Genomic DNA, 55925 nt, shown 5'->3' with positions numbered 1-55925 from the left:
GCCGAGGCGCTCGTAGGCGTACAGGGCGTGGATCGCGGCCGTGAGGACGGCCGAGCGGGCCTTCGACCAGCCGAGGGTGCGGCCCATGTGGGCCATGACGGCGAGGCTGACGTCGCGGTAGACCCGGATCTCGGCGAGCGCGCACGCGCGCAGGGTGCGCTGGATGGCGCGGCCGTGGCCGGCGCGGGCGAAGCGGAGGAGTTCCTCGTGGCAGTAGGCGAGGTGGTTGTCCTCGTCGTGGGCGATCATCCGTACGGCGCGGCCGATGTCGGGGTGGTCGCCGAAGTGCCTGCGCAGCAGTTCCATCTGCTCGCAGGCGCGTTGTTCGGTGACCCGGCTGTGGGCGAGGTAGGTGACGATGTCCTGCACGGTCAGCGGCCGGTCGGCCTTGAGTCTCTCGTGCGCGAGGCCGATGCCGTGGCGTTCCAGGAGCATCGTGTAGTCGGTGTCCGGCGGTACGTCGACGGGTCTCAGTCCGCGCTTGCGCAGCAGGGCGCCGAAGATCCGGCCGTGCTTGTCCTCGTCGGCCCCGTGCCGGGCGATCTTGGGTGCGAGCGCGGCCTCGCTGCGCGGGACCAGAGCGGCGATCCGCCCGTTCTCCCAGCCGCCCTGGGACTCCCCGCTGGCCGCGATGGAGCAGAAGAGCCGGAAGGAGGCGTCGTTGTCGAGGATCTCCTGGAACAGACTCCTGGCCGAAAGCATCGTGTGCTCCTCCCTGCGGCGTTCCGCGTGCGGCAGTCCGCGTCCGCCGACGGTCCGCGTGCGGCAGTCCGCGTCCGCCGGCGGTCCGCGTGCGGCGGTCCGTGTCCGCCGGCGGTCCGCGTGCGGCGTGCCATGTGCGGCAGTCCGTGTGCGGCGTGCCATGTGCGGCAGTCCGTGTGCGGCGTGCCATGTGCGGCAGTCCGCGTGCGGTGGTCCGCAAAGAACAGTCCAAATGCGGAGATAGAGGGACGCAACAGCTGTGCGGAGCCGCTCGGCCGAAAGGAGGAGTGCGGGGGTCGTAACCGCGCGGGTCCTGGCGCGTTGTTCTGCGTGACGGCCGTGGCGGGGAAGACCCCCGAGCCCCCACCACGGCCGCTGAAGCTCTTACGCGAGTCCGGCCCGCTCCAGGGCCTCGGCGCCGGCCCGCAGGGAGGCGAGCCGCTCCTCCAGGGCGAAGCCGGCCGGGGCGAGGCTGAGGGTGGTGACGCCGGCGGCGGCGTAGGCCTTCATCCGGTCGGCGATGCGGTCGACCGAGCCGAGCAGGGTGGTCCTGTCGATGAGGTCCTGCGGGACCGCGGCGGCCGCGCCCTCCTTGTCACCGGCCAGGTACTTCTCCTGGATCTCGGCGGCCTCCTGCTCGTAACCCATGCGCCGGGCGAGCCGGTTGTAGAAGTTCTGCTTGAGACTGCCCATGCCGCCCACGTACAGCGCGGTGTAGGGGCGGAAGGTGTCGGCGAGCCGGGACAGGTCCTTGTCGTCGCCGAGGGCCAGGGGCAGGGTCGGGCAGACGTCGAACCCGTCGAGGGTCTTGCCGGCCTTCTCGCGGCCCGCGCGCAGGTACGTGACGGTGGTCTCCTCCAGGTGTTCCGCGGAGGGGAAGATGAGCAGCGCGCCGTCGGCGATCTCGCCGGTCTGCTCAAGGTTCTTGGGGCCGATGGCGGCGATGTAGAGCGGGATGTGCTCGCGCACGGGCTGCACGGTCAGCTTGATCGGCTTGCCCGGCCCGCCGGGCAGCGGCAGCGTCCAGTGCTCGCCCTCGTACGTCAGCCGCTCGCGGGCCATCGCCTTGCGCACGATCTCCACGTACTCGCGCGTGCGCGACAGCGGCTTGTCGAACTTGATGCCGTACCAGCCCTCGGAGACCTGCGGGCCGGAGACGCCGATCCCGAGGCGGAAGCGGCCACCGGAGAGCGTGTCGAGGGTCGCCGCGGTCATCGCGGTCATCGCCGGCTGGCGGGCCGGGATCTGGAAGATGGCCGAACCGACGTCGATGCGCTCCGTCTTCGCGGCGACCCAGCTGAGCACCGTGGCCGCGTCCGAGCCGTACGCCTCGGCGGCCCAGCACACCGAGTAGCCCAGCCGCTCGGCCTCCTGGGCCACGGCCAGATTGTCCGCGTCCATCCCCGCGCCCCAGTAGCCGAGGTTGATCCCGAGCTTCATGGCCGATCCCCTTACCCGTGAGTAATGTCCGTTGGCCGAGACCTTAGCGAGCGGGAGGCTTCCCGCCCACCCCCGACTCGCGAACGCCCTGCCTCTCCCCCGGGGAGTCCCCCGCCCGCGCGAGCGCGTCGGTTGTCCACAGGCAACCCACGGCAGCAGCCATGGCCAGTAATCTCGCGAACATGGAGCAGAGGCATCTCGGCCGTACCGGCCTGCGCGTGTCCCGGATCGGACTCGGCACCCTCACCTGGTGCCGGGACACCGACGAGCACGACGCCGCGGACATGCTGAAGGCGTTCTGGGAGGCCGGCGGCACGCTCGTCGACACCGCCGACGTGTACGGCGACGGCCAGGCCGAGTATCTGCTGGGACAGCTGATGGACGGGCTCGTGCCGCGCCGGGATCTGGTGATCTCCACGAAGGCGGGCAGTGTGCCCGACCCCGACCGGCGCTTCGACGGCTCCCGGGGCCATCTGCTGGACGCCCTGGACGCCTCCCTGGCCCGGCTCGGCACGGACCACGTCGACCTGTGGCACATCCACGCGTACGACCCCGTCACCCCGCTGGAGGAGACGCTCCACGCGCTGGACCTGGCCGTGAGCAGCGGCCGGGCCCGGTACGCCGGGGTCTCCAACTTCTGCGGCTGGCAGCTCGCCAAGGCGGCCACCTGGCAGCTGGCCTCGCCGGGCACCCGCACCCGGCTGGCCAGTACGCAGCTGGAGTACTCGCTGCTGCAGCGCGGCGTCGAACGCGAGGTGCTGCCCGCCGCGCTCGACCTGGGCGTCGGCCTGCTGCCCTCCTCGCCGCTGGGCCGGGGCGTGCTGACGGGCAAGTACCGGCACGGCATCCCGCCGGACTCGCGCGGCGGCTCGGAGCACATGTCGCTGTTCGTCGAGCCGTATCTGGACGACACCGCGACCCGCATCGTGGACGCGGTGACCACGGCCGCCGACGGGCTCGCGGTCACCCCGCTCCAGGTGGCCCTCGCCTGGGTCCGGGACCGGCCCGGAGTGGCCGCGCCGATCGTCGGCGCGCGCAACGCGCAGCAGCTCACGGCCGCGATGTCAGTGGAGGCCCTTAGTCTTCCTGACGAGATCTGCCGGGCCCTCGACGACGTGTCGGCGCCCGTGCACCGCTATCCCGATCACGACTGGAGCACGCTGTGAGCACGGAGCCGGAGACCACGGAGAAAGCCGGGCCGGGTACGCCGGAGTCCTCGAAGCCCCCTCAGGCCGCCGGAGAGGAGACGGCACCCGAGGAGAGCCGTGCGGATACGGCCGCCGAACCCGACGAGACCGGAGCCACGGCGCCGGAGGACACCGCCGGGGACAACTCCGCGGACGGTGACAGCTCCGCGCAGGAAGCCGGGAACGCCGACGGGGGCAGCTCCGCGGGCGCTGACAGTTCCGCGCAGGGAGCCGGGAACACCCACGGGGATGGAGCGGCGGAAGGGGCCGGGAGCGCCGGCGAGGGCGGCTCCGGGCGAGAGGCCGGGAACGCCGACGGGGGCAGCTCCGCGGACGGTGACAGTTCCGCGCAGGGGGCCGGGAACGCCGACGGGGACAACTCCGCGGGCGCTGACAGTTCCGCGCAGGGAGCCGGGAACACCCACGGGGATGGAGCGGCGGAGGGAGCCGGGAGCGCCGGCGAGGGCGGCTCCGGGCAGGTTTCCGAGGCGCAGGCCGAGTTGGTCGCGCAGCAGGTCGAGCGGGAGCGGATCGAGCGCCGCAAGGCCGACAGGAAGGCCCCGATCGAGAGCGGTACGAAACTGAGCGGCACGGCGGCCGACCTGCTCGCGGCCGTCCGGGCGGTGGAGGGCGGCAAGAAGCCGGTGACCTCGGTCGTCGCCACGCCCGAGCCGGCCCCGCGCCGCGCCGCGCCGCAGCCCACCACCCTCACGCCTACCCCCACGCCCACCTCCACGCACGCCCCCCGGCCCGCCCCGGCCGCCGCCGCGCCGAGCGGCCCCGCCCCGGAGGCGGTCGACGCCGTACGACGCGTGCTGGCCGAGGGTGGCGCGCCCGAGGCGCTGGCACCGCAGGTCGCCGCGGCGCTCGGCGAAGGCGCCGACCGCACGCTGCGGGAGGACCCCTGGCAACTGCTGCGGGTCACCGGGGTACGGCCGGACCAGGCCGACGGGTTCGCGCGGGCGCTGCTGGGCGCGGCCTGCGGTCCGGACGACGAGCGGCGGGGCAGCGCCCTGACCGTGTGGCTGCTGGAGCAGGCCGGGCTGGCCGGTCACACCGCGCTGGACCTGCCGGCGCTCACCGCGGCCCTCACCCAGCGGTCCGTGCCGGACGCGGACGCGGCCGTGCAGAGCGCGCTCGCGGAGGGCGAGGCGCTGATCTTCCAGGACGCCCTGGACGAGCCCGGCGCCCCGGCCCGCCAGGCGGGCGCCGACGAGCACGAGGGCGCAGGCGAACACGAGGGCGCGGGCGAGGACGGCGAGGCGGAGCGGCCGGTCCGGGTCCTGGTCGGCCTGGAGCGGTACGCGCTCGCCGAGGAGAGCCTCGCCGACGGTCTGGCCCGCCTGGTCAACTCCCTGTCGAAGGAGAGCGCGCAGATCTGGTCGGCGACCGCCGGCCGGGTCCCGGACGGGGCGGCCGAGCTGGTCCGGGCCCTTGCCGGCAACGGCCTGGTGCTGCACACCGGCGGCGAGGCGGCCCGTGCCGAACCGGCCGCGGTGCTGTCCGCCGCCCGTGCGGCCGGTCTGCGTGCCTTCGCCGCCTGCCACACTCCGGACGGCCGCCACCGCTTCACCGCGCTGCTGGGCGACACCGGCGAGTCCCCGGCCGGCGGCTCCGGGCCCGGCACCGAGCCGTCCGTCGGCACCGTCGCCGGTGTCCTCTCCGGTGCCGAGGGCCCCGGCCGGGACGCGGAAGGCGCCCTGGACCTCGATCTGCTGATCGTCCTCGACGCGCCCCAACTCGACGTGGAGAGCGCCGCGATGCTGGTGGAGTCACTGCCCGACGGGGCGCGGCTGCTGCTCAGCGGCGATCCCGCGGTGCTGTGGTCGGCCGGGCCCGGCCGGGTCTTCGCCGACCTCCTGGCGGCCCGCGCCTGCCCACAGATCGCCTCCCGCACACCCGACCCGGGCCCCGTCGGCGAACTGGTCTCCGGGATCGGCATCGGCGAGCTGAACCAGGTGGAGGCGCCCGGCAAGGAGATCGTCATCGTGCCGGTGCGGGACGCGGGAGAGGCCGTGCACCGGACCGTGCAGCTGGTCGCGGACTCGGTGCCGCGGGCGATCGGCGTGCCGCCCGAGCAGACCGTCGTGATCACCCCGGGCCACGGCGGCGCCGCCGGCACCCGGGCCCTCAACTCCGCCCTCAAGGAGCGCCTCAACCCCGGCCCCGGACGCTTCGGCGGCTTCGACCCCGGCGACCGGATCGTCTACTCCCCCGCCCCGGGCCGTACGGTGCCGGGCCGGGTGGTGAGGGCCGACGCGGAGGGGCTGCACCTGGAGTGCGCGGGCGCCCCCGTGGTCGTACCGCGCGAGCGGGTGGAGGGTGCCGTCAGGCACGGCTGGGCGCTGACCGCGCACCAGGCGGTGGGCAGCCGCTGGCCCGCCGTCGTCGCGGTCCTCCCCGGTGACGCCGCGCAGACGCTCAGCAGACCGTGGGTGTACACCGCGTTCGGCCGTGCGGAGCGCCATCTCTCCGTGGTCCACGGGGTGGATCAGGCGCTCGCGAAGGCGGTGGCGCAGACCCTGGCCAAGCCTCGTACGACCCGCTTGGGGACCCTGTTGCGCGCCCAGGTCCCGGCGGCGGGCTGACACCGGCTCGCCTCGTCCGCCGGAGCTTGCCCGCCGGGACTGGTGCGGCGGGGCTTGTCCGGCGGGGCGGCGTCACGCCGCAATGGCGCAGTCACGCGGTGCCGTAGGGGCCTCGGCCCTCGGCCCTTACGGCACCGCCGCCCGCCTCACCGGTCGGCGTCCAGCGACTCCAGATCCTCGTCCTCGTCGCTGATGCCGTCGAACTCCAGCTCGTCCTCCTCGTCGATGCCGTCGGAGACGTCCTCGTCGAAGACCGCGCTCACGTCGAACCTGCACACGACCCGCTGCGGATCGACCTGCTCGAACGGCGCCTCCAGCCACTCGCCGGGCTCGGCCGGTTCGTCGGCGGCGGTGACCCAGAGCGTGGAGTCGCCCTCCTCCAGGCCGAACTCCTTGTGCCGGGAGGCGATCTCGTCCGGTTCGAACTCGCCGAACAGGATGCCCAGCGCCCCGGGGACCGTGCCGGCGCCCTCGTCGTCCGCCGCGCCGACGAGCTCGTACTCCGCCGCCTCGACCCGCTGGGCCTGCGCCAGCAGCCGCTGGGGTTCCGCCACCGCGTAGTCGCGGCGGATCAGCACGCTGATCGCGTTCGGCTCCTCGGGACCGGCGTACGGGGGCAGGGCGTCCTCGGCACCGGGGATCTCGAAGGGGGTGACCTCGTCGTAGCGGTCGTAGAGCAGCTCGTCGTACACCTCGGCGGCGGCGGCCAGCTGGTTGAAGGCCTCGTAGACGGCCGGGTCGTCCTCCCCCGACCTGCGTTCGACAGCCGCAAGGTGACGGTCGAGCGCGGTCTTGATCGCCTCGGCGGCGGCGCGTACCTCGGCAGCGGTGGGCTGCGCAGCATCAGACATAGTGCAGACGCTATCCGTACCGGGCACCAGCCCGCACAATAGATGCGATGCCGGAATACGAATTTGTCGACGTGCATGTGCCTCGCGGGGTGTCCCGCAAGGAGGCCACACGTCTGCTGACGGACCATGCCGAGTACGGACACTGGGAGTTGGACCGACTGCGCCTGATGCGCGACGGCAGCCGCAAGGTGCGGCTGCGCCGGCGGATCATCCGCCAGGTGCGCGCCACGTGGTGAGTCAGGACGCGTGAGACGCGGAAACGGAGCGGGCCCGCCGGGGTGGTGGACCCGCTCCGTTTCTCCTGCTGTGACCGGTGCGGTGCGTTCGGTCACGGCCGCCGCGAACGGTGCGGTCTGCGGCGGCCTACCGCGGGTTACGCCGTGGCCCGGGTCTTGCGGTACAGCACCGCGCCCGCGAGCACCGCGCCCGCGCCCAGCGGCAGGGCCACGCCCAGCGGCACGTCGCCGCCGGTGTGCGCGAGTTGGCCGGTGGTCAGCGCCGTACTGAGCGCCGTGTCGGAGCGTCCGCCGTGCTGCCCGACGTGGGTCGGACCGTGCGAGGTGTGTGAGCCCTGCGAGCTGTGCCCGCCGTGCCCACCGTTGCCCGACCCGGTACCCGGCGTTCCGGGCGTCCCCGGGTGACCGGGAGTACCCGGCTGACCGGGAGTACCTGGGTTGCCCGGCTGACCCGGGTGACCGGGAGTCCCAGGGTTGCCCGGATGACCCGGATGACCCGGGTGACCGGGATGGCCGGGGTGACCCGGCGTGCCCGGTGGGTTCTCGTGTCCGCCTCCTGGCGGCCGGCTGCCGTGGCCGCCGCCGGCCACGCAGTCGTTGCCCGTCGTGCCGTTGCCGATGCCCACGACGTCCACGCTGTTGCCGCACACGTTGACCGGGACGTCGATCGGCACCTGGACGGTGTTGCCGGAGCCCACACCGGGCGAGCCACCGGTGTGGCCGCCCGCGTGCGAGCCGCCGTCGCCGCCGTGTCCGCCCGCGCCGCCCTGTCCCCCCGGGTTGCCGCACGCGTTGCCGACCGACGGGTTGAGCAGCCCGACGACGTTGACGGTGTTGCCGCACACGTTCACCGGCACGTGCACCGGCACCTGCACGGTGTTGCCGGACAGCACGCCCGGCGAACCGCCGGCGGAGCCGGACGCGCCCGTGTCGGCGTGGGCGTATCCGCTCGCGGCGGCGATCACACCGGTCGCGGCCGCCATGGTCATCAGGCCCTTGCGAGTGCCTTGTCGCATTCCGCGTTCCCCCCTGATCCCCTGAATCCTCGACTGAATTCCTCGACTGTGGAAAAGGCCGGTCGGCCCCAGAGCGCATGGCGCGCGCTCCGGGGCCGACGGCTGGTGAATGACGCCCCTCGGGGAGTCGGCGTCAGTCGTTGACGCAGGTGTTGCCGAAGGCGGGGTTCAGGAGCCCGATCACGTTGATCGTGTTGCCGCACACGTTCACCGGGACGTGCACGGGCAGCTGGATGACGTTGCCGGAGACGACGCCCGGGGAGTGCACGGCGGCACCCTGAGCACCCGAGTCGGCGACGGCCAGGCCCGCGCCGGCGAGAACCAGACCACCGGTGGCAGCGGCAGCAGCGACGACCTTCTTGATCATTCTTCCTCCTTGTTGGCAAAGCGACCCCAAGGTGCGGGATCGCATCACCTGTAACGAGGAGGGAGTAATGGAGCTACGAGCTTATGGTCGGATTCACTCTTCTCAGTCGATCTCGCACGCGCGCCCGATTCGTCACTCCTCTCCGCCCGACGCGTCACTCTCCCGGCTCACGACCCATCACTCCTGGTTCACGACGCGTCACTCCTGGTTCACGACGCGTCGATGAACCGGTCGAGGACCCGCACCCCGAACTGCAGTCCGTCCACCGGGACCCGCTCGTCCACGCCGTGGAACATGCCCGCGAAGTCCAGCTCCGGCGGCAGCTTGAGCGGCGCGAAACCGAAGCCGCGGATGCCGAGGTCGTCGAAGGACTTGGCGTCGGTGCCGCCGGAGAGCATGTACGGGACCGCCTTGGCGGTCGGGTCCTCGGCCAGCAGCGCGGCCTGCATGGCGTCGACCAGGGCACCGTCGAAGCTGGTCTCCAGCGCCTTGTCGGAGTGCACGTCCTCGCGGCGGACGTGCGGTCCGAGCAGCCGGTCGATGTCGCCGAGGAACTCCTCCTCGTGACCGGGAAGGAACCGTCCGTCGATGTGCGCGGTGGCCTCGCCGGGGATGACGTTGACCTTGTAACCGGCGTTCAGCTGGGTGGGGTTGGCGGTGTTGGACAGGGTCGCGCCGATGAGCTTGGCGATGCCGCCGAGCCGGGCCAGGGTGGACTCCATGTCCTCCGGGTCCAGCTCGGTGCCGAGCGCGTCGCCCAGTTCGTCGAGGAAGGCCCGGGTGGTCTTGGTGACCCGTACCGGGAACTTGTGCCTGCCGACGCGGGCGACGGCCTCGGACAGCTCGGTGATGGCGTTGTCCCGGTGGATCATCGACCCGTGCCCGGCGGTGCCGGCCACGGTCAGCTTCATCCAGTGCATGCCCTTCTCGGCCGTCTGGATCAGATAGAGGCGCCGCTGCTCGTTCACGGTGAACGAGAACCCGCCGACCTCGCTGATCGCCTCGGTGACGCCCTCGAACAGCTCCGGGTGGTGGTCGACGAGGTGCCGGGCCCCGTACGTGCCGCCCGCCTCCTCGTCCGCGAGGAAGGCGACGACGATGTCCCGCGGGGGCCGGCGCCCGCTCCTGAGCCGGTCCCGGACGACCGCGAGGGTCATCGCGTCCATGTCCTTCATGTCGACCGCGCCGCGCCCCCACACGCACCCGTCGGCGACCTCGCCGGAGAACGGGTGGTGCGTCCAGTCGTCGGCGTTGGCCGGTACGACGTCCAGGTGGCCGTGGATGAGCAGCGCGGGCCGGGACGGGTCCTCGCCCTCGATGCGGGCCACCGTGGAGGCGCGGCCCGGGTGCGACTCGAAGATCTCGGGCTCGAGCCCGACCTCGGCGAGCTTCTCGGCGACGTACTCGGCGGCCTTGCGCTCGCCCGGACCCGAGTGGTCGCCGTAGTTGCTGGTGTCGAACCGGATCAGCTCGCGGCAGAGGTCCACGACCTCGTCCTCGCCGGTGACGGTCCTGGCCGTGTCCTTGTCGGTCACGCTGCTTCCTCCCGCTGTCTGCTGTGGTCCCCCTCATCCTGCCCCCGTGTCCGCCGGGGCCCAAGACCGGACCCGGCCCGTCACGTGCCGTTCACGCGGGCCGGGCTCCGGGGTCCGCGCCGGGGCGAATGCCGGGGCCGCTGCCAGGGCCGGCCCCAGGGCCGGGGGTGATCAGACACCCCCCGAAAGCCTGGTAATGTTTCCTTCGTCGCCGCGAGGGAAACCCCGCGCGACAGACACCTTGTCCGGGTGGCGGAATGGCAGACGCGCTAGCTTGAGGTGCTAGTGCCCTTTATCGGGCGTGGGGGTTCAAGTCCCCCCTCGGACACCAGCGAGGGCCCCTGTTCACCAGGGGCCCTCTGCTTTTCCCGCCCCCCGCCTTCCCGCTCCCCCGCTTTCCCCTCCCCCACTCCCCATGCACCAACTGCCCCCGAATGTCCGCTCCTTGGTGTCTTGTGTGGCCCATCTCTCGTCCGGCGTGAAGACCGGCAGGTCAGCGGCCTCGGATTGATCACCGTGGCCACCCCGACAGGCTCTCCCGAGTGGTCGGACGAAGAGGCGAAGCCTAGCGTCGTACTAAGATTTCCGGTTTGTTACTCAGCCGGACCCGACGTGAGGACCCCATGGCAGCCATAGACGAGAGCCGCGCTCTCGGCCTGCTCGACGACGAGATCCGCGCGCAGTTCGGCGACAGGGCCCGTTTCTCCGCGGGACCGGCCGCCTCGCCGCGCACGCTGGTCGACGTGTTCGACGCGTCCGTGCGGTCGTATCCGGACGAGCCCGCTCTGGACGACGGCACCCGGCGCCTCACCTACCGTGCGCTGGCCGTCGAGGTGGAGCGGTTGCGGCGGAGGCTGGCCGGGGCGGGGGTCGGGCTCGGGGACCGGGTCGGGGTGCGGGTGCCCTCGGGGACCAACGATCTGTACGTGGCGATCCTCGCCGTTCTCGCCGCCGGTGCCGCCTACGTGCCCGTGGACGCCGAGGACCCGGACGAGCGGGCCGAGCTGGTCTTCGGGGAGGCCGGGGTGCGGGCCGTCGTCGGGGCCGGGCACGAGATCGACGTCAACGGGGCCGGCGAGGTCCCGGCCGCCCGGCCCGGCGCCGGGCACGACGCCTGGATCATCTTCACGTCCGGGTCCACCGGGAAGCCCAAGGGTGTCGCGGTCACGCACCGCAGTGCCGCCGCGTTCGTGGACGCCGAGGCCGCGCTGTTCCTGGCCGAGGAGCCGATCGGGCCCGGTGACCGGGTCATGGCGGGGCTGTCCGTCGCGTTCGACGCGTCCTGCGAGGAGATGTGGCTGGCCTGGCGGTACGGCGCCTGTCTGGTGCCGGTGCCCCGCTCGCTGGTCAGGAGCGGGGCCGATCTGGGGCCGTGGCTGGTCGAGCAGGAGATCACCGTCGTCTCGACCGTGCCGACGCTGGCCGCGCTCTGGGAGCCGGAGACCCTCAACGACGTACGGCTGCTGATCTTCGGCGGCGAGGCCTGTCCGCCCGAGCTGGCGCAGCGGCTGGTCACCGAGGGGCGCGAGGTGTGGAACACCTACGGGCCGACCGAGGCGACCGTCGTGGCCTGTGCGGCGCTGATGAGCGGCGAGGAGCCCATCAGGATCGGGCTGCCGCTGAACGGGTGGGAGCTGGCCGTCGTCGACGAGGCCGGTGAGCCCGTGGCCATGGGCGACAGCGGGCAGCTGGTGATCGGCGGGGTCGGGCTCGCGCGGTATCTCGATCCGGAGAAGGACGCGGAGAAGTACGCGCCGCTCCCGTCGCTGGGCTGGGAGCGGGCGTACCGCAGTGGTGACCTGGTCAGGGCCGAGCCCGAGGGGCTGGTGTTCCTCGGCCGGGCGGACGAGCAGATCAAGCTGGGCGGGCGGCGGATCGAGCTGGGCGAGGTGGATGCCGCGCTGCAGGCGCTGCCCGGGGTCGCCGGGGCCGCCGCCGCCGTGCGTACCGCCCGCAGCGGCAACCAGCTGCTGGTCGGGTACGTCGTCACGCAGGACGGCTGGGATCAGGCGGCGGCGGTGGAGAAGCTGCGGGCGGAGCTGCCGGCCGCGCTGGTGCCGCTGCTGGCGCCCGTCGCCGAGCTGCCGACCCGGACGTCCGGGAAGGTGGACCGCAACGCCCTGCCGTGGCCGCTGGAGGGCGTACGCACCCCGAAGGCGGAGCTGTACGGCACCGAGGCCTGGCTCGCCGAACAGTGGGCGGAGGTCCTCGGCGCGCCCGTGAGCAGCGCCTCCGACGACTTCTTCGCGATCGGCGGCAGCAGTCTGGCCGCCGCCCAGCTCACCACGCGGCTGCGCACCCGCTATCCGAGCGCCGCCGTCCTCGACATCTACCAGCAGCCGACGCTGCGCAAGCTGGCCCGGCATCTGGAGGCCTCGGCGCAGGACGACGGGGCGCGGCGGACGGTCGAGCCGGTGCCGGTGCGCGCGCAGGCCGTGCAGCTTCTGCTGCTGCTTCCGCTGGTCACGCTGCTCGGGCTGCGCTGGATGGTGGTCCTGGCCGCCGCCGGGAACCTGCTGCCGGGGTACGCCTGGCTGCCGACCGCGCCCTGGTGGCTGCTCGCGGCCGGCGCGCTGCTGTTCTTCAGCCCGCCGGGGCGGATCGCGCTCGCGGCGGGCGGGGCGCGCCTGCTGCTGCGGGGGCTGAAGCCGGGCCGGTATCCGCGTGGCGGCAGTGTGCATCTGCGGCTGTGGACCGCCGAGCGGCTGGCCGAGTTCAGCGGGGCCACCTCGCTGACCGGGTCGTGGCTGGAGCGGTACGCGCGGGCGCTGGGCGCCAAGGTCGGGCCTGACGTGGATCTGCACTCGCTGCCGCCGGTCACCGGGATGCTCCGGCTGGGGCGCGGGGCGGCCGTGGAGTCCGAGGTTGACCTGTGCGGGCACTGGCTCGACGGTGACCGTCTCGTGGTCGGTGCGGTGCGGGTCGGCGCGCACGCCGTCGTCGGGACGCGCAGCATGCTTTTCCCGGGCGCCCGTGTCGGCAAGCGGGCCGAGGTGGCTCCCGGTTCGGCGGTCGGCGGGCAGGTGCCGACCGGTCAGCGGTGGGCGGGCGCGCCCGCGGTCAAGCTCGGCAAGGCCAAGCGCAACTGGCCCAAGGAGCGGCCGCAGCGGGGCACGTACTGGCGGGTGATGTACGGCGTGACGGGGCTCGCGCTCAGCGCGCTGCCGCTGCTCGCCGGGGCGGCGGCGCTGCTGGTCGCCCGGCTCTTCGTGGCGCCGGGGGCCTCGCTGGCGGGGGCCGTGCGCGGGCTGGCGCTCGGGCTCGTCCCGGCGACGCTGGCCTACGGGCTGGCGTACGCGCTGCTGATCCTGGTCGGTGTCCGCGTGCTCAGTGTGAGGCTGCGCGAGGGCACGCATCCCACGCACAGCCGGGTCGGCTGGCAGGCGTGGACCGTGACGCAGCTGATGGACCTGGCCCGGCAGACGCTGTTCCCGCTGTACGCGGGCCTTGTCACGCCTGTGTGGCTGCGGCTGCTGGGGATGCGGATCGGCCGGGGCGCCGAGGTGTCGACGGTGCTGGCGCTGCCGAGCCTGACCACGGTCGGTGACGGTGCCTTCCTGGCGGATGACACGCTGACGGCGCCGTACGAGCTGGGCGGCGGCTGGGTGCGGATCGGGCGCGCGGAGATCGGGCGGCGGGCGTTCCTCGGGAACTCGGGGATGACCGCGCCGGGGCGCAGCGTGCCGGACGGTGGTCTGGTCGGTGTGCTGTCGGCGACGCCGAAGAAGGCGAAGAAGGGCACCTCGTATCTGGGGCTGCCGCCGGTGAAGCTGCCGCGCAGTGCGGCGGGCGTGGACCAGAGCCGTACGTACGACCCGCCGGCCCGGCTGCTGTGGGCACGGGGTCTGGTGGAGCTGTTCCGGTTCGTACCGGTCCTGTGCTCGGCGGCGCTGGCCGTGCTGACGGTGGTGGCGCTGTGCGCGCTGGGCGCGCTGGGCGTGTGGGCCTGGGTGCTGTCGGGTCTGGTGCTGGTGGCGGCGGGTGTCGTGGCGGCGCTGGTGTCGGTCGTGGCGAAGTGGCTGCTGGTGGGGCGGCACCGGGCCGGTGAGTTTCCGCTGTGGAGTTCCGTCGTGTGGCGGGGCGAGCTGGCGGACACGTTCGTCGAGGTGCTGGCGGTGCCGTGGCTGGCCGGGGCGGTGCCGGGGACGCCGGTGATGACGGCGTGGCTGCGCGGGCTCGGCGCGCACGTCGGCAGGGGTGTGTGGGTGGAGAGTTACTGGCTGCCGGAGACGGATCTGGTGACCCTTGAGGACGCGGTCACGGTCAACCGCGGGTGTGTGCTGCAGACTCACCTCTTCCACGACCGGATCTTGCGGACGGATACTGTGGTCCTCCGTGAGGGCGCCACGCTGGGTCCTGGCGGGATCGTGCTGCCCGGCAGCGCGGTCGGGGCCCGTACGACCCTGGGTCCCGCGTCGCTCGTCATGGCCGCGGAGTCCGTCCCGGACGACACTCGCTGGCTCGGCAACCCGATCGAGGCATGGCGTTCGTGAGCGCGGCCTATTCGGGTCCGACGACGGGTGGTGCACCGGCGGTCGGTGGTGGCACAGCGCAGGGAGCGGACACAGCAGTGGCAGTTCAGCAGTCGGTCGGCCGGGATCCGTACTTCCCGGACAACGGTGACTCCCGTTACCGGGTGCATCGCTACGAACTCACGCTGGACTACCGCCCGGGTCCGAACCGGCTGGCGGGCACGGCCCGGATCAACGCCATCGCGGGTCGGGCGGCGCTCACCGAGTTCCAGCTGAACCTGGCCGACTTCAAGATCGGCCGGGTCCGGGTGGACGGCCGGCAGCCGCACTACACGCACCGCGGCGGCAAGCTGCGCGTGCGCCCGGCCAAGCCGATCCGTGCCGGTGCCGCGTTCACGGTCGAGGTGCACTGGTCGGGCAACCCGAAGCCGGTGACCAGCCCCTGGGGCGGGATCGGCTGGGAGGAGCTGGAGGACGGGGCGCTGGTGGCGAGCCAGCCGATCGGGGCGCCGTCCTGGTACCCGTGCAACGACCGGCCCTCCGACAAGGCGAGCTATCTGCTGTCGGTCACCACGCCGTCGGCGTACTCGGTGGTCGCGGGCGGGCGGCTGCTGACCCGTACGACGAAGGCCTCGACGACCACGTGGGTGTACGAGCAGTCCGTGCCCACGTCCAGTTATCTCGTCGGGCTGGCGATCGGCAAGTACGAGACCGTGCTGCTGGGCGACCCCGGGCCGGGCGGCATCCCGCAGCACGGGCACATCCCGGCGCATCTGCTGCCCGAGTTCTCGCGGGACTTCGCGCGCCAGCCCGCCATGATGGAGCTGTTCCAGGAGCTGTTCGGGCCGTACCCGTTCGACGAGTACGCGGTCGCGGTGACCGAGGAGGAGCTCGATGTGCCCGTCGAGGCGCAGGGGTTGTCGCTGTTCGGCTCCAACCACGTGGACGGCGCGCGGGGTTCGGAGCGGCTGGTGGCGCACGAGCTGGCGCACCAGTGGTTCGGCAACTGCGTGTCCATCGCGGACTGGCGGAACATCTGGCTGAACGAGGGCTTCGCCAAGTACGCGGAGTGGCTGTGGTCCGAGCGTTCGGGTGGTCGCGGCACCCAGCAACTGGCCGCGGCAGCACACCGGTTGCTGGCCACGATGCCGCAGGACCTGAAGCTGGCGGATCCGGGCCGCAAGTCGATGTTCGACGACCGGCTCTACGAGCGCGGCGGTCTGACGCTGCACGCGGTGCGCTGTGCGCTGGGTGACGAGGCGTTCTTCCTCATGGTGCGCAGTTGGGTGCGGCTGCACCGCAACGGCACGGTGACGACAGCGGCGTTCACGACGCACGTGGCCCGCTTCGCGGACGAGCCGCTGGACGGGCTGCTGGACGCGTGGCTGCACAGGGGGGCGCTGCCGCCGCTGCCGACGCTCGGCGCGCCGGCCGCGGTCTAGTCAGGGGCCTTCCGGGACATCGCGCGGGGACGCCGACACGCTCGTACGGTGGAAGGAGGACGCCCTCCGTGCCCGTAGGGGCGTGTGCTCCAGGAGGTTGAACCCATGACCACCGCCGCAGACATCATGCATCCCGGGGCCGACTGGATCCCCGCGACCGAGACGCTCGACCGAGCCGCACAGCTGATGGCGCGCCTGAACGTGGGCGCGCTGCCCGTGAGCGGCGCGGGCGACCGGCTGGCAGGCATCATCACGGACCGCGACATCATCGTGAAGTGCGTGGCCAAGGGCCACGATCCGTCGAAGGTGACGTGTGGCGACCTGACCGAGGGGACGCCGCGCTGGATCGACGCGAACGCGACCGTGGCCGACGTGCTGGAGGAGATGGGGAGCCACCAGATACGCCGGCTGCCCGTCATCAGGAACAAGAAACTCGTCGGCATGATCAGTGAGGCCGACCTGGCCACCCATGTGACGGACCGGCAACTGGCCGGCTTCGTGGAGAAGGTCTACGCGAAGGCCTGAGCGGTCCGCTGATCCCAGATGTGTCGGCCACCGGCCGCCTCGACGAGGGGCGGCCGGTGGCCGATCGCTGTGCCACGTCACCAGGGCGGGTCATCGGGCCAGGTCACCGAGGCGGGTCACCGGGGCGGGCCGGGGTGCGGGGCGCGTGCGGTGAGGGTGCCGTCGCCGGCGTGCTCGACGCGGGTGCCGAAGGCACGGCCGCAGCGGTCCAGGACGGTGCGGAGCCACTCGGTGTCCTTGCGTGACGCGTGCTCCAGGCGCATCCGGCGTGCCCGCAGGGGCACCATCCGCAGGTCGGTGAGCCGGCCGGTGCCGGGTTCGAGCGACACGAGGTGGAGCAGCCGCAGGTCGTCCCGGTAGCGGGCGTAGCCGCTGATGCCCTCGTAGTCGTCGACGAGGTCTCCGCAGCCGTACAGGACGAGCCGGCCGCGGTAGATCTCCAGGGGGCGCGGGTGGTGCGAGGAGTGGCCGTGGACGACGTCGGCGCCGGCGTCGACGAGCGCGTGGGCGAAGCGGACCTCGTCGCGGGTGACGCCGTAGCCCCAGTTGGGGCCCCAGTGGACGGAGACGACGACGATGTCGTCGGGGCGTGCGGTGCGCCGTATGCGGTCGGCGAGGGCGGCGGCGTGGGCCGGGCTCGGCGCGGCGACGAGGGCCACGCCGGACCGCTCGGGGGTGGCGGCCCAGCTGTGCGGGATTCCGCTGGAGGGCATGCCGAAGGAGAGGACCAGGACGCGTCCGCCGGTGCGCAGCGGGACGGCCGCCGGGCGCCAGGCCGCGGCCTCGTCCCGGCCGGCCCCGGCCGTCGTGAGTCCGGCGCCCGCGAGGGAGTCCAGCGTCTCGGTGAGGCCGGACGGGCCGAAGTCGAGGACGTGGTTGTTGGCGAGGGCGCAGACGTCGGGGCGGGCGGCGGCGAGGCAGGGCAGGTTGTCGGGGTGCATGCGGTAGTGGACGGCCTTGCCCGGGGCGAAGTCGCCGGCCCGGGTGACGGCGGTCTCCAGGTTGATCACGCGGACGTCGGGGGCCGCGCGGTCCAGGACGGGCAGCGCCTCGCCCCAGGGCCAGGTGGGGTCCACCGGTGCGGGTACGGGGCCGCCTGCGGCCTCGGCCAGGGCGACGTAGTCGCGGGCGTCGTGCAGGTACTCCTCGTGCAGGGCGGGGTCGCCGGGGTGCGGGAGGATCTGGTCGACGCCACGGCCGAGCATGACGTCACCGGCGACGAACAGGGTGACGGCGCCCTCGCGCATGGCCCGAACTCCTCGTACCGGTAACCGGGTTGTCCGCTCGCCAGGGCCTGTCCGGCGGATCCTGTCGCAGACGCGGGGTCCGGCACGCACATCTGCGGCGTTGTCGTCACTCGCCGGCTCCCCCACGCTCGGCTCCGCTCGCGCGGGGGGACCCCATCGCGTCGACTCCCTCCTCCGCCTTGCATCCGCACGCACCAGACCCCGCTCGGGTCGGCTGACCAGGCACCGTAGTTCTCCTGCGACCTGATCCGCCGGACAGGCCCTAGGCGTGGGCGGGTGCCTTCTGGCCGATGAGCCACATGTGGTCGATGAACCAGTCGCAGGCCAGGTCGGTCACCGCCTCCAGTGCGCCGGGCTCCTCGAACAGGTGGGTGGCGCCGGGGACGATCGCCAGCCGGTTCTCGCAGCGCATGCGGGCCTGGGCCTCGCGGTTGAGGTCACGCACGCGCAGGTCCGCGCCGCCGACGATGAGCAGGGTGGGTGCCGTCACCTCGGGCAGCAGGGGTCCGGCGAGGTCGGGCCGGCCACCGCGGGAGACGACCGCGGCGGGCCGCGCGGCGGGGTCGGCCGCGGCCCGCAGCGCGGCAGCCGCGCCGGTGCTGGCGCCGAAGTAGCCGATGGCGAGCCCTTCGGCGTCGGGTTCCTCGCGCAGCCAGGCGGTGGCGCCCACCAGGCGGCCGGCCAGCAGCCCGATGTCGAACACGTTGGCCCGGTCGGCCTCCTCGTCCTCGGTGAGCAGGTCGAAGAGCAGGGTGCCGAGGCCGGAGCGGTTCAGGCCCTGGGCGACGAACCGGTTGCGGGGGCTGTGCCTGCTGCTGCCGCTGCCGTGGGCGAAGGCGACGACGCCGGTGGCGCCCGCGGGCACGGTCAGCCGGCCGCGCAGCCGTACGGCGCCCGCCGTCACCCGCACCTCGCGGTCGACGGAGCCGGTGCCGGTGAAGCGCTCGTGGTGCCGGGCCGCCTGCCGGAGCCAGGCCGTGACCTCCTCGTCCTCGGTCTGCGTGAAGTCGCCGTAGAACTGGCCGATCGCGAAGAAGTCGACCGGGGTCTCCAGGCAGACCAGTTCGTCGGCCTCGTCGCCGAGCCGCCGGGCGAAGTCCCGCGGGGCCACGGGGACGGCCAGCACGATCCGGGCCGCGCCCCGGGCGCGGGCGATCCGGCAGGCCGCGCGTGCGGTGGACCCGGTGGCCACCCCGTCGTCGACGACGACCACGGTGCGGCCGGCGACGCTGAGGGCGGGGCGCTCGCCCCGGTAGCGCTCGGCCCTCCGGTGCAGCTCCGCGCGCTCGCGCTCCTCGACCCGCCCGAGTTCCGCCTGGCCGACGAGGGTCCCGGCCAGCACCTGCTGGTTGATGACGCGGACGCCGTCCTCGCCGATCGCGCCCATGCCCAGTTCCGGCTGCTCGGGCACCCCCAGCTTGCGCACCAGGCAGACGTCGAGCGGTGCGTCCAGGGCCTCGGCGACCTGCGCGGCGACCGGCACCCCGCCCCGGGGCAGCCCGAGGACGACGACGTCCTGGCCCCGGAGGTACTCCAGCCGGGCACCCAGCCGCCTGCCCGCTTCGAGTCGGTCGGCGAAGGGCACGGCGGCACTCACTCCCGGGTCTGCCAGAGGCCGGCGGGAGCCGCCGTCTCGGGTGCGCCCATGTCCTGGATGTCGCCCTGGGCGGCGCTCAGCAGCACATGCCCCATGGCGATCAGGGCGCGCCCGGCGGCGAGTTCGTCACCGATCTCCGGGACGGCCCGGTCCAGCGGGCTGCGGCGTGCCTCGGCGCGGCTCTCCAGGATGTTGTCCCCGGTGTCCAGGACGATCCGGGCGGTGGTGTCCGGGTCGTGCTCGGACAGGTACAGGTTCAGCCGCCACTCCTTGACGGACGGAGGACTGCTGCTCAGGGGTCGGGTCATCGTCCGTCCCTCCTCACTGCGCTGCGAGGCGACGGGAGACGAACGGGACGCACCCGCGCGTCTCCCCTTCCACTGTGCACCGCGGCGCACGTCGGCGCCTGTCGTGGTGGGGGCGGCGTCGCTCACGGCCTCGCGTGGTGCGGGCAGGCTCGTGTGGTGCGGGCAGAATGTGGGGCATGACCACGCGCACCTGTCCCTGCGGCCGACCCGAGTCCTACGACGCCTGCTGCGGCCGTTTCCTGGCGGGCCCCGCCGCCGCGCCGACCGCCGAGGCGCTCATGCGGTCGCGGTACAGCGCGTTCGTGAAGGGGGACGCGGGGTATCTGCTGCGGACGTGGCACCCGCGGACCCGGCCGGAGCGCCTGGACCTGGATCCGCGCATGAAGTGGACGGGGCTGGAGATCCTGGGCGGCACGGACGGGTCCGCGTTCCACACCACGGGCACCGTGACCTTCCGCGCGTCCTACCGCGGCGGCTCGCTGCACGAGCGGAGCCGGTTCGAGCGGGTGGACGGGGCGTGGGTGTACGTGGACGGCGACTTTCTCGAGTGACCGTCCGTCAGGGCGCCAGGATGTCCAGTTCCTGGAGGGCGCCCACGGCGATCTGCCTGGTCAGTTCCTCGGCGCGGGTCGCGTCGCCCTCGCGGACCGCCTCCGCGACCTGGACGTGCAGGGTGACGGCCGCCGGGTCGGGGTCCTCGAACATCACCTCGTGATGGGTGCGGCCGGCCAGCACCTCGGCGACGACGTCACCGAGGCGCGCGAACATCTCGTTGCCCGAGGCGGTGAGGACCACCCGGTGGAAGGCGATGTCGTGGATCAGATACCCCTCCAGTTTGTGGCCGCGTGAGTTGGCGACCATGCCGAGGGCGCATTCGGTGAGTTCGGCGCACTGCTCGGGCGTGGCGTTCCTGGCGGCGAGGCCCGCCGCGACGGGTTCGACGGCGGAGCGCAGCACCGTCAGGGAGCGCAGCTGATGGGGGCGGTCGGCACCGGCCAGGCGCCAGCGGATGACCTGGGGGTCGTAGACGTTCCACTCGCACTTGGGGCGGACCGTGACGCCCACCCGGCGGCGGGACTCGACCAGGTGCATGGACTCCAGGACGCGCACCGCCTCGCGCATCACGGAGCGTGACACCTCGAAGTGCTGTGCCAGTTCGTCGGTGCGCAGGACGCTGCCCGGCGGGTACTCGCCCGCGGTGATCGCGGGGCCGAGGGTGTCCAGTACGCGGCCGTGCAGCCCCCGGCCCGGTGTGCTCATGCACTCAGCGTACGGTGTGGATCACGGAGACAAAAAGTCAGACTTATACGTCACAGACTCTTGAATTTGTCATACCTAATAGGTTTCAGTGTGGCGACGCCGGATGTCGGCGTCGGATGTCGAAGAAGACAGCGAGGCAGTCATGCGCACCCCCCAGGTCGTCGTCGTGATGGGCGTCGCCGGGACGGGCAAGACCACGATCGGTCCGTTGCTCGCCGCCCGGCTGGGCGTTCCGTACGCCGAGGGCGACGACTTCCACCCGAAGGCCAACATCGACAAGATGTCGGCCGGGATCCCGCTCGACGACACCGACCGGTGGCCGTGGCTCGACGCCATCGGGCACTGGGCGCACGGCAGGGCGGGGCTCGGTGGGGTGGTCAGCAGCTCGGCCCTGAAGCGGTCGTACCGCGACCGGATCCGGGCCGTGGCTCCCGGAGTCGTGTTCGTGCACCTCACGGGCGACCGGAAGCTGATCGAGGACCGGATGTCCCACCGGCGGGGTCACTTCATGCCGACCGCGCTGCTGGACTCCCAGTTCGCCACGCTCCAGCCGCTCCAGGCGGACGAGGCGGGGGGCGCCGTCGACATCGCCGGCGAGCCCGAGGAGATCACCGAGCGTGCGGTGAACGCCCTGGACGCCCTTTCCCAGACATCCGAGTGACACCCCACCCCTCGTCCCCATACCTGCAAAGGGAAACCCCGTGACCAGACTCAGCGTCGAGATGCTGGCAGCGGATCCGCTTCCGCCGATCACCTCGGCCGGTCATGCTCAGCTGGGCATCGCCGTCCTGGCGGGCATCGCCGTCATCGTTGTTCTCATCACGAAGTTCAAGCTTCACGCCTTTCTGTCCCTGACCATCGGCTCCCTGGTGCTCGGCGCGGTCGCCGGCGCACCGCTGGACAAGGTGATCACCAGCTTCACCACGGGCCTCGGCAGCACCGTCGCCGGTGTCGGTGTGCTGATCGCCCTCGGCGCGATCCTCGGCAAGCTGCTCGCCGACTCCGGCGGCGCCGACCAGATCGTCGACACGATCCTCGCCAGGGCCGGCGGGCGGGCCATGCCGTGGGCGATGGTGCTGATCGCCTCCGTGATCGGTCTGCCGCTGTTCTTCGAGGTCGGCATCGTGCTGCTGATCCCGGTCGTGCTGATGGTCGCCAAGCGCGGCAACTACTCGCTGATGCGCATCGGCATACCGGCGCTGGCCGGTCTGTCCGTGATGCACGGTCTGATCCCGCCGCACCCCGGCCCGCTGGTCGCGATCGACGCGGTCAAGGCCAACCTGGGTGTGACCCTGGCGCTCGGCATCCTGGTCGCCATCCCCACGGTGATCATCGCCGGTCCGCTGTTCTCCAAGGTCGCCGCCCGCTGGGTGGACGTGCAGGCTCCCGACCGGATGCTGCCGCAGCGCGCCTCGGACCAGGTGGAGCGCCGGCCGAGCTTCGTCGCGACGCTCGTCACGATGCTGCTGCCGGTCGTGCTGATGCTGGCCAAGGCGCTGGTGGACATCGTCGTCGACGACCCCACGAAGCCGACCCAGCGGGTCTTCGACATCATCGGCTCCCCGATGATCGCGCTGCTCGCCGCCGTCATCGTCGCCTTCTTCACGCTGGGCCGGGCCGCCGGCTTCAGCAAGGGGCGGATGCAGGAGACGGTCGAGAAGGGCCTGATGCCCATCGCCGGCATCCTGCTGATCGTCGGCGCGGGCGGTGGCTTCAAGCAGACGCTGATCGACTCCGGTGTGGGCCAGATGATTCTGGACATCTCCAAGGACTGGTCGATCCCGGCGCTGCTGCTGGCCTGGCTGATCGCGGTGGCGATCCGGCTGGCGACGGGTTCGGCGACGGTCGCGACCGTGTCGGCCGCGGGGCTCGTGGCTCCGCTGGCGGCCGACATGTCGACCACCCACACCGCCCTGCTGGTCCTGGCCATCGGCGCCGGCTCGCTCTTCTTCAGCCATGTCAACGACGCCGGTTTCTGGCTGGTGAAGGAGTACTTCGGGCTGAGCGTCGGGCAGACGGTCAAGACCTGGTCGGTGATGGAGACCATCATCTCGGTGGTCGCCGGCGGTCTGGTCCTGCTGCTGTCCCTGGTCATCTAGCCGAGCCGGTCACCAGGTCGAGCCGGTAACCGAGTTGAGCCAGTAGCCGAGTCGAGCCAGTCACCACGTACTGCGCCGTCCACGGCGGTATGACGGGCGTGCGCACGTGTGCCGGGACACCCGGTATTACGTCGACACTGCCCGTCTTCCGCATGTCCGGGGCGCCTTCACCGGTCAAGTGGCCCTAATGGGCGATCTTCGTGACCGACCCGTCCTCGGGGTCTCCGTACCGCGAGATCAGCTGCGCGTCGCTCATGCGGTCGACCTCCTCGCTGCGCTGCACGGGGAAGATCACGTGGGTGCCCTGGTCCGTCCAGTACTCGACGACGCGGTGGGTGGTGGTGGCTCGGCTCATGCGGTGCTCCCTGGTGGTGCGTGGCGTTCAGGGTGCGTCGGCGCACGTCCGGGGGTCAACAGGAACAGGGGCTTCCATTTCCACTTCCGGAAGCGTAGGTTCCGGATACCCCGCGTCGGCGTCCGACGAGACGCCGGGCCCGCCGTTCCCGGGACGGCGGGCCACGCGGGGGCCAACTCCACAGGTCACGCCAACCGCACAGGTCACAGGGGGCGTTCGACCGCGCTCAGGGGCGCCACAACGGGTGTTCCCGCTTCGCCCAGTCCCTGCTCACCGTCCCCGTCCGCAGGCCTCGCCGCGCCTCCGGATCCCCCAGCGCCATGCCGATGTGCCCGGCCAGGACCACGCCGATGGTCAGGGCCAGCCAGTCGTGGACGAAGGTGGCCGAGGTGCGCCACATCAGCGGGGTGAGATGCGTGAACCACATCATCAGGCCGGTGCCGAGCATGACCAGGCTCGCGCCGGCGATCCAGGCCGCGTAGACCTTCTGTCCGGCGTTGAACTTGCCCGCGGGGCGCGAGGAGTGACGCTTGTCACGGACCAGCGCGGCGCGCAGCCAGATGCGGTCGTGCGGGCCGAAGCGGTTGAGGAAGCGCAGGTCGGCGCGGAAGGCGCGGGAGGCGAGACCGAGGAGCACCGGGACGGGCAGCGCGAGACCGGCGCACTCGTGGATACGGACGACCAGTGCGCGGCGGCCCACGAGCACGGCCAGCTGCGGGATGTAGAGACAGGCCGCCGTCACCACGCACACGCCCATCAGCAGGGCGGTCGTACGGTGCACCCAGCGCTCCGCGCGGGTGAACCGGTGGAGGCGGGCGCTCGGCGGCGCCGGGGTCTCAGCTCGTAGGCTCATCGGTCCGTCCGTTCGAGCGGCCCACCCAGGCGTCGACGTCGTAGCCGAGATCCTCCCAGTACCCGGGCTTGACCCGGTCGGTGACGGTGATGCCGGAGAGCCATTTGGCGGACTTGTAGAAGTACATGGGGGCGACGTAGAGACGGACGGGGCCGCCGTGGTCGTGGCCGATGTCCTTGTCCTGCATGCGCAGCGCGACCAGGACGTCCGGGCGGCGGGCCTGGTCGAGGGTGAGGCTCTCGGTGTAGGTGCCGTCGAAGCAGGTGAAGCGGATGGCCCTGGCGGTCGGCCGGACCCCGGCCGCGTCCAGCAGGTGGGAGAGCCGTACGCCCTGGAACGGGGTGCCCGGGACCCGCCAGCCGGTCACGCACTGGACGTCCTTGACCAGCCGGGTCTGCGGCAGGGCGCGCAGGTCGGCCAGGGTGTAGGTCTGCGGGCGGTCGACCAGGCCGTCGACGGTGAGCCGGTAGTCGGCGGGGCCCTTGTGCGGGACGGACGCGGCGACCGAGTAGTAACGGAATCCTCCGCCGTTGGGGAGGAGACCGGTCAGGCCCGTGGGGTCCTTGCCGGACACGGTGCCGAGGAAGCCCTCCAGGCCACGCTGCAGGACGGGCGCGGTGGCCACACCGAGGGCGCCCAGGCCGAGGGTGCCGAGGAAGACGCGGCGGCCGATGGGCCTGCCCCGCGCTTCGTCCGGGGCCTCGGAACGTTCGGGTTTCACATGGCCATTCGAGCACCACTCGCCCGTGCGGGGCCAGCGAACGGGGTCACTGGTCAGAGTTCCGTAATCAATTCTTACGGGCCAGTGGTCGAGCCTTACGGGCGAGTGATCGAGGCTTACGGGCGAGTGGTCGAGGCTCGCGGACGGTGTTCGGGCGGTGCGGTGCCCGGTGCGGGGGCGGTTCGGCCGGTGTGGTGTCCCGTGCGCGGGCGGTTCGGCCGGTGTGGTGTCCCGTGCGCGGGCGGTTCGGCCGGTGCGGTGTCCCGCGCGCGGGCGGTTCGGCCGGTGCGGCGTCCCGTGCGGGGGCGTTCAGGCGGGGCCCAGTGCGCGGGCGCGGGCCGTGGTGAAGGCCGTACGGGGGTCGCGGTGCGGGTACGACCAGGGGGCCGGGGTGGCGTCGGTGCCGATCCGCTGGAAGAGGGCGGCGGCCTCGGCGGGGCGGCCGGCGCAGGACATGGCGAAGGCCAGGTGGTTCAGGTCGACGTGGCGGCGCGGGTGCTCGTCGTGCTCCCACTCCAGCCACCAGTCGAAGCAGGCGCGCAGGATCCGGCGGGCCCGGGGGCCGGACCAGTGCCCGGTGGCGGCGGGGTCGGCGGGGGCCAGACCCGCGGCGGCCAGGACGCGGTAGCGCTCGGCGTAGGCGACGACCGGGAGGACGGCCAGCGGGGAGTCGGCGGGGGCCTCGGCGGCGGCGTGCTCGGCGAGGTCGTACACCTCGTGGGACTCGGCCCGGCGCCCGCGGGGCCGCTCGGCGAGACGGGCGACGAGCAGATGGTGACCGTGGTGGTGCTCGGGGTGACGGGCGCGCAGTTCGGCGAAGCTCCGTAACAGCTCGCTGTCCCCGCCCCCGGCACGGGCCAGTAACAGCAGGCCGAGCCAGGGGGTCGGGTCGGCGGGGGCGAGCGCGGCGGCGGCGTGGCAGGCCGCGCGGGCGCGGTCGGGGTCCTCCTTGCCGCGCAGGGCGCGGTGGACCAGGGACAGGGCGACGAGCGTGGCCGCGTCGGCGGACTCCGGCTCGGCGACCTGCCAGTCCCGCGCCCAGGCGGCGGCGTACGGCTCGCGGGCGAGCACGGTGACGCGGTGGCCCCGGCGGTCCCAGTCGTCACCCGTGTGCAGCAACAGCGAGCGGGCGGCCTGTCGGCGGCCCTGGATCAGTGCGGTGCGGGCGGCGAGGAGTTCCACGTCGCCGAGGGTGTCGTCGAAGAAATCGACGTGGACGCCGGCATGGGTGTCGGCAGGGGCTTCGGTCTCGTCGAAGACCGTCGTCGACGCGCCGGAGTCGCGCCCGGCGGTGTCGCCGGGTGGTTCCGTGAGGGTCCGGCGCGCCCCGAGCAGGGACGGGAACGTGAGGGCCCGGCGCGCGCCGAGCAGAGGCGGGAATGGGGGCACCGCGGGACTTCCTGTTTCTCGGGCTGCCGTCGACCGATCACGCACAGCCAACCCCCCGCCACGGTTCGCGTCAAGCCGAACCGTGGCGGTTGATAATTTCAACAACGGTGCGCGGACGCGGACTTGGGTCCTGAGCAGGCACGACTCCCCCGGCCCCGCACCACCGGCGCCAAGTCGGCGCGGACAGGTGGCGGTGGTGTGGCGTGCGCCATGGCGCGGGGCGCGCGGCCCGGGGCAACGTGAGCGGGTCAACTGCCCGGTTCCGGGCACTCCTCGGGTCATCACGTCCCGGGAACGCTAGAGTCGGCCACTACGCACCCGTGACCCGGCCGGACGATCGAGGTACGCAGCGTGTCCTTCCTGGTTCTCCTGCTCGCCGTGAGCGCGGCCTGTTGTGTCGGCTTCGGCTTCGTGCTCCAGCAGAACGTCGCCCAGAAGGCACCACTCAGTGACTTCCTGTCCTTCCGGCTGCTGCTCGACCTGATGCGGGTGCCGCGCTGGCTCGGCGGCATCGCCCTCATGGTGACCGGGATGGCGCTGGGCGCCGTCGCCCTCGGCAAGGGCGAGATCTCCCTGGTCGAACCGCTCCTCGCCACGAACCTGCTGTTCGCCCTCGCGCTCTCCCGCCACCAGACGAAACAGCCCCTGGGCCGCCAGGGCTGGGCGGGGCTCGCGCTGCTCGCGGGCGGGGTGAGCGCGTTCATCCTGGCGGGCCAGCCACGGGCCGGCAGCGCCGTCACCGACCCGCTGCGGCACTGGCTGATCATCGGCGCGATGCTGGGCGCGGCCCTGCTGCTCACCACGTACGGAAAGCGGTCCCGGCTGAACTGGGGCCCGGTGCTGCTGGCCACCGCCGCCGGGCTGCTGTACGGCGTGCAGGACGCGCTGACCCGGGCGAGCAGCACCCGCTTCGCCGCCGGCGGCTTCCCGGAGCTGTTCACCGGCTGGCAGCCGTACGGCGTCCTGGTGCTCGGCGTGGCCGGGCTGATCCTGGTGCAGAGCGCGTTCGAGACGGCTCCGCTGCGCATGTCGCTGCCCGCGCTGACGGCCGCCCAGCCCCTCGCCGGCATCCTGTGCGGGGTGGGCTTCCTCGGCGACCGGCTGCACACCGACACCGGGGCGCTGGCCTGGGAGGCGTCCGGGCTCGCGGCGATCGTCACCGGCATCGTGCTGCTCGGACTGCACCCGGCGATGCCGCGCGGCCCGGCGACGGAGGAGCCGGTGGCCGACCTCCAGCCGTACTGACCGCCAGCCGTACCTGCCTTGCCGACCTCCAGCCGTACTGAGCCGCGCGCCCCCCTGAAGGGGGCTGCTTGGATGGCCGTCATGAACCCTGCTGACGAAATCCTCGACGTCGTCGACGAGAACGACCAGGTCGTCGCCCAGGCCCCCCGCGGCGAGGTCTACGCCCGCGGGCTGCGCCACCGCTGCACGTTCATCCTGGCCCGGGACGCGGACGGCCGGATCTTCGTCCACCGGCGCACCGCGACCAAGCTGGTCTACCCCTCCCTGTACGACATGTTCGTCGGCGGGGTCGTGGGAGCGGGCGAGTCCTACGACGAGGCGGCGCTGCGCGAGGCCGAGGAGGAACTGGGGGTGTCCGGGCTGCCGCGGCCCGAGTACCGCTTCACGTTCCTGTACGACGACGGCGCCGGGCACAGCTGGTGGTCGGCGGTCTACGAGGTGCGCTGCGACCTGCCCGTACAGCCGCAGGTGGAGGAGGTGCAGTGGCACGCGTTCCTGCCCGAGGACGAGGTGGAGCGGCGGCTCACGCAGTGGGAGTGGACGCCGGACGGGCTGGCGGCGTACGAGAGGCTGAGGGCGTTCCGGGCCGCCCGGTGACCGCCCGGTAGGGTCCTGGGCGTGATCGAATTCGTGCGGAACGTCCGGCTCTGGTTCGCGCCGGAGCAGGTGCGGACAGAAGGCAGCACCCCGGACTACCGGTTCTCGCTGGCCAACGAGCGCACGTTCCTGGCCTGGCTGCGGACGGCGCTCGCGCTCATCGGCGGCGGATTCGCGGTGGACCAGTTCCTGCCGGAACTGCGCTGGGCGTGGCGGGCGGGTCTCTCGCTCGCGCTGCTCGCCGCCGGTGTGCTGTGCTCGCTGCGCGCGGTGAACCACTGGGTGCGCTGCGAGCGGGCCATGCGACGGGGCGAGGACCTGCCGGCCTCGCGCTTCCCGGCGCTGCTGAGCGTGGTCATCGCGGTGGTGGCCGTCGCGATGGTCCTGGTGGTGCTGTTCCGGAAGGCGGGATGAGCACGGACGGCCGGGATCCGGGGCTGCAGCCCGAGCGGACCCGGCTGGCCTGGCGGCGTACGACCCTGTCGAGCACCGTGGCCTCCGTGCTCGCCATGAAGTCCGCACTGCGCGACGGGATCTCCGCCACGGGGCTCGTGGTGTGCGCGCTGTGCTGTGCGCTCTGGCTGGGCTTCCTGTGGGTGGCCCACCAGCGGGTACGCGCCCTCTCCACAAGCCCCCGCCCCGCCGCACTGGCCCCCCGGCACGCGACGGCGGCGGTGCTGTGCACAGTCGCGATGGTGGCGTGCGCGACCGCGCTCCTCGGCTAGGCGCGGCCGCGCTCCTCGGCTGGCCCCATCCCGGCTCGCCCGGATGCCATGTGTCTGATATGCCCGTATAAGTCCGGCTCGGGCGTAGCGTGTCCGTCGTCACGATCCCCCACCTGCCGAAGGTGAACACCATGACGACGACGCACCTCGAACACACCGAGCACGGCACGCACAGCCACGGTCCGGACTGCGGGCACCCGGCCGTGCGGCACGGCGACCACCTCGACTACGCGCACGACGGCCATCTGCACCGCGAGCACGGCGGCCACTGGGACGAGTGCGAGCCGGCCGGGCACACCGTGCACGAGAGCCACGAGCACGTGCACCACGAGGAGTGCGGGCACGCACGCGTGCGGCACGGCGACCACGTCGACTACCTGCACGACGGACACCGGCACGCGGAGCACGGGGACCACTGGGACGACCACTGACCCCGGACCGGCACCGACTGAGCCGGCACAGGCTGGCCCCCGGCCGGCACCGGCTGATTCCCGGCCGGCGCCCGCCGCGCGCGGGTCTCAGGGGCGCAGGGCCCTCAGCAGCAGGTCGGCGAGGTGGTCGGCGACCTGCTGGGGGGTGAGGGGGCCGTCGGGGCGGTACCAGGTCGACAGGTGGTGGACCGAGCCGAAGTGGTAGTCCACGACCAGGTCGGCCGGGGTCCGCGTGGAGAAGACACCCTCGCGCTGCCCCTCCTCGATGAGCGCGCGGAACCGTTCGTGGTAGCGCCGGCGCTCGGCGCGTACCTGCTTGTTCTTCTCCGGGCTCAGGTGGTGCATGGAGCGGAAGAAGATCAGCGTGTCGTCGAGGTTCTCGATCGTGGTGACCACGACGTCCGCGGCCGCGTCCCGCAGTCGCTTGTCGACCGGCGCGTCCGCGTCCGCGAGCACGTCGAGGCGCTCCTGCTGGAGACGCAGCACGCGCGCGTAGACCTCGTGCAGCAGGTCGTCCTTGGAGCCGAAGTAGTGGTACAGCGCCCCCTTGGTGACGCCGGCCGCCTCCACGATCTCCTGGACCGAGGTGCGGTCGTAGCCCTGCTCGGCGAAGAGGCGGGTGGCGGCGTTCAGCAGCCGCTGCGGGACGGGCGTCCCGGCTCCGTCCGTCGTCCTGGGCACTGCCGCCACCTGCCTTTCCGTCGTGTCTATCGACTGTCGTCGCTGCGGTCCTCCACGCGGGAACGCAGTTCCCGTCGGAGGATCTTCCCACTCGCCGTCTTGGGCAGGTCCGGCAGGATCTCCACCTGGCGGGGGTATTTGTACGCGGCCAGTCTCTCCTTGCAGTACACCGCGAGTTCGTCCGGGTCCGTCCCGGCGCCCGGCCGCAGGCTCACGTAGGCCTTGACGGTCTCCCCTCGGTAGCCGTCCGGGACCCCGACGACGGCGGCCTCGCGTACCGCCGGATGGGTGTAGAGGACGTCCTCGACCTCGCGCGGCCAGACCTTGAAGCCGGACGCGTTGATCATGTCCTTCTTGCGGTCGACGACGTAGAGCCAGCCCTGCTCGTCCATGAAACCGATGTCGCCGGTGCGCAGTTCGCCGTCCGGGAACGTCTCGGCGGTGGCCTCGGGGCGCCGCCAGTAACCGGGCACGACCTGGGGACCGCGGACGACGATCTCGCCCTGCTCCCCGAGGGGCACTTCCGCGCCCAGGTCGTCGAGGATGCGCACGAGCGTGTCGACGCCGGGCAGGCCGACCGAGAGCGTCCCGGAGACGGGGTCCACGGGCGCCTCAAGGCCGGGCGGTACGGAGGCGCAGGGGGCCGTGCACTCGGTCAGGCCGTAGCCGACGCGGATGTACGGCCCGAAGCGCTCGCGGAACGCCTCGACCAGGGCCGGCGGCACGGGGGCGCCGCCGGAGGAGATGTTGACGAAGGAGGCGAAGTGCTCCCGGCCCGCGCCCGGGTGGGCGGCCAGCGCCATGAACGCGGTGGAGGGGCCGACGGTGTAGTGCGGGGCGTGCTCGGCGAAGGCGTCGAGGACAACGCCAGGCTCGAAGCGGTAGGCGAGCACGAGCGTGCCCGCGCTGTTCAGGCAGGCGCCGAACTGGCAGACCATGCCCGTGATGTGGAACAGCGGCGCGAGGGCGTAGTAGACGGGCGCCTCGGGGAGGCCGAGCCCGGTCCGCTGGCGCTCGGCGTTGTGCATGATGTTGCCGTGCGTGTTGGTCGCGCCCTTGGGCGTGCCGCTGGTCCCCGAGGTGTAGCTGATCAGGGCGATGTCCTCGGGGCGCGGGTCGCGGCCCTCGGGGGCGCTGGCGCCCTGCCGGGCGACGGCGGCCAGGTCGTCGGCGTCGGTGGCCCGGGGCAGCCGCTCGAAGGCGAGCACACGCGCGTCGTCGCGGGTCTGGAAGTCCCGCTCGCAGGCGGTGAGCACGATCCGCACCGGTGAGCCGGCGGCCGTCTCGCGCAGATACGACTCCCAGGCCCGGTCGGAGCAGATCAGCGCGCTCACCTCGCCGTCCCGCAGGACGTGGGCGACCTCGCCCGACTTGTACATCGGGTTGACGGGGACGACGGTCGCGCCCGCCTTCCAGGCGCCGAGCACGGCCAGCACGAAGTGCGGGGAGTTCTGCAGGAGAACGGCGACCCGGTCCCCGCGCTCCAGTCCGCGCGCGGCGAGGTGGGCCGCGACCGAGTCGCTCAGCTCGTCGACCTCGCGGTAGCTCAGCCGGGCGTCGAAGTAGGCGAGGAAGGTGCGGTCGGGGGCCTCGGCGACGGCGTCGCGCAGGGCGTGCACGAGGGAGTCGGCGGGGTCGACGGGGCCGCGCTGGGCCTCGTCGAGCAGCGCGAGCCAGGGCCGGTCCGCGTACCCGGGGGTGGAAGGGGCGGCGGCGGAGGCCGCGGAAGAGGCGGCGGAAGCCTCGGGGGAAGCGGAGGAGGCCGCGGAAGAAGCGGAAGAGGCGGAGGCGGTCACCGGGCGGCCTCCCACTTCTGCTGGATGTGGTTCATCCCGGACAGCCACCGGTCGGGGATGGCGGCCCGCGCCGCGTAGTACTCGGCGACCTCGGGGTGCGGGAGGATCAGGAAGCGGTCCTCCTCGATGCCCCGGAACAGGGCGTCGGCGACGGCGTCCGGCTCGATGGCGGTGGGCTGCAGCACGAGGTCGCCGGCGCTGCCGGTGGAGGCGAGCATGTCGGTGCGCACGCCCTGGGGGCAGATGGCGTGGACGTTGATCCCGCGGTGGCGGTAGGTGAGGGACAGCCACTCGGCGAAGGCCAGCGCGCCGTGCTTGGTGACGCTGTAGGCGGGTGCGCCGATCATGGTGAGGAGTCCGGCGGCGGAGACGGTGGACACGAACCGGCCGGAGCCCCGCTCCAGCCACTGCGGCAGCAGCGCGTGGGCCGCGCGGACGTGGGCCATCACGTTGACGTCCCAGGACAGGGCCCAGGACTTCTCGTCGAGCGGGTCGCCGGGCGCCCTGTCCTCGAAGGCGACGCCGGCGTTGGCGCAGAAGACGTCGACGGTGCCGCCGAGCGCGTCCCGCGCCTCGTCGACGATCGCGGAGGCGTCGCCGGGCACGGCTGTCCCGCCGATCTCGGCCGCCACCGCCTTCGCCTTCTCGCCGTCCAGGTCGTTCACGACCACCCGGGCACCCGCTGCGGCGAACCTGCGGGCCAGCGCGGCCCCGATCCCCCCGCCCGCTCCGGTGACGACCACTCCCGCATCCTGCACGGCTTCCACCATCGGTCTCCTTCGCCATGACGCGACTCGGCTCGGCGCACGCCACACTAACCGGTCGGTATGTGTGAGGGAAGGACGACCGCACCAAACCTAAGGGACGCGGGGCGGTGCCGATCCGGGGCGCCGTCGCGCGGGCACGACCACCCGTACCCGGCCCGCACCAGCCCCATCCACGGAGGTCACACATGCATCTGTCCAGGCGGAGCCTCATCGCGTCGGCCACGCTGGCCGTCCCCGCCGTTCCCGCGGTCCTCGCGTCACCGGCCGGCGACCGGTCCGGCGGGAGTGCCGAGCGGCCCCGCGAGAGCCTGCGGACCGGTTTCGAGCGCCTCTCCGCCGACGGCTACACGCTCCTGTCCGGACAGAAGGTCGGCGTCGTCACCAACCCCACGGGCATCACGCGGGACGCCCGGCACATCGTCGACGTCATGCACGCCGACTCCCGCGTGCACCTCACCGCCGTCTTCGGGCCCGAGCACGGTTTCCGGGGCACCGCGCAGGCCGGCGGCTCCGAGGGCCGCTACGACGACCCGGCGACCGGCCTGCCGGTCTACGACACGTACCTGAAGAGCGGCCGGGAGCTGGCCGACATCTTCACGGCCTCCGGCGTCGACACGGTCGTCTTCGACATCCAGGACGTCGGCGCCCGCTTCTACACGTACATCTGGACGCTCTACGACTGCATGGAGGCGGCCCGGCTCGCGGGCCGGAAGTTCGTCGTCCTCGACCGTCCGAACCCGGTCACCGGCCGGTCCGCCGAAGGGCCGGTGCTGCACAAGGAGTTCGCCACGTTCGTCGGCCGGCAGCCGATCGCGCAGGCGCACGGGATGACGGTCGCCGAGCTGGCCCGGCTGTTCAACGGCGAGTTCCTCGACGCCCCCGTACCGCTGGAGACCGTCCTGATGACGGGCTGGAAGCGCGACCGGTTCTACGACGACTCCGGCCTGCCCTGGGTGCCGCCGAGTCCCAACATGCCAACGCCGGACACCGCGTTGGTGTACTCCGGCACCTGTATGTTCGAGGGCACGAACCTGTCCGAGGGCCGGGGCAGCACCCACCCCTTCGAACTCCTCGGCGCCGACGGCATCGACGGACGCTGGGCTGCCGCGGCCAACGAACTCGCCCTGCCCGGCGTGCGGTTCAGGGAGGCGTACTTCGCGCCGACCTTCTCCAAGTTCCAGGGCAAGACCGTCGGCGGTGTCCAGGTCCACGTGCTCGACCGGGCCGCCTTCGACCCCGTACGCACCGGGATCGCCCTGCTCGTGACCGCCAAGAAGGCGTGGGACGGCTTCGCCTGGCGGTCGGACGACTGGATCGACAAGCTGACCGGCTCCGCACAGGTGCGGACGATGATCGACGCGGGCGCCGGCACCGACGAGGTGACCGGGGCCTGGCAGGGCGAACTGGCGGCTTTCCAGCGGGTTCGAAAGGAATATCTCCTCTACAAGTAGCCGCGTCGTATGGCCAACCTCGCCTCGCCGCAGGACGATGCGTCCGTATCGCACCGTTTCGGCGGAACGAGGGAGCCTGTCATGGCGGATGCCGGGATGAGCGTCACTCCCTACTGGGAGCTGACCTTCGACGCGGACGGGGACGTGGACCGCCCCGAACGCGACCAGTTGCTGGCGCAGGTCACGGACCGGGGTGTCCGTGACCTGATCGTCTTCGCGCACGGCTGGAACAACGACCGTACGGGCGCCACCGCGCTGTACCGCGGCTTCTTCGCACCGATCCCCCGGCTCGCACCGACGGCACGCATCGGCTATGTGGGGGTGATCTGGCCGTCGATGCGGTTCTGCGACGAGCCGATCCCTGACTTCCCGCGGTCCGTGGCGGCCACCGGGATGGGAGCGGACACAGATGCGGCGGAGGCAGGGGCGGACGCGGGGGCGGCGCCGCGTCCGGCGCTGGACAAGGACACGCGGCGCGCACTGCTGGAGGCGTTCCCCGGCCGGGCCACCGTGCTGGACCGGCTGGCGCAGCTCCTGGACGAACAGCCGTGCGGGGAGGAGGGGTTGGCGGAGTTCGGGCGGCTGGTACGGCTCCTGGTCGAGACGCCACCGGCGCCCGCAGCGAACGACACCTCCCAAGGGGGCGAGCCCGTCGCGTTCCACGGGGACCCGACGGCCGTCTGCGAGGAGTTCACCGAGGCCATGGCCGGTCTGAACTCACCCGCTTCTCCAGCCCAGTTCGGGATTCCGAACCCATGGGAGGGCGCGAAGGAACTGCTGCGGCAGGCGACGTACTACACCATGAAACGGCGGGCCGGGACGGTCGGCGAGCACGGACTCGGGCCGCTGCTCGGGCAGTTGGCCCACGCGGCCCCGGACGTGCGGGTGCATCTGGTCGGGCACAGCTTCGGCGGGCGGCTGGTGGCGTTCGCGCTGCGCGGACTGCCCGGCGGGGTGCGCGCGGTGAAGTCCGTGACCCTGCTCCAAGGAGCCTTCTCGCACTACGCGTTCGCCGAGCGGCTCCCGCACGACGGGGACGAGACGGGCGCCCTGCACGGGCGGCAGGGCCGGATCGACGGGCCGCTGGTGTGCTGCCACTCCCGCTTCGACGCGGCGCTCGGCACCTTCTACCCCCTGGCCTCACGGACGGCGGGCGACGACCGGTCGCTCAGTGGGAGCACCGTCGGCGACCTGCTGGGGGCCCGGTGGGGCGCGATGGGCCACGACGGGGTGCAGGCGGTCCCCGGCACCGCCGCGATGGATCTCGCGACGGCGCTGCGGGGACCGCTGCCCGCCTCGGGGTGCGTGAACGTGGACGTGGCGTCCGTCGTCCGGCGCGGAGGCCCGCCGGCCGGGGCGCACAGCGACATCGTGCACCCCGAACTGGCACGGGTGGTCCTGGCGGCGGGCCGCATCACCTGACCCGCCGCCCGTGGGTGTCACCGGTGCGCGGTGTACTCCACGACCTGCTGGTAGGTCGGCCTGTTCTGCCAGCCGATCTTGCCGTGCTTGATGCCGCCCAAGGTGCGCTGGACGATGGAGTCGGCGCACCACTGGTCGCCGGCCGAGCATTGGTCGTCGCCCGGGTAGACCTGGGCTGCGGTCAGGCCCGCGGCCTGCTTCAGGGTGCTGATCAGGGTGTCCCGGCAGGAGCCGAGGCTGCCGCCGCCGCAGTACTTCCGCGCCAGGCCGCCCTGCACGGGCTCCCCGAGCACCGCCCGGATGTCCTTGTCGACATAGCTCCACCAGCCGTACTGGAAGGAGCTTCCGGCGTGCGAGCCGGTCGGGCCGTGACCGGCCGACGGCGCTTCGTCCACGGGCAGGTTGGCGGTGAACGCGTTGTACAGGTCGCTGCCGAGGCCGGGCTCGAACTCCGCCTTGACCAGCAGCGGCCACCAGGCGTCGAGGACGCGGATCGCGTCGGCGTCGGCGTACGCCTTCGAACCGGCGGACGTCTCGGTGCGCCGGGCGCCCGCGCTCACCCATGCCTGGAGCTTGTTCACCGCGGCGGCGGCCGTGGTGTCCGTCACCGGCGAGGAGTTGATCACCTTGAGCAGTTCGGGCAGCACGTCCTCGGCGCGCAGGTCGGTCAGGCCCGCCTGCGCCATGGCCTGCACCAGCTGGGTGCGGGTCACCCCGCCGGCCGCGACGAGCTTGCTCACCCGGTCGTCCAGCAGGTCGCCGCGGTGCACGGAACCGTCGCCCCAGGACGCGGTCGTGTAGTCCTTGGCCTGCTTGTTGTTCCAGGAGATGTAGTAGTCCTGGTCGAGGGAGTTGGGGTGGGCGGAGGCCGGGGTGTAGGCGGCCGTGTTGGTGGCCGGGTCCCAGTTCCTCCACTCGTACGCCGGCTGCGCCCACACCGGGAACTCGGCGTCGACGCCGGCGGCCCGCACCGGGTTGTCACCGCTGTTGTAGTACGCGGTGTGCTGGGAGTCGGCGTAGAACCAGTTGAAGGTGTAGTTGATGTGCTGGGCCGCGCTCTGGAAGTCCTGCGGACCCTTGACGTAGTCCGGGTCGTTCAGCATCTGGAAGCCGATGACCGAGTCGACCTCGTGCAGATAGGAGGAGCGCAGGGTGGTGTAGGCGACCTTCTTGCCGCCGACGGTCGCGCGGTACTCCACCGGCCCGTACACGGTGCGCCACGCCCGCATGGTGTACGACCCCGCGGCGGTGCCGTCGGCCGTGGTCGGCGTCCAGGAGTTCTTCTGCTCGACCTTGTCCATGGCCGTGCAGGTGCCGTGGTACAGGTAGTGGTAGTCGTCCTGGCACAGTTCGACGGCGTAGGTGTCGATGATGTCCTGGCCGGATGTCGTCGCGCTCCACGAGTAGTCCTGGCCGCGGCCGAGTTCGACGTACATGCTCAGACCCGCGAAGGAGGCGCCGCGGGCGCTGATGCCGGGGCCCTGGATCTCCTGGAGCAGGAGCAGCTGAGGGGCGAAGTAGCCGGTCTGCGGTCCGAAGACGGCGACGGGGTGGCCGCTTGCCGTGTACTTGCCGCTGACCACGAGGGCGTTGGACATTCCGCGCCTCGCGGAGGTGAGGGCGGTCTTCGAGGCCGAGGTGGAGGACGTCTTCGCGCTCGCGGTGGCCGCGCTGCCGGTGCGGTCGTAGACGAGCGGTTCCTCGGTCACCGAGCCGGGGTCGGGCAGGGCCTCGCCCTGTGCGGTGGCGGGTTTGGCGGCGTACGGGAAGCTCTGGCCGTCATGGACGGTGAGGGCGGCCTCGGGGTCGTTGCGCTCGCGGAAGGACTCCCAGACCCTGGTGCCCTCCTCGACGCCGTACGCGGACTGGGCGGCGATCAGGGAGAGCGCGTTGTTGACCTCGCCGCCGCCTCCGGAGCCGAACAGGGAGCCGATGACGGAGGCCAGCGCCACCAGGTCGGTGACCTTGAAGTGAGCGATGGTGCCGGCGTTGGTGATCGGGTCCTTGTGACCGGTGAGGTCGTACTCGCCGGGGAAGTAGCGGCCGCTGTCGGAGGCGTCGATGTAGGAGTTGATGCCGTCGAGGTAGGCGCCGACGTCCGCGAGGGCCTGCTGGCCGCGGGCGCCGTTGTTCGCGATGGCGCGGTCGATCTGCGCCTGGAGGTCGGCCTCGGTGTAGGGCGCGTTGCGGTAGAACTGCTGCTCCAGGCCCTGGTTGGCCGGCGCGCCGCCCGCGAAGGAGGTCAGCTGGCCGCGGCCCACGTGCCGGAAGACGTCCATCAGCCACAGCCGGTCCTCGGCCGCCGCGTACCCGGCGCCGAACTCGGTGCCGTAGCGGGTGGTGCCCGTGATGTGCGGCACACCGGTCTTCTTGTCCCGGACGATCGTCACGTCACCGCGGCCGGCCGGCTTCTCCGTGGAGGCGACCTGGTCGGAAGGGACGCCGAACGAGGCGTCGTCGAAAAAGTTGTTGATCTTCGTGTCGGTAAGGCCCGTGTACCCGCTCGCGAGGTCGGCGTACGGGCCGAGCTGGTCCTCGGCGTGGGAGGGCTGGGTGCCGAACGCCTGGTTGAGCAGGATCTCCGCCAGGGTCGCGTTGCCGTTCTGGCCGGGCGGCAGGATGTCGGAACACCGGCCGCCGCAGTAGTCGTTCGAGGCCGTGACGCCGGGCGCGGCCACGGCCTGGGTGAGCGGGGAGAGAAGTCCGGCGACCAGAACACAGACAGATGCTGTCTTCAGGAACCCGGAGAGCTTGCGGGGAGTTCTCAGTTTGTCGAACAACACGTTGCGTGGGGTGCGCCGTGTCATGGGGCAGCTCCTCCCGACGGGGTGGGCCGGACGTTACCGCCGGTATCCCCGGGATTGAAGATGAACATGCGTCAAGTTTTGGTGTCAGCAGGGTCGGTGGCTCCGGTCAACCCGGGGCGCCTTATGGCAGGGCATCGGAAATCGGATGGAGCCGGATCGCGGGTCGGTACGTCTAGTCGATGCGGGTAGGCGGTGCGTGTGGTCGATGCGTGCAGTCGGTGCGTGCAGTCGGTGCGCCTGGCCGATGCGGCTGGTCGATGCGGCTGCTTGACGCGACTGCTTGACGATGTCGCGCGGCGCGCAGGGCGACACCGGCGTGACGAAGTGACGGAAGTGTCGAAGTGACCGAAGTGACCGAAGTGCGAACGCAGGTGTGACGGAGGTGCAGAGCGATGGCCGGATTCCGAAGTCTCGCGAGACAGGTACGCGACCCGCGGTGTGATCTGGCGCTGCGGCGCTACTCACTGCGCAAGTGCCTGGAGCGGTTCGCTCCTTATGGGCACCGGGCGACCTGGGACCATCTGTGCTCCCGGGCCGGTTTCGGTCCCGAGGACCGTTCCCCCGAGCCCGCCCGGCTCGTGGCCGCGCTGGAGGAACTGGAGGAGGCGCGGACGGTGTGGCTGGCCTACGAGGCCGGCTTCGCCGAGCGCCGCAGGAAGGAGAAGCACGACGGGCTGCGCCGGCCCGGCAGTGTGGACGACTGGCACCGGATGACGTGGGGCGGGTTCGGTGTCGCCTGGTGCGACGACCCGCGGGTCCACCCCGACGAGCCCCTCGCGGAGGTGCTGCGCCGGCTGATCGCCGCGCTGGAGCGCGCGCCGGGCTCGGCCTGCCCGGTGTGCGCGGGGCAGCGCCTGACGTGGACGTACGACCTGGACCACGAGCCGTCGTCCGGTCCGGTCTGCACGGACTGCGGCATCCTCGTGCCCCGTCCCGTGCTCACCCCCCGGGCCCTGGAGGGCGCCCGGCGCGAGCGGCTGCTGATGTCGGCCTGACCAGCCGGCCCGACAGGAGCCCGACCGGCCGACATGGGGCCTGGCCGACCGACGACCCGGACCCGGCGACGGCCGAGGCGTCCGCGCTGGCCCTGCTGGCCGAGCTGGGGGACGTCCACGGCCGGCCCGTGCTGCTGCACGGCGAGGAGGGCGGCACCTGGCCGGTGCTGAGGCTGGCCGGGCGGCTGGGGCTGGCGACCCGGACCGGACTGGAGGACACGCTGTTCCTGCCGGACGGGGAACGGGCGGCGTCCAACGCCGAGTTGGTGTCCGCGGGCCTGTCCGAGCACCGGGCCGCGCACCGGGCCGCGCACGACGACGTCACCGGCCGAGGACGCCGACGCCAGCAGTCCCTAATCCGCTCGCTCCACCCCTTTCGTGTCCGGACAGTGGGAGGCGATGAAACCCAACTGACTGACCCGGCAACCGGGCCGACGGAGGAGTCCCCATGTCGACGCTGCGCGTCACCGCCGAAGTGCTGACCGTCCACGAGCATCCGAACGCCGATGCGCTCGAACTGGCCCAGGTGGGCCTGTACCGGGCCGTCGTCGCCAAGGGCGCGTACCGCACCGGCGAGGCGGCCGTGTACATCCCCGAGCAGTCCGTACTGCCGGCCGGCCTGATCGACGAACTGGGGCTGACCGGGCGGCTGGCGGGCGGCGAGGCAAACCGGGTCAAGGCGGTACGGCTGCGCGGCGACCTGTCCCAGGGCATCGTGTGCCGCCCGAAGGCACTGGCCGACGTCGACCTCGCGCAGGCCGCCGCCGAGAGCACCGACTTCGCGGAACGGCTCGGCATCACCAAGTGGGTGCCACCGGTCCCGCCGACCATGAACGGCGAGGTGGAACCGGCGCCGGACCTCATGCCGTGGGTCGACATCGAGAACATCCAGCGCTACCCCGGCACCTTCACGCCGGGCGAACCGGTCGTCCTGACGGAGAAGCTGCACGGCACAGCCTGCCTGCTGACGTACGTCGCCGACGGGGGACGCGTGTACGTGTCGTCCAAGGGCTTCGGGGCCAAGTCCCTGGCGCTGAAGGAGGATCCGCGCAACCTCTACTGGCGAGCCGTCCGCGGACACGGCGTCGCCGAGGCCGCGGCACGCCTGTGCGAGCGGCTGGGCGCCACCCGCGTCGGCATCTTCGGCGAGGTCTACGGCGCCGGCGTCCAGGACCTGACCTACGGCGCGGACGGCCGCCGGGACACCCTCGGCTACGCCGCCTTCGACGCGTCGGCGGAACTGAACGGAACGATCCACTGGCTGGACCCGGCCGACGTCCTGGAAGGAGAACTCCCTCTGGTCCCCCGCCTGTTCACCGGACCGTACGACATCGAGCGCGTCCTGGAGTTCGCCACCGGCCGGGAGACGGTGTCCAGGCGGAACCTCCACCTCCGCGAGGGCGTCGTCATCCGCCCCACCACCGAACGCCACAGCCCCATCACCGGCACCCGCGCCATCGCCAAAGCCGTGAGCCCCGCCTACCTGACCCGCAAAGACGGAACGGAGTACGAGTAGCCCGCCCGACGGCTGCGTGGCCCCCAGCCATGCAGCCGACAGAACCCCACTCCCCAGGGGCGCGGGGAACTGCGCGACCAGCCACAACACACCCACACCCGACAACGACCCGCACCCCACCACCGAACGCCACAACCCCACAACCCCACAACGAGCAGCCACGCCACCGCCAAGACCGCGTGGCTACCGAGCCATACAGCCGACGGAACTCCAACTCCCCAGGGGCGCGGGGAACTGCGCGACCAGCCACAACACACCCACACCCGACAACGACCCGCACCTGCCCCGGCCAAAAACGACTCAGCGTCTCTCCGGCATAAGACGCGACCCCGCCCGCTTCTCCCCGACCACATCGTCGGGGTTCGACAGCACACACGTGTCCAGCGACAAGCACCCGCACCCGATGCAGTCCGTGAGGTGGTCCCGGAGCCGGTTCAGCTGGGTGATCCGCTCGTCCAGTTCGGAACGCCACGCCTGCGACAGCCGCGCCCAGTCCTCCCGGGTCGGCGTCCGCTCCTCGGGGAGTTCCGCGAGGGCCGTGCGGATCGTCGCGAGCGGGATGCCGACCCGTTGCGCCGCGCGGACGAAGGCCACGCGGCGCAACGTGTCACGGCTGTAGCGGCGCTGGTTGCCGGTGGTGCGCCGACTGCTGATCAGGCCCTTCGCCTCGTAGAAGTGCAACGCCGACACGGCGGCACCGCTACGCGCGGACAGTTGCCCGACGGTCAGCTCGTGGATCTTCTCGGGAATCTGGGGCACCCCTCCAAGCCTACCGACCCCGCACGGCCCGCCGTCCGTTGACATCGGACCCTCGGCCGACCATGCTAAGCAGTTGCTTAGACAAGCGAGCGAGAGGCCGGGAACATGGCAGAACCGAGGACCTTCACCTCCCCCGACGAGCTGAAGGCCGCCGTGGGCGAGCAACTGGGCCACACCGACTGGGTGGAGGTCGACCAGAAGCGGATCGACCTGTTCGCCGAGGCCACCGGGGACCACCAGTGGATCCACGTGGACCCGGAGAAGGCCGCGGCGGGGCCGTTCGGGACCACGATCGCCCACGGCTACCTGACGCTCTCACTGCTGCCGCTCTTCGGCCCGCAGCTCATCAGCGTCGAAGGCGTCAAGATGGGCGTCAACTACGGCACCAACAAGGTCCGCTTCCCCTCCCCCGTCCCCGTCGGCTCCCGCCTGCGCGCCACCGGGAAGATCACCGGGGTCGAGGACGTCCCGGGCGGCGTCCAGGTGACCCTCGCCTTCACGGTCGAGCGCGAGGGCGGCGACAAGCCGGTGTGCGTCGCGGAGTCGGTGTCCCGGTACTACCTCTGACTCTGAGCACGGTCCCCGAGCACCGCGCAGGCGCCCGCGCTACGAACCCGCGGGCGCCTGCTTCGCGCCCACCATCCGCAGAACCAGATCCGCGTAGAGCGCACCGACCTGCTCGGGGGTGCGCGGTCCGTTCACGTTGAACCAGCGGGCCACGTCGATGCACAGCGACAGCACGGCCAGCGTGGTGCCGTGCACGTCCGGCACGTCGAACTCGCCCGCCGCCACGCCGTCCTCGATGATGCCGCGCACCTGCGCGTCCACCTGGCGGCGCAGTTCGAGGATCTCGGCGCGGGCGTCGGGACCGAGCGCGTCCAGTTCGTACTGGACGACCCGCGCGGTGGTGCGCCGCCCGGCGTGCCAGCCGACGAAGGAGCCGACCGCGTCGGCGAGTCGCTCCGTGGCGGAGCCGTCGCCCTCGGCCGCCGTACGCAGGATGTCCAGCGCCTTGTCGTGGCCGATCCGGCTGATCCGGTGGAGCAGCTCTTCCTTGGTCTTGTAGTGGATGTAGAGCGCGGCCGGGCTCATGCCGGCGCGCCCCGCGATGTCACGGGTGGTCGTCGCGTGGTAGCCGCGCTCGGCGAAGGCCTCCACGGCGGCGACGAGCAGCCGTCGGGCCGCCTCAGGGGTGACCTCGTCCCACGGATCGACCTCGCCGCCGGTCGTCTCCTCCGCCGTACTCATCGTTCGCTCGCCCCTCTCGGTGACAGGGACACCACCATACCGCTGAAGGTGAGCGCTCGCTTAGCGCGGCTGTTCGGATCTGTGCGGCGGCTCGAAGGGATTGTGCTCGGCGAGGAGCTTGTCCAGCCGCGCCTGGTCGACCCTGCTCACGATCTCCCCGGCCTCCTGCCGGTCCCTGATGACCTTGGCCAGGGTGAAGGCGGAGGTGACGAGGTAGAGGACCGCGATGGCCAGGAAGGACCGGACCCAGGCGTTGGTGTCCAGCTGGTAGATGCCGATGGCGGTGGCCGACATGGCGACGGCGAAGGACGCGACGGCCTGCCCGTAGAACGCGCCCGTACTCTGCTGCTTGACCGGTGTCTCACTCATGGGAAAGAGCATCGTCGGACGAGGTCTTCGCCACATCCGCCGAGATACTCAGCGAGGTACTCAGAACACCGGTCCCCCTGAGTCGCCGGCCCGACCGCCCGCGCCGTCAGAACGCCGAAACCCCGGTCAGCGCCCGCCCGATCACCAGTTTCTGGATCTGGCTGGTGCCCTCGTAGAGGGTCATCACGCGGGCGTCGCGCAGGAGTTTGCCGGCCGGGTACTCGTCGATGTAGCCGTAGCCGCCGAAGACCTGGAGGGCGTTGTTGGCGGCGCGCACCGCGGCCTCGGAGGCGAACAGCTTGGCCTTGGAGGACTCCACGGCGAATGGCCTGCCCCGGTCGATCAGGTCGGCGACCCGCCAGGTCAGCAGCCGGGCGGCGTCCACGTCGAGGGCGATGTCGCTGATCAGCTCCTGCACCAGCTGGTGGTGGGCGATCGTCTTGCCGAACTGCTCGCGCTCACCGGCGTAGCGCACGGCCACGTCCAGCGCGGCCTGGGCTATCCCGACACAGCCCGCGGCGACCGACATACGGCCCTTGGCCAGGGCGGACATGGCGACGGAGAAGCCCTTGCCCTCCTCGCCGACCAGCGCCGAGGCAGGCACCCGGACGTCCTCAAGCACCAGTTCGGCGGTGGCCTGGCCGCGCAGGCCGAGCTTGCCGTGGATGGTGCGGCGGGTCAGGCCGGGCGTGTCGGCGGGGACGAGGAAGGCGGAGACGCCCTTGTGCCCGGGGGCGCCGGTCGAACGGGCGAAGAGCAGGACGACGTCGGCCCAGGTGCCGTTCGTGATGAACGTCTTGGCGCCGTTGATGACGTAGTCTCCCCCGCCGTCGCGCACGGCCCGGGTCGAGAGGTTGCCCGCGTCGGAGCCCGTGCCGGGCTCGGTGAGGCCGAAGCAGCCGACGCGGTCCCCGGCGGTCAGGCCAGGCAGCCAGCGCCGCTTCTGCTCCTCGCTCCCCCAGGCGGCGATCGACTTGGCGACCAGTCCGAGGGAGACGGAGACGATGCCGCGGACCGAGGAGTCGCCGCGCCCCAGCTCCTCGGTGACCAGGCAGTACGCGAGGTGGTCGCCGCCCGAGCCGCCGTACTCCTCGTCGACGGTCAGCCCGAGGAAGCCGACCTCGCCGAGCTTCTTCACGATGCCCCGGTCGACCTCCTCGGCGCGGTCCCAGGCGATCACGTGCGGCGCGATCTCCCGCTCCACGAAGTCCCGGGCGAGCTGCCGCACGGCGGCCTGCTCCTCGCTCAGCTCCAGGTTCACCATGCGATCACCCCATACCGACCGTGAAAGACACCGGCGAAAGACACCGACAGACCTTGAAAGCCGTACATTTAAATTAGCACTGCTAGTTTTCAGCTACGGCTCTACTATGAGCGCCATGGCCCGACCGCGCAAGCCTCTCCTCAGCACCGACCGGATCGTCGAGACGGCCCGGGAACTCGTGGACGCCGAGGGCCTGGCCGCCGTCTCCACCCGGCGGCTCGCCGCCGAGCTGGGGGTGAGCGGGCCTTCGCTCTACAACCACTTCCGCACCAAGGACGAGATCCTCGAAGTGGTCGCGGACTCGGTGAGCGCCCTGGTCGACCTGTCGATGTTCGAGGACGGCCGGGACTGGCGGACCGCGCTGCACGACTGGGCGGTCTCCTACCGGGCCGCACTGCGCGACCACCCGAACATCGTCCCGGTCCTGGCGCGCGGACCCGGCCGCCGTCCGGCCGCCCTGCGGCTGGCCGACGCGGTGTACGGCGCGATGGTCGACGCGGGCTGGCCGCCCGCGCAGGCGACCTCCATCGGCGCGCTGATGCGGTACTTCATCATGGGCTCCGCGCTCGGCTCGTTCGCCGGCGGCTTCGTGGACGACGCGAACGCCTACGACCCTTCCGACTACCCTCACCTCGGCCAGGCCCATCTGCTCGCCGAGCGGCAGGACAAGATCGACGAGCGGGCCTTCGAGGCGGGGCTCTCCGCGCTGCTGGACGGGCTGGAGCTGCAGTACGCGCGGGTCCGCGAGGGCGCGCAGCAGCAGTAGTCGAAGGCGTGCGGCGCCAGTTGAAGGCGTGCGGTGTCGAAGGCGTGCGGCGCCAGTCGAAGGCGTGCGGTGTCGAAGGCGTGCGGCGCCAGTCGAAGGCGTGCGGTGTCGAAGGCGTGCGGCGCCAGTCGAAGGCGTGCAGCGGTAGTCGCAGGCGTGCGGCAACAGTTCGGCGCCGGCCGAACGGTCCGTGACGCATGCTGAGGTCATGACCGCAAAGGACTCCCGGTCCCCCGGCCTCGCCGCGCTCGCCTCCCTCGTCGCCGACGAGACCCGGGCCGCATGCCTGCTCGCCCTGCTCGACGGGCGCGCCTGGACCGCCGGTGAGCTGGCCCGACGTGCCGGGGTGGCCCCGTCCACGCTGAGCGAGCATCTGGGCAAGCTGGTCGCGGGCGGGCTGCTCACCGAGGAGCGGCAGGGCCGGCACCGGTACGTCCGGCTGGCCGACGCGCGCGTGGCTCAGCTGGTCGAGGACCTGGCCGCGCAGGTGCCGGCCGGCTCCGGCGTACGGCCGCGCACCCTGCGGGAGGCGAGCGCGGGCTCCGCGATGGCCCGCGGTCGTACCTGCTACGACCATCTCGCCGGACGGCTCGGCATCGCGGTCACCGACGCGCTGACCGAGCGGGGGCTGCTGCGGCAGGACACCGGGTTCGCGCTGACGGATGCCGGAGTGGAGTGGTTCGGCCGTCAGGGGATCACCCTCGACCGCAAGGGGCGCCGCCCGCTCGCCCGCGCCTGCCTCGACTGGACCGAGCGGAGGCCCCACCTGGCGGGCGTGGCGGGGGCCGCGCTGTGCCGGCACGCCCTGGACACGGGGTGGTGCGCCCGGATCGGAACCGAGCGTGCGGTGCGGGTGACTCCGTCGGGGCGGCGGGCGCTGTGGGAGTCGCTGGGGATCGAGGCGGGGGCGTTGGGGTGAGCGTGGGGAAGTCACCGCTCCGCCGCCCGCGAAGGGACCGCAGCACGGCCCGGCCGCGGCACCGCCCCGTCGCAGTACCGCCCGGCCCCGGTACCGCCCGGTCGCGGCCCGGCCGCACCCTCGTCACCCCGTCGCCATGTCCGGATTCCGCCGGTCGATGTCCGTCTTCGTACCTAGCCTCAGGAGCATGATGAACACCGCCTCACGTCAGCAGGTGCTGCCCGTCGCCGCCGCTGTCGTCTCCGTCGTGTTGTGGGCCTCCGCGTTCGTGGCGATACGCAGTGCGGGGGACGCCTATTCGCCGGGGGCGCTGGCGCTCGGCCGGTTGTTGTCGGGGGCCCTCGCGCTGGGGGCCATCTGTGTCGTACGGCGGGTGGGGTGGCCGCCCCGGTCGGCGTGGCGGGGGATCGTGCTGTCGGGGGTGTTGTGGTTCGGGTTCTACATGGTGGTGCTGAACTGGGGAGAGCGGGAGGTGGACGCGGGCACCGCGGCTCTCGTGGTGAATGTCGGACCGCTGCTGATCGCTCTGCTCGGGGCGCGGCTGCTCGGTGACCCGATGCCACCCCGGTTGCTGGCGGGGATGGCCGTGTCGTTCGCGGGTGCGGTGACGGTGGGGGTGTCGATGTCCGCCGGGGGCGGCGGGGCCTCGCTGCTGGGGGTGGTGCTGTGTCTGCTCGCGGCGGTGGCGTACGCCGGCGGGGTCGTGGCGCAGAAGCCCGCGCTGGGCGAGGCGAGCGCCCTTCAGGTGACGGCGTTCGGGTGTGCCGTGGGCGCCGTGGTCTGCCTGCCGTTCGCCGGGCAGTTGGTGAGCGAGGCGGCCCGCGCGCCCGCGTCGGCGACCCTCGACATGGTGTACCTGGGTGTCTTCCCGACCGCACTCGCCTTCACCACGTGGGCCTATGCGCTGGCGCGCACGACCGCGAGCCGGATGGGGGCGACGACGTACGCCGTGCCCGCGCTGGTGGTGCTGATGTCGTGGCTGGTGCTCGGCGAGGTGCCGGGGCTGCTGACGCTGGCGGGCGGTGCGCTGTGTCTGGCGGGCGTGGCCGTGTCGCGGTCCCGGGCCCGGCGGCGGACGCGCACGGTGCGGACGGCGCGGACCGCGGTGGCGAAGGTCGCCGCGCCGCCTCGGTCCGAGGGAGCGTCGGAGGCGGGATCGGCGCGGTGAACGCGCCCTGCCCGCAAGGACCTTGGTGAACGCGCCCTGTCCGCAAGGACCTTTACGGGGCGGGGCGGGGGGCACACCGGGAGCCCCGGCCGCGCGAAGGCGCCGGGGGCGGCGTGTACCGGGCGGGCTGGGGGGGGTGCTAGAAGACCACCAGCGCCCTCCCGCCCTTGCCCGCGAGCATGTTGTCGAAGGCGGACGGGATGTCCTTCAGGGTGATGTGGTCGGTGACGAGGGAGGTGAGGTTCAGGCGGCCCTGGCGGACGTGGTCGGCGAGGACCGGGATGTCGCGGGCCGGGTCGGTGTTGCCGTAGACGCAGCCGGAGAGGGTGCGGCCCCAGTGGAAGATCTCCAGGGCGTTGAAGGTGACCTGCTGGTCCTTGCCGCCGATGCCGACGACGGTCGTACGGCCGCCCCGGCGGGTGGAGTCCCAGGCGGCGCGGATGGTGACCGCGCGCCCGACGCACTCCACGGAGACGTCGACGCCCTGCTTGCCGGTGAGGGCGCGGATCTCGCGCGCGGTGTCCTCGGAGGCGACGACGTAGTCGGTGGCGCCGGCGGCGCGGGCCAGTTCCTCCTTCTGCGGGGAGACGTCGACGGCGATGACGCGGGACGCGCCCGCGATACGGGCCGACTGCAGGGTGGCCAGGCCGACTCCGCCGACGCCGAACACCGCGACCGTCTCACCGGCCCTGACCCGCGCCGAGTGGTGGACGGCGCCGTAGCCGGTGAGGACGGCGCAGCCGAGCAGGGCGGCGTCCACCAGCGGCACCCCGTCGGGCAGCGGCAGGACGCAGGAGGCGGAGACCACGGTCTCCTCGGCGAACGCGGCGACGTTCAGGCCGGGATGCAGCTCGGTGCCGTCAGTCGTGCGGGCGTAGACGGAGGCGGCGCCGTTGAGGGCGTTGGCGCACAGCCAGACCTCGCCGAGCGTGCAGGCGTGGCACGTCCCGCAGGAGGGTGCCCAGTTGAGGACGACGGGCACGCCGGGCGCGACGTGCGTGACGCCCTCCCCGACGGCGACGACCGTGCCCGCGCCCTCGTGCCCGAGGACCGCCGGGACCGGCACCCGCATGGTGCCGTTGGACAGGGACAGGTCGGAGTGGCAGACCCCGGCGGCGGCGAGGCGGACCCGGACCTGCCCGGGGCCGGGGTCCGGCAGCTCGATGTCGGTGATCTCCAACTGCGCGCCGACGGCGGGCAGGACGGCGGCTCGTACGGCCATGGCTCGCGGACTTCCTTAGAACTGGAGGGACTTGGTCTGGAGGTACTCGGCGAGTCCGTGGGTGCCGAGTTCCCGGCCGACCCCGGACTGCTTGTAACCGCCGAAGGGCGCGAGGGGGTTGAACCGGCCGCCGTTGATGTCGACCTGGCCGGTGTCCATGCGGCGGGCGAAGGCGACCGCCTCGGCGTCGTCGCCGGCCCAGACGGCGCCGCCGAGGCCGTACACCGTGCCGTTGGCGATGCGCAGGGCGTCGTCCTCGTCGTCGTAGGGGAGGACGGCGAGGACCGGGCCGAAGATCTCCTCCTGCGCGATCGTCATCTCGGGCGTCACGTCGGCGAAGACGGTCGGGCTAACGAAGTAGCCCCGCTCCTGGGGGGATTCGGGGCCGCCGGTGACCAGGCGGGCGCCTTCGGCGATGCCCTTCTCGATGTAACCGCGCACCCTGGCCTGCTGCTTGGCGCTCACGACCGGGCCGATGCGGTCGCCGTACTTGGCGGCCGCGTCGGCGGCCAGCTCGACGGCCTCGTCGTACCGGTCGCGGTGGACCAGCATGCGGGTCAAGGCGCTGCACGTCTGACCGGAGTTGGACATCACGTTGGCCACGCCGACGCCCACGGCCTTGGCGAGGTCGGCGCTCGGCAGGATGACGTTGGCGGACTTGCCGCCGAGTTCGAGGGCGACGCGCTTGACGGCCGCGCCCGCCACGGCGCCGATCTGCCGGCCGACCGCCGTGGAGCCGGTGAAGGAGACGAGGTCGACGCCCGGGTGCTCGGCGAGAGCCTGTCCGGCGACCGGGCCCCGGCCGGTGACCAGGTTGAACACACCGGCCGGCACGCCCGCCTCGTGGACCGCCTCGGCGAAGAGCTGGGCGGTGAGCGGGGTGTCCTCGGCGGGCTTGAGGACGACCGTGCAGCCCGCGGCGAGCGCGGGGGCGACCTTGGCGACGATCTGGTGGAGCGGGTAGTTCCAGGGGGTGATCGCACCGACGACGCCGACGGGCTCCTGCAGCACGGTGGAGTTGCCGACCTTCTCCTCGAAGGAGTGGGTCGCGGCCAGTTCGGCGTAGGAGCCGGCGACCGCGATCGGCAGGCCCACGTGCACGGCCTGCGCGAACGGGGCGGGGGCGCCCAGTTCCGCGGTGACCGTCTCGGCGATCTCGTCCGTGCGGGCCGCCAGGACGTCCCGCAGCGCGGCCAGGCGCGCGGCCCGTTCGGCCGGGGGCGTGGCCGCCCAGGCCGGGAGCGCGGCGCGCGCGGCCCGTACGGCGGTGTCGACGTCCAGGGCGCCGCCCGCCGGGACCCGGCCGACGATCTGCTCGTCGGCCGGGTTCACGACCTCGATCACGTCCTGGCTCGCGGCCGGGCGCCAGGCGCCGTCGATGTAGAGGCCGTCGTGTGCCTTCATGGTGCTTCCTCCCGGCGGGTCAACGTCGTCCGGCTCACAAACTAGCGGCGATAGTTTTTATGCGCCATACAGAACCGGACGTCTCCGGGATACGGGATATCAGAAGTCGACCTGCGCCCTCTCGTCCACCCTGCCCACGGACTCCTGCCCGTAGGCCTTCTCATAGGCCCGCCGGATGTCCTCGATGCTCCGGTCGCTCGCGTCGGCCTGTGTCTCGGGATACAGCAGGATCAGCTCGTACGACCGCTCCTTCTCGATGGTGCCGTTCGCGTCCCGCCACTGCCCGCGCCCGCTCTGCACGGTGAGCCCGTCCGGGAAGCCGGGCGTGACCTCCTTGTCGGCGAAGGCCATGAACTGCCGGTCGGTGACGGCCGGGCCGCCGTCCGGCCGCTCGGTGCCGAAGAGGAGACGGGTCTCGATGTACGGCTTTCCGCGCAGGTGCGCGGCAAAGACGGCAGAGGAGCCGCCGGATGAGTCAGCCGAGGAGTCGGCGGAGGCGTCGGCGGAGGCGAGGCCGGCGTACGCGGTCGGAGCGGCGGCCAGCAGCAGACCGGCCGCGGTGAGGGCGGCCCGGCGTCGGGTGAAGTGCATGCTCATGCACGCATCTCTAGCGGAGCGCGTCGCGTGATGTGCGGGTACCGCGGCGACGTCACCCGTCCAGGCCCACGATCGGTGGCGCTGCCCGCACACCGGCGAGCCGGGCCCCTCCGTTCCCTTGAGGCGGCGGCGGGCCGGGACCCGCGCCACGACCACGGCCACGGTCGTGGTCGGTGGAACGCCCGGCGGCAGCCGCGCCGTTGCAGTGCCGCCTGGCGCTCAGCTTTTGGCCTGCCGGCTCAACGAGGGCCGACCCTGTCCGTCCGCCCCGGCCGTGTCCCGCCCGCTCGCCGTCCGCCCCGGCGACCGCGCCGCGACCCCCGACGACAGCAGCAACAGTGCCGCGAGCATCACGAACGGCGCGGCCACTCCGGCGACTCCGGCCACCAGACCCGCCGCGGCGGGTGCGGCGACCTGGCCGAGGCGGTTGCCGGTCAGGCGCAGGGCGAGGGCGGTGGAGCGCGCGTCCTCGGGCGCGGCCTGGACGACCGTCGTCATCGACAACGGCTGTCCCACGCCCAGGCAGAACCCGAGGACGGTGAGCATCAGGGCGAGCGTCCACACCGGCACCGGCAGGGCGACTCCCGCGCACAGCACGGCCGCCAGGAGGCGGGTCACGGTGAGCAGCACGGGCCGGCCGAGCAGGCGGAGCAGCGGGGTGAGGACGAGCCGGCAGGCGATGGTGGCGCCCGCGCGCAGACTGAGCAGCACGCCGATCACCGCCGGCGCGATGCCCCGGTGCTCGCCGACCACGGGCAGGTACGCGGTCAGGATGTCGGTGGCGGACAGCACGGACAGGCTGACGAGCATGCCCGCGGATACGCCCCGGGCGCGCAGGATGCCCGCGACCGGTACCCGGACGCCTTGCGGGGAACGGGAGTTGATCGTCGTACGGTCCTCGATGCGCCACAGTGACGTGAACGCGAGGGCGCATCCCGCACCGGCCACGACGAGGGCGAGAGCGCTGCTGCCCGCCCGGTCCGAGCCCCCGATCAGGACGCCCGCGGCGACGGGCCCGACGAGTTGGCCGAGGGAGGCGCCGATCGTGAAGTGCCCGAAGTCGCGGTCCTGTTCGTGCGGCGCGGACTGGCGGGCGACCAGGGACTGGGCGCCGATCACGAAGCAGAGGTGGCCCAGTCCCATGACCCCGCTCCACAGGGCCATCGTCCACAGGGAGTTCGCGAGTCCGCTCAGGAGGCAGCCGCCGGAGACGAGGACCACGCCCAGGGGCAGCAGGGGTGCGCAGCGGCCGTGGTCGGTGCGGCGGCCGAGCGGTACGGCCGCGAAGAGCGGGAGCAGGGCGTACACGCCCGCGATGACGCCGACCGCCCGTTCGTCGGCGCCCAGCGCGAGCGCCCGGTAGGAGACGGCGGGCCGTGCCATCGACACCGCCCCCTGCGCGAAGCCGAAGGCGAGGACGAGTCGGAGCAGCCGGCCGCGGTTCCCACCGGGCGCCATGGTTTTTCCTCCCTGGAGGGTCAGACGATGCCGAACAGGAGTCCCGCGCCCAGCACGATCAGGGAGATCAGCACGGCCCACTTGACGACGAACCTGGTGTGGTCGCCGAACTCGACCTTGGCCATGCCGACCAGGACGTAGACGGCGGGGACGAGTGGGCTGGACATGTGCAGGGGCTGGCCGACGAGGGAGGCGCGGGCGATCTCCAGCGAGGAGACGCCGTGCGCGTGGCCCGCCTCGGCGAGCACCGGCAGGATGCCGAAGTAGAAGCCGTCGTTGGACATGAAGTACGTGAGCGGGATGCTCAGGACGCCGGTGACGAGGGCCATGTGCGGGCCCATGCCGTCGGGGATGTTGCCCACCAGCCACTCGGCCATGTGGTCGACCATGCCGGTGCCCTGGAGGACTCCGGTGAAGACGGCGGCGGCGAAGACCATGCCGGAGACGTTGAGCACGTTCTCGGCGTGGGCGGCGATACAGGCCTTCTGGTCGGGCATGTGCGGGAAGTTGACGGTGAGCGCGAGCGCGGCGCCGAGCAGGAACAGCACAGGGATCGGCAGCAACTCCATGATCATCGCGGTGAGCAGGGCGACCGTGAGGAGCGCGTTGAACCAGTACAGCCTGGGGCGCAGGGTGGGGCGCTCGGGGTCGAGGCCCTGGAAGCCGTCGCCCTCGGTCCGGCCGGCGTCGAGAGGCGCGTCCGCGCCGGAACCGGAGACCGAACCAGAGCCCGAGCCGGAGCCGGAGCCCGACCCCGAGCCGGAACCGCCGGCCTTCCGCCCGCCCTTGGCACCGGCCGCCCGCGCACCCGAGCCGGCACCCACGAGCACCGTCTCCGACTCCGACTCTGTCCCCGTCCCGGCCACCGTCCCGGTCTCCGTCACCAAGGCCTCGTCCAGCGTCAGCACGCCGAGCCGCCCCCGCTCGCGGCGGCCGAGGACGTACGCGAGGGCCAGGACGCCCAGCAGGCCGACGGCCAGGGCCGGGATCATCGGGACGAAGACGTCGCCGGCGTCGACCTTGAGCGCGGTGGCGGCGCGAGCGGTCGGGCCGCCCCAGGGGAGCGTGTTCATCACGCCGTTGGCCATCGCGGCCACACCGGTCATCACGACGAGGCTCATCTTCAGGCGCTTGTACAGCGGGTACATCGCCGAGACGGTGATCATGAAGGTGGTGGAGCCGTCACCGTCGAGGGAGACGATCGCGGCGAGCAGGGCCGTACCGACGACGATGCGCAGCGGGTCGGCCTTGCAGAACCTCAGGATGCCCCGGACGATCGGGTCGAAGAGGCCGACGTCGATCATCACGCCGAAGTAGACGATGGCGAACATGAGCATCGCCGCGGTGGGGGCGAGGCTGGTGACGCCGTCGATGACGTAGTCGCCGAGCTTGGCGCCCTTGCCGACGAACACGCAGAACAGCGCGGGAATCAGTACGAGCGCCGCGATCGGCGACATCTTCTTCAGCATGATCAGGACCAGGAAGGTCGCGATCATGGCGAAGCCGAGGATGGTCAGCATGAATGGATACCTCACGTTCGCCCTTGAACATCCCGCCGGGCAGGCGGTGCGCGACGACGTTAGGTCCGTTCAAACGGCGTTAACAAGACGTTGACGCCTGAGCAATAAGCGCGAAAGTCCAGGTCAGAGCTTTGTCGAGGTCACGGACGCCAGTTTTTCGGCCACGGTGGGGACCGGTGTGACCTCGACGGGGACGCCGTTGAGGACCGCGTTGCCGGAAAGGGGGTCGAGGAGGGTGCCGTCCAGGAGCTGGTTGACGTTGACGCCGGGTTCGCCGGCGGCGTGGGCGAGCCGGACGCCGGGGCGGTCGTGGCCCCAGCCGTGCGGGAGGCTCACCACCCCCGTCCGGACGGCCTCGGTGACCTCGGCGGGCGCGGTCACCTCTCCCCCGGCGCCCTTCACGCGCACCGGCTGCCCGTCCCGGACGCCGAGGCGTGCGGCGTCCTCGGGGTGCAGCTGGAGGGTGCAGCGGTTGCTGCCGCCGGTGAGGGCGGGCACGTTGTGCATCCAGCTGTTGTTGGAGCGCAGATGGCGGCGGCCGACGAGGACGAGCCCGGCGGGCCGCTCGCGCAGCGCCTGCCGCAGCCGTGGCAGGTCGCCCGCGATGGGCGCGGGCAGCAGCTCCACCTTGCCGCTCGTGGTCTTCAGCGGCTGCGGCAGGCGCGGGCGCAGCGGGCCGAGGTCGATGCCGTGCGGGTGGGCGAGCAGCCGGGCGAGCGTCAGCCCGTCGGCGCGGGCGCCGAAGCCGTCGCCGTAGGGGCCGAGGCGCAGCATCATGTCGAGGCGCCGCTCGGGGCCGGTGTCGCCGGTGAGCCGGTCGGCCAGTTCGCGGGGGTCGCGTCCGTGGACCGGGGAGTGGGGCTCCTGGACGGCCTTGCCGAGAGTCTGGTCGATCACCATCGTGTCGACGGTGGCCGGGTCGGCGCCGTGCATGCCACCGGCGGCCAGGACCAGCCGGGCGAGGATCTCGGTCTCGGCCATGCGGCCGGGTTCGAGGGGCACGGCGGGGCGGCTGTAGCGGACCTGGTTGCGGACGGCGAGGGTGTTGAAGGCGAAGTCGTGGTGCGGACTCTGGGAGGGCGGGGGCGGAGGCAGGACGACGTCGGCGTGGCGGGAGGTCTCGTTGAGGTACGGGTCGACGCTGACCATGAAGTCCAGGGATTCCAGGGCCTTGTCGAGGCGGTCACCGTCGGGGGCGGACAGCACCGGGTTGGCGGCGATCACGACGAGCGCGCGCAGGGGCTCGCCCTCCTCGGTCGCCGTGTCGATCTCCTCGGCGAGCGCGGCGAGCGGCAACTCCCCCTTGGCTTCGGGCAGATGCCGTACCCGCGAGTGCCAGCGGCCGAGGGCGAAGCCGCGGCCGGGGCCGGCCGGGCGGGGTGTGCGGTCGGTGGCGGCCTGCGGGAAGAGGGCGCCGCCGGGCCGGTCGAGGTTGCCGGTGAGGACGTTGAGGACGTCGACCAGCCAGCTGGCCAGGGTGCCGTGCGGGACGGTGCAGCTGCCGATGCGGGCGTAGACGGCGGCGGTGGGGGCGGCGGCGAGTTCGCGGGCCAGGGTGCGGATGAGGGACGCGTCCACGTCGCAGGCCCCGGCGACGGCTTCGGGGGTGAAGTCCCGCAGTGCGTCCTGGAGTTCGGGGAGCCCGTCGACGTGCGGGGCGAGGTCCCCGAGGTCCACGAGGTCCTCGTCGAACAGCACGGTGACCATCGCGGCGAGCAGCAGCGCGTCGGTGCCGGGCCGGACGGCGAGGTGCCGGTCGGCGAGCCGGGCGGTGCGGGTGCGGCGCGGGTCCACGACGGTGAGCCTGCCGCCGCGCGCCTTCAGGGCCTTGAGCCGGCCCGGGAAGTCGGGGGCGGTGCACAGACTCCCGTTGGAGTCCAGGGGGTTGGCGCCGATCAGCAGGAGGTGGTCGGTGTGGTCGAGGTCCGGTACGGGGATGGCGTTGGCGTCGCCGAACAGGAGCCCGCTGGAGACGTGCTTGGGCATCTGGTCGACCGTGGAGGCGGTGAAGACGCTGCGGGTACGCAGGGCGCCGAGCAGGACGGTCGGGTAGAGGGCGCCGGCCACGGTGTGCACGTTGGGGTTGCCGAGGACGACGCCGAGGGCGTCGGCGCCGTACCGCTCCACGACCGGGCGCAGCCCCGCGGCGACCGCGTCGAAGGCCTCCTCCCAGGTGGCCTCGCGCAGCGCGCCGTCCTCGCGGACGAGGGGGGTGCGCAGCCGGTCGGGGTCCGCGTCGAGGGCGCCGAAGGCGGCGCCCTTGGGGCAGATGAACCCGTTGCTGAAGACGTCCTCGCGGTCGCCGCGGGCGCCGGTCACCCGGGTGCCCTCGATGGTGAGGGTCAGCCCGCACGTGGCCTCGCACAGGGGACAGATTCGCAGGGCGGTGCGGGACACGGGTCCTCCCGGGGGTCGGCGGCGGTGCCGGGCGAGCGCGAAGGGGGCTCGGCCGCGAGCATACCGACCAGTAGGCATGGAAGGGAGTCCCCGGAGGGGGCTGTGGGGGTGCGGCGGGGGTGCCGTGCGGGCGCGGCGGGGTGGTGTGGGGGGTGCGGCGGGGTGGTGTGCGGGTGCGGCGGGGGGCCGTGGGGGCGCCGGCGAGGGTGGT

The 55925-nt window shown here is 72.5% G+C and carries 50 protein-coding genes, 1 tRNA gene and 1 pseudogene (1 of these 52 only partly in view); 24 read left to right on the top strand and 28 right to left on the bottom strand.

Going from position 1 to position 55925, the window contains the following annotated elements; genetic code table 11:
* Both ACGFYV_RS00445 and ACGFYV_RS00440 read right to left on the bottom strand, forming a co-directional pair.
* A protein-coding gene (locus ACGFYV_RS00445; RefSeq protein WP_393876100.1) for a ferritin-like domain-containing protein crosses the window boundary here: on the bottom strand, positions 1 to 702 show its 5' portion. 87 nt of this gene lie to the left of the window's left edge; 702 of the gene's 789 nt are visible here — the first part of the coding sequence; the start codon lies at positions 700 to 702; its stop codon lies off the left edge, out of view.
* A 384-nt stretch (positions 703 to 1086) separates the two neighbouring features.
* Positions 1087 to 2142, bottom strand: a complete 1056-nt coding sequence (locus ACGFYV_RS00440; RefSeq protein ID WP_393876099.1) for an LLM class F420-dependent oxidoreductase — start codon at positions 2140 to 2142, stop codon at positions 1087 to 1089.
* Between the two features lie 182 nt (positions 2143 to 2324).
* Between ACGFYV_RS00440 and ACGFYV_RS00435 the strand changes: the two genes are divergently transcribed.
* Entirely contained in the window at positions 2325 to 3308 is a 984-nt protein-coding gene (locus tag ACGFYV_RS00435) for an aldo/keto reductase (RefSeq protein ID WP_393876098.1), read from the top strand.
* Positions 3305 to 5917, top strand: coding sequence for a helix-hairpin-helix domain-containing protein (locus ACGFYV_RS00430; RefSeq protein ID WP_393876097.1), 2613 nt, complete (start codon positions 3305 to 3307; stop codon positions 5915 to 5917). Before ACGFYV_RS00435 ends, ACGFYV_RS00430 begins: the two co-directional genes overlap by 4 nt.
* Positions 5918 to 6063: 146 nt before the next feature.
* Here ACGFYV_RS00430 and ACGFYV_RS00425 read toward each other — a convergent pair whose 3' ends face one another.
* Positions 6064 to 6768 carry a hypothetical protein gene (locus ACGFYV_RS00425; RefSeq protein ID WP_393876096.1) on the bottom strand — a complete coding sequence of 235 codons (705 nt, stop codon included), beginning with the start codon at positions 6766 to 6768 and terminating at the stop codon, positions 6064 to 6066.
* 47 nt (positions 6769 to 6815) lie between these two features.
* Here ACGFYV_RS00425 and ACGFYV_RS00420 point away from each other — a divergent pair, with 47 nt between their 5' ends.
* Positions 6816 to 7004, top strand: coding sequence for a DUF5703 family protein (locus ACGFYV_RS00420; protein WP_393876095.1), 189 nt, complete (start codon positions 6816 to 6818; stop codon positions 7002 to 7004).
* Between the two features lie 137 nt (positions 7005 to 7141).
* On the opposite strand, the gene ACGFYV_RS00415 is transcribed toward ACGFYV_RS00420, so the two are convergent.
* From ACGFYV_RS00415 to ACGFYV_RS00405, 3 genes are all read right to left on the bottom strand, one after another.
* Positions 7142 to 8020: a chaplin gene (locus tag ACGFYV_RS00415; RefSeq protein WP_393876094.1), complete on the bottom strand. Its 879-nt coding sequence runs from the start codon at positions 8018 to 8020 to the stop codon at positions 7142 to 7144.
* Between the two features lie 133 nt (positions 8021 to 8153).
* Positions 8154 to 8387, bottom strand: a complete 234-nt coding sequence (chpH, locus tag ACGFYV_RS00410) for a chaplin ChpH (RefSeq protein ID WP_393876093.1) — start codon at positions 8385 to 8387, stop codon at positions 8154 to 8156.
* Positions 8388 to 8596: 209 nt separating this feature from the next.
* On the bottom strand, positions 8597 to 9922 hold the full coding sequence (locus ACGFYV_RS00405; RefSeq protein ID WP_393876092.1) for a M20/M25/M40 family metallo-hydrolase: 1326 nt from the start codon (positions 9920 to 9922) through the stop codon (positions 8597 to 8599).
* A gap of 243 nt (positions 9923 to 10165) precedes the next feature.
* Between ACGFYV_RS00405 and ACGFYV_RS00400 the strand changes: the two genes are divergently transcribed.
* From ACGFYV_RS00400 to ACGFYV_RS00385, 4 genes are all read left to right on the top strand, one after another.
* Positions 10166 to 10253: transfer RNA gene (locus ACGFYV_RS00400), tRNA-Leu, on the top strand.
* A gap of 292 nt (positions 10254 to 10545) precedes the next feature.
* Entirely contained in the window at positions 10546 to 14415 is a 3870-nt protein-coding gene (locus ACGFYV_RS00395) for a Pls/PosA family non-ribosomal peptide synthetase (RefSeq protein WP_393876091.1), read from the top strand.
* Positions 14416 to 14492: 77 nt separating this feature from the next.
* Positions 14493 to 15836, top strand: coding sequence for a M1 family metallopeptidase (locus ACGFYV_RS00390; protein WP_393876090.1), 1344 nt, complete (start codon positions 14493 to 14495; stop codon positions 15834 to 15836).
* 105 nt (positions 15837 to 15941) lie between these two features.
* Positions 15942 to 16361 carry a CBS domain-containing protein gene (locus ACGFYV_RS00385; RefSeq protein WP_393876089.1) on the top strand — a complete coding sequence of 140 codons (420 nt, stop codon included), beginning with the start codon at positions 15942 to 15944 and terminating at the stop codon, positions 16359 to 16361.
* Positions 16362 to 16477: 116 nt separating this feature from the next.
* Here ACGFYV_RS00385 and ACGFYV_RS00380 read toward each other — a convergent pair whose 3' ends face one another.
* The 3 genes from ACGFYV_RS00380 to ACGFYV_RS00370 all read right to left on the bottom strand — a co-directional run bounded on the left by ACGFYV_RS00380 (position 16478) and on the right by ACGFYV_RS00370 (position 19513).
* Positions 16478 to 17608, bottom strand: a complete 1131-nt coding sequence (locus tag ACGFYV_RS00380; RefSeq protein WP_393876088.1) for a CapA family protein — start codon at positions 17606 to 17608, stop codon at positions 16478 to 16480.
* A 262-nt stretch (positions 17609 to 17870) separates the two neighbouring features.
* Entirely contained in the window at positions 17871 to 19193 is a 1323-nt protein-coding gene (locus tag ACGFYV_RS00375) for a phosphoribosyltransferase family protein (protein ID WP_393876087.1), read from the bottom strand.
* Between the two features lie 8 nt (positions 19194 to 19201).
* Positions 19202 to 19513, bottom strand: coding sequence for a dsRBD fold-containing protein (locus tag ACGFYV_RS00370; protein ID WP_393876086.1), 312 nt, complete (start codon positions 19511 to 19513; stop codon positions 19202 to 19204).
* A gap of 176 nt (positions 19514 to 19689) precedes the next feature.
* Between ACGFYV_RS00370 and ACGFYV_RS00365 the strand changes: the two genes are divergently transcribed.
* Complete coding sequence (locus ACGFYV_RS00365) at positions 19690 to 20064, top strand: YchJ family protein (RefSeq protein WP_393876085.1); 375 nt, start codon at positions 19690 to 19692, stop codon at positions 20062 to 20064.
* 7 nt (positions 20065 to 20071) lie between these two features.
* Here the strand turns inward: ACGFYV_RS00365 and ACGFYV_RS00360 are convergent, their stop codons facing one another.
* On the bottom strand, positions 20072 to 20773 hold the full coding sequence (locus tag ACGFYV_RS00360; RefSeq protein ID WP_393876084.1) for a FadR/GntR family transcriptional regulator: 702 nt from the start codon (positions 20771 to 20773) through the stop codon (positions 20072 to 20074).
* Between the two features lie 142 nt (positions 20774 to 20915).
* On the opposite strand from ACGFYV_RS00360, the gene ACGFYV_RS00355 reads away from it, so the two are divergent.
* Together ACGFYV_RS00355 and ACGFYV_RS00350 are read left to right on the top strand one after the other, a co-directional pair.
* A complete protein-coding gene (locus ACGFYV_RS00355; protein WP_393876083.1) occupies positions 20916 to 21434 on the top strand; it encodes a gluconokinase in 519 nt (172 codons plus the stop codon).
* 40 nt (positions 21435 to 21474) lie between these two features.
* Entirely contained in the window at positions 21475 to 22872 is a 1398-nt protein-coding gene (locus ACGFYV_RS00350; RefSeq protein WP_393876082.1) for a GntP family permease, read from the top strand.
* A gap of 184 nt (positions 22873 to 23056) precedes the next feature.
* Here ACGFYV_RS00350 and ACGFYV_RS00345 read toward each other — a convergent pair whose 3' ends face one another.
* The 4 genes from ACGFYV_RS00345 to ACGFYV_RS00330 form a co-directional block, all read right to left on the bottom strand.
* On the bottom strand, positions 23057 to 23227 hold the full coding sequence (locus ACGFYV_RS00345; RefSeq protein ID WP_393876081.1) for a hypothetical protein: 171 nt from the start codon (positions 23225 to 23227) through the stop codon (positions 23057 to 23059).
* A gap of 226 nt (positions 23228 to 23453) precedes the next feature.
* Positions 23454 to 24080, bottom strand: coding sequence for a cytochrome b/b6 domain-containing protein (locus ACGFYV_RS00340; RefSeq protein WP_393876080.1), 627 nt, complete (start codon positions 24078 to 24080; stop codon positions 23454 to 23456).
* Positions 24064 to 24801 carry a molybdopterin-dependent oxidoreductase gene (locus tag ACGFYV_RS00335; RefSeq protein WP_393876079.1) on the bottom strand — a complete coding sequence of 246 codons (738 nt, stop codon included), beginning with the start codon at positions 24799 to 24801 and terminating at the stop codon, positions 24064 to 24066. Before ACGFYV_RS00335 ends, ACGFYV_RS00340 begins: the two co-directional genes overlap by 17 nt.
* 309 nt (positions 24802 to 25110) lie before the next feature.
* A complete protein-coding gene (locus ACGFYV_RS00330) occupies positions 25111 to 26190 on the bottom strand; it encodes a hypothetical protein (protein WP_393876078.1) in 1080 nt (359 codons plus the stop codon).
* A 351-nt stretch (positions 26191 to 26541) separates the two neighbouring features.
* Between ACGFYV_RS00330 and ACGFYV_RS00325 the strand changes: the two genes are divergently transcribed.
* The 5 genes from ACGFYV_RS00325 (at position 26542) to ACGFYV_RS00305 (ending at position 29188) form a co-directional block, all read left to right on the top strand.
* On the top strand, positions 26542 to 27435 hold the full coding sequence (locus tag ACGFYV_RS00325) for a DMT family transporter (RefSeq protein ID WP_393876077.1): 894 nt from the start codon (positions 26542 to 26544) through the stop codon (positions 27433 to 27435).
* 81 nt (positions 27436 to 27516) lie between these two features.
* Positions 27517 to 28032 (top strand): NUDIX hydrolase, encoded by a 516-nt coding sequence (locus ACGFYV_RS00320; protein ID WP_393876076.1) that lies wholly within the window; start codon positions 27517 to 27519, stop codon positions 28030 to 28032.
* Between the two features lie 21 nt (positions 28033 to 28053).
* Positions 28054 to 28446: a YidH family protein gene (locus tag ACGFYV_RS00315; protein ID WP_393876075.1), complete on the top strand. Its 393-nt coding sequence runs from the start codon at positions 28054 to 28056 to the stop codon at positions 28444 to 28446.
* A complete protein-coding gene (locus tag ACGFYV_RS00310) occupies positions 28443 to 28757 on the top strand; it encodes a DUF202 domain-containing protein (RefSeq protein ID WP_393876074.1) in 315 nt (104 codons plus the stop codon). Before ACGFYV_RS00315 ends, ACGFYV_RS00310 begins: the two co-directional genes overlap by 4 nt.
* A 131-nt stretch (positions 28758 to 28888) precedes the next feature.
* Positions 28889 to 29188, top strand: a complete 300-nt coding sequence (locus ACGFYV_RS00305; RefSeq protein ID WP_393876073.1) for a hypothetical protein — start codon at positions 28889 to 28891, stop codon at positions 29186 to 29188.
* An 87-nt stretch (positions 29189 to 29275) separates the two neighbouring features.
* Here ACGFYV_RS00305 and ACGFYV_RS00300 read toward each other — a convergent pair whose 3' ends face one another.
* The 3 genes from ACGFYV_RS00300 to ACGFYV_RS00290 form a co-directional block, all read right to left on the bottom strand.
* The gene (locus ACGFYV_RS00300; protein ID WP_393876072.1) at positions 29276 to 29869 is read right to left on the bottom strand and encodes a TetR/AcrR family transcriptional regulator; all 594 of its coding nucleotides are present in this window, start codon (positions 29867 to 29869) and stop codon (positions 29276 to 29278) included.
* Between the two features lie 26 nt (positions 29870 to 29895).
* Positions 29896 to 31536, bottom strand: coding sequence for a class I adenylate-forming enzyme family protein (locus ACGFYV_RS00295; RefSeq protein WP_393876375.1), 1641 nt, complete (start codon positions 31534 to 31536; stop codon positions 29896 to 29898).
* Between the two features lie 125 nt (positions 31537 to 31661).
* Positions 31662 to 32435: an SDR family oxidoreductase gene (locus ACGFYV_RS00290; protein ID WP_393876071.1), complete on the bottom strand. Its 774-nt coding sequence runs from the start codon at positions 32433 to 32435 to the stop codon at positions 31662 to 31664.
* A gap of 182 nt (positions 32436 to 32617) precedes the next feature.
* Between ACGFYV_RS00290 and ACGFYV_RS00285 the strand changes: the two genes are divergently transcribed.
* Together ACGFYV_RS00285 and ACGFYV_RS00280 are read left to right on the top strand one after the other, a co-directional pair.
* Positions 32618 to 33883: an exo-beta-N-acetylmuramidase NamZ domain-containing protein gene (locus tag ACGFYV_RS00285; RefSeq protein WP_393876070.1), complete on the top strand. Its 1266-nt coding sequence runs from the start codon at positions 32618 to 32620 to the stop codon at positions 33881 to 33883.
* An 81-nt stretch (positions 33884 to 33964) separates the two neighbouring features.
* Positions 33965 to 35305: a serine-threonine protein kinase gene (locus tag ACGFYV_RS00280; protein WP_393876069.1), complete on the top strand. Its 1341-nt coding sequence runs from the start codon at positions 33965 to 33967 to the stop codon at positions 35303 to 35305.
* A 17-nt stretch (positions 35306 to 35322) separates the two neighbouring features.
* Here the strand turns inward: ACGFYV_RS00280 and ACGFYV_RS00275 are convergent, their stop codons facing one another.
* On the bottom strand, positions 35323 to 38112 hold the full coding sequence (locus tag ACGFYV_RS00275) for a penicillin acylase family protein (RefSeq protein ID WP_393876068.1): 2790 nt from the start codon (positions 38110 to 38112) through the stop codon (positions 35323 to 35325).
* A gap of 392 nt (positions 38113 to 38504) precedes the next feature.
* Here ACGFYV_RS00275 and ACGFYV_RS00270 point away from each other — a divergent pair, with 392 nt between their 5' ends.
* The 3 genes and pseudogenes from ACGFYV_RS00270 to ACGFYV_RS00260 all read left to right on the top strand — a co-directional run bounded on the left by ACGFYV_RS00270 (position 38505) and on the right by ACGFYV_RS00260 (position 40623).
* Positions 38505 to 39107 carry a hypothetical protein gene (locus ACGFYV_RS00270; protein ID WP_393876067.1) on the top strand — a complete coding sequence of 201 codons (603 nt, stop codon included), beginning with the start codon at positions 38505 to 38507 and terminating at the stop codon, positions 39105 to 39107.
* Positions 39108 to 39160: 53 nt separating this feature from the next.
* A pseudogene (locus ACGFYV_RS00265) lies at positions 39161 to 39418 on the top strand (3-keto-5-aminohexanoate cleavage protein); the annotation flags it as partial.
* 137 nt (positions 39419 to 39555) lie between these two features.
* Positions 39556 to 40623: an RNA ligase (ATP) gene (locus tag ACGFYV_RS00260; protein ID WP_393876066.1), complete on the top strand. Its 1068-nt coding sequence runs from the start codon at positions 39556 to 39558 to the stop codon at positions 40621 to 40623.
* 300 nt (positions 40624 to 40923) lie between these two features.
* On the opposite strand, the gene soxR is transcribed toward ACGFYV_RS00260, so the two are convergent.
* Positions 40924 to 41382, bottom strand: coding sequence for a redox-sensitive transcriptional activator SoxR (soxR, locus tag ACGFYV_RS00255; protein WP_393876065.1), 459 nt, complete (start codon positions 41380 to 41382; stop codon positions 40924 to 40926).
* A 105-nt stretch (positions 41383 to 41487) separates the two neighbouring features.
* On the opposite strand from soxR, the gene ACGFYV_RS00250 reads away from it, so the two are divergent.
* A complete protein-coding gene (locus tag ACGFYV_RS00250; protein ID WP_393876064.1) occupies positions 41488 to 41949 on the top strand; it encodes a MaoC family dehydratase in 462 nt (153 codons plus the stop codon).
* A gap of 39 nt (positions 41950 to 41988) precedes the next feature.
* On the opposite strand, the gene ACGFYV_RS00245 is transcribed toward ACGFYV_RS00250, so the two are convergent.
* The 3 genes from ACGFYV_RS00245 to ACGFYV_RS00235 all read right to left on the bottom strand — a co-directional run bounded on the left by ACGFYV_RS00245 (position 41989) and on the right by ACGFYV_RS00235 (position 44260).
* Entirely contained in the window at positions 41989 to 42630 is a 642-nt protein-coding gene (locus ACGFYV_RS00245) for a TetR/AcrR family transcriptional regulator (protein WP_393876063.1), read from the bottom strand.
* Between the two features lie 60 nt (positions 42631 to 42690).
* Positions 42691 to 42999 carry a YiaA/YiaB family inner membrane protein gene (locus tag ACGFYV_RS00240; RefSeq protein ID WP_393876062.1) on the bottom strand — a complete coding sequence of 103 codons (309 nt, stop codon included), beginning with the start codon at positions 42997 to 42999 and terminating at the stop codon, positions 42691 to 42693.
* A 106-nt stretch (positions 43000 to 43105) separates the two neighbouring features.
* A complete protein-coding gene (locus ACGFYV_RS00235; protein WP_393876374.1) occupies positions 43106 to 44260 on the bottom strand; it encodes an acyl-CoA dehydrogenase family protein in 1155 nt (384 codons plus the stop codon).
* Between the two features lie 118 nt (positions 44261 to 44378).
* Between ACGFYV_RS00235 and ACGFYV_RS00230 the strand changes: the two genes are divergently transcribed.
* From ACGFYV_RS00230 to ACGFYV_RS00220, 3 genes are all read left to right on the top strand, one after another.
* Positions 44379 to 45029, top strand: coding sequence for a TetR/AcrR family transcriptional regulator (locus ACGFYV_RS00230; RefSeq protein WP_393876061.1), 651 nt, complete (start codon positions 44379 to 44381; stop codon positions 45027 to 45029).
* A 208-nt stretch (positions 45030 to 45237) separates the two neighbouring features.
* Positions 45238 to 45948 (top strand): ArsR/SmtB family transcription factor, encoded by a 711-nt coding sequence (locus ACGFYV_RS00225; protein WP_393876060.1) that lies wholly within the window; start codon positions 45238 to 45240, stop codon positions 45946 to 45948.
* Between the two features lie 187 nt (positions 45949 to 46135).
* The gene (locus ACGFYV_RS00220) at positions 46136 to 47116 is read left to right on the top strand and encodes a DMT family transporter (RefSeq protein WP_393876059.1); all 981 of its coding nucleotides are present in this window, start codon (positions 46136 to 46138) and stop codon (positions 47114 to 47116) included.
* Between the two features lie 139 nt (positions 47117 to 47255).
* On the opposite strand, the gene ACGFYV_RS00215 is transcribed toward ACGFYV_RS00220, so the two are convergent.
* The 6 genes from ACGFYV_RS00215 to ACGFYV_RS00190 form a co-directional block, all read right to left on the bottom strand.
* A complete protein-coding gene (locus ACGFYV_RS00215) occupies positions 47256 to 48338 on the bottom strand; it encodes a Zn-dependent alcohol dehydrogenase (RefSeq protein WP_393876058.1) in 1083 nt (360 codons plus the stop codon).
* A gap of 15 nt (positions 48339 to 48353) precedes the next feature.
* Positions 48354 to 49742 (bottom strand): aldehyde dehydrogenase family protein, encoded by a 1389-nt coding sequence (locus ACGFYV_RS00210; protein ID WP_393876057.1) that lies wholly within the window; start codon positions 49740 to 49742, stop codon positions 48354 to 48356.
* A gap of 99 nt (positions 49743 to 49841) precedes the next feature.
* The gene (locus tag ACGFYV_RS00205) at positions 49842 to 50339 is read right to left on the bottom strand and encodes a DUF3574 domain-containing protein (RefSeq protein WP_393876056.1); all 498 of its coding nucleotides are present in this window, start codon (positions 50337 to 50339) and stop codon (positions 49842 to 49844) included.
* A 219-nt stretch (positions 50340 to 50558) separates the two neighbouring features.
* Positions 50559 to 51797, bottom strand: a complete 1239-nt coding sequence (locus ACGFYV_RS00200) for an MFS transporter (RefSeq protein ID WP_393876055.1) — start codon at positions 51795 to 51797, stop codon at positions 50559 to 50561.
* A 20-nt stretch (positions 51798 to 51817) separates the two neighbouring features.
* The gene (locus tag ACGFYV_RS00195) at positions 51818 to 53317 is read right to left on the bottom strand and encodes a CitMHS family transporter (protein ID WP_393876054.1); all 1500 of its coding nucleotides are present in this window, start codon (positions 53315 to 53317) and stop codon (positions 51818 to 51820) included.
* 123 nt (positions 53318 to 53440) lie between these two features.
* Positions 53441 to 55714 carry a molybdopterin oxidoreductase family protein gene (locus tag ACGFYV_RS00190; protein ID WP_393876053.1) on the bottom strand — a complete coding sequence of 758 codons (2274 nt, stop codon included), beginning with the start codon at positions 55712 to 55714 and terminating at the stop codon, positions 53441 to 53443.
* Positions 55715 to 55925: the final 211 nt, after the last annotated feature.

The sequence above is a fragment of the Streptomyces sp. NPDC048297 genome, from assembly GCF_043201585.1.
Classification (GTDB): Bacteria; Actinomycetota; Actinomycetes; order Streptomycetales; family Streptomycetaceae; genus Streptomyces.
The sequence above is the reverse complement of the archived record's forward strand: the minus strand, read 5'-3'. Positions and strand labels throughout refer to the sequence as shown.

Excerpts from the sequence above, each read along its gene's own strand:
- ACGFYV_RS00290 (WP_393876071.1), bottom strand. The coding sequence starts at position 32,435 with ATGGTGGAAGCCGTGCAGGATGCGGGAGTGGTCGTCACCGGAGCGGGC.
- ACGFYV_RS00220 (WP_393876059.1), top strand. The coding sequence starts at position 46,136 with ATGATGAACACCGCCTCACGTCAGCAGGTGCTGCCCGTCGCCGCCGCT.
- ACGFYV_RS00275 (WP_393876068.1), bottom strand. The coding sequence starts at position 38,112 with ATGACACGGCGCACCCCACGCAACGTGTTGTTCGACAAACTGAGAACT.
- ACGFYV_RS00415 (WP_393876094.1), bottom strand. The coding sequence starts at position 8,020 with ATGCGACAAGGCACTCGCAAGGGCCTGATGACCATGGCGGCCGCGACC.
- ACGFYV_RS00195 (WP_393876054.1), bottom strand. The coding sequence starts at position 53,317 with ATGCTGACCATCCTCGGCTTCGCCATGATCGCGACCTTCCTGGTCCTG.
- chpH (WP_393876093.1), bottom strand. The coding sequence starts at position 8,387 with ATGATCAAGAAGGTCGTCGCTGCTGCCGCTGCCACCGGTGGTCTGGTT.
- ACGFYV_RS00225 (WP_393876060.1), top strand. The coding sequence starts at position 45,238 with ATGACCGCAAAGGACTCCCGGTCCCCCGGCCTCGCCGCGCTCGCCTCC.
- ACGFYV_RS00270 (WP_393876067.1), top strand. The coding sequence starts at position 38,505 with ATGGCCGGATTCCGAAGTCTCGCGAGACAGGTACGCGACCCGCGGTGT.
- ACGFYV_RS00250 (WP_393876064.1), top strand. The coding sequence starts at position 41,488 with ATGGCAGAACCGAGGACCTTCACCTCCCCCGACGAGCTGAAGGCCGCC.
- ACGFYV_RS00440 (WP_393876099.1), bottom strand. The coding sequence starts at position 2,142 with ATGAAGCTCGGGATCAACCTCGGCTACTGGGGCGCGGGGATGGACGCG.
- ACGFYV_RS00285 (WP_393876070.1), top strand. The coding sequence starts at position 32,618 with ATGCATCTGTCCAGGCGGAGCCTCATCGCGTCGGCCACGCTGGCCGTC.
- ACGFYV_RS00215 (WP_393876058.1), bottom strand. The coding sequence starts at position 48,338 with ATGGCCGTACGAGCCGCCGTCCTGCCCGCCGTCGGCGCGCAGTTGGAG.
- ACGFYV_RS00435 (WP_393876098.1), top strand. The coding sequence starts at position 2,325 with ATGGAGCAGAGGCATCTCGGCCGTACCGGCCTGCGCGTGTCCCGGATC.
- ACGFYV_RS00345 (WP_393876081.1), bottom strand. The coding sequence starts at position 23,227 with ATGAGCCGAGCCACCACCACCCACCGCGTCGTCGAGTACTGGACGGAC.
- ACGFYV_RS00380 (WP_393876088.1), bottom strand. The coding sequence starts at position 17,608 with ATGCGCGAGGGCGCCGTCACCCTGTTCGTCGCCGGTGACGTCATGCTC.
- ACGFYV_RS00305 (WP_393876073.1), top strand. The coding sequence starts at position 28,889 with ATGACGACGACGCACCTCGAACACACCGAGCACGGCACGCACAGCCAC.
- ACGFYV_RS00340 (WP_393876080.1), bottom strand. The coding sequence starts at position 24,080 with ATGAGCCTACGAGCTGAGACCCCGGCGCCGCCGAGCGCCCGCCTCCAC.
- ACGFYV_RS00425 (WP_393876096.1), bottom strand. The coding sequence starts at position 6,768 with ATGTCTGATGCTGCGCAGCCCACCGCTGCCGAGGTACGCGCCGCCGCC.
- ACGFYV_RS00320 (WP_393876076.1), top strand. The coding sequence starts at position 27,517 with ATGAACCCTGCTGACGAAATCCTCGACGTCGTCGACGAGAACGACCAG.
- ACGFYV_RS00240 (WP_393876062.1), bottom strand. The coding sequence starts at position 42,999 with ATGAGTGAGACACCGGTCAAGCAGCAGAGTACGGGCGCGTTCTACGGG.
- ACGFYV_RS00245 (WP_393876063.1), bottom strand. The coding sequence starts at position 42,630 with ATGAGTACGGCGGAGGAGACGACCGGCGGCGAGGTCGATCCGTGGGAC.
- ACGFYV_RS00355 (WP_393876083.1), top strand. The coding sequence starts at position 20,916 with ATGCGCACCCCCCAGGTCGTCGTCGTGATGGGCGTCGCCGGGACGGGC.
- ACGFYV_RS00260 (WP_393876066.1), top strand. The coding sequence starts at position 39,556 with ATGTCGACGCTGCGCGTCACCGCCGAAGTGCTGACCGTCCACGAGCAT.
- ACGFYV_RS00370 (WP_393876086.1), bottom strand. The coding sequence starts at position 19,513 with ATGACCCGACCCCTGAGCAGCAGTCCTCCGTCCGTCAAGGAGTGGCGG.
- ACGFYV_RS00385 (WP_393876089.1), top strand. The coding sequence starts at position 15,942 with ATGACCACCGCCGCAGACATCATGCATCCCGGGGCCGACTGGATCCCC.
- ACGFYV_RS00420 (WP_393876095.1), top strand. The coding sequence starts at position 6,816 with ATGCCGGAATACGAATTTGTCGACGTGCATGTGCCTCGCGGGGTGTCC.
- ACGFYV_RS00310 (WP_393876074.1), top strand. The coding sequence starts at position 28,443 with ATGAGCACGGACGGCCGGGATCCGGGGCTGCAGCCCGAGCGGACCCGG.
- ACGFYV_RS00395 (WP_393876091.1), top strand. The coding sequence starts at position 10,546 with ATGGCAGCCATAGACGAGAGCCGCGCTCTCGGCCTGCTCGACGACGAG.
- ACGFYV_RS00230 (WP_393876061.1), top strand. The coding sequence starts at position 44,379 with ATGGCCCGACCGCGCAAGCCTCTCCTCAGCACCGACCGGATCGTCGAG.
- ACGFYV_RS00280 (WP_393876069.1), top strand. The coding sequence starts at position 33,965 with ATGGCGGATGCCGGGATGAGCGTCACTCCCTACTGGGAGCTGACCTTC.
- ACGFYV_RS00360 (WP_393876084.1), bottom strand. The coding sequence starts at position 20,773 with ATGAGCACACCGGGCCGGGGGCTGCACGGCCGCGTACTGGACACCCTC.
- ACGFYV_RS00205 (WP_393876056.1), bottom strand. The coding sequence starts at position 50,339 with ATGAGCATGCACTTCACCCGACGCCGGGCCGCCCTCACCGCGGCCGGT.
- ACGFYV_RS00210 (WP_393876057.1), bottom strand. The coding sequence starts at position 49,742 with ATGAAGGCACACGACGGCCTCTACATCGACGGCGCCTGGCGCCCGGCC.
- ACGFYV_RS00365 (WP_393876085.1), top strand. The coding sequence starts at position 19,690 with ATGACCACGCGCACCTGTCCCTGCGGCCGACCCGAGTCCTACGACGCC.
- ACGFYV_RS00200 (WP_393876055.1), bottom strand. The coding sequence starts at position 51,797 with ATGGCGCCCGGTGGGAACCGCGGCCGGCTGCTCCGACTCGTCCTCGCC.